Genomic DNA, 53,509 nt, shown 5'->3' with positions numbered 1-53,509 from the left:
AACTTCCCGGTCTTGGGCTTTAGGCAGCCACCATGGGGCGAGCCTCTAAGATCACGGCCCCAGATCGGGCTATTGCGGGCAGGCGAGGTGCTGCCCGATTCGCGGCCAGCGTAAGGGGCCATGATCTCTCGCCCCATGGCAGCTCCCGCCCAAAGCCGCTCCACCGACCTCAGTGGTAGTTGGCGCCCGAACCGGCCGCTGGCCAAGAAGGGAAGCCGAGATTCGGGGTGGCCTGCGGTTTCCGAATGCGGTTAGGTTGCCACATCAAGTGATCATCGACCTGGGGGAGTTGACGTGAAGGCGGCCATACGGAGCCTCGCGCTGTCAGCGCTACTGGTAGCAGGACTGACCGGGTGCGTCGGAGAAACCACCGACGCCTCGTCGAGCGGCGGACAGACCGAGCGACAAAACGGCGACTCACTGGAAGGGCACGAAGACGATACTCAGGTCACCTTGTCTGCGGAACAGTTGCGCGTAGCGCTGCCAAGCGACGGCAGCCTTCCCGCGGGCTGGATCGGTGGGTTCAGAAGCAAGTCCCGTGTAGAGGTCGGGCCGGAGGCGGCGGACGAGTGCGGCGGCGACACCGGCACGAGCTGTGCCGGCCTGACGGCCGTGGGGAAGCGCCGTATCGAAACCCCGGAGGACCTACCTGCGGGCGACCGCGGCGCGTCCGTTCACTTCACGGTCTACGCCTTCGGCTCTGTCGAGGATGCACGCGTCGCCATGAAGGGTCTGGTGAAGACGGTGCACGCCGGGACCGAAGGGCAAATCCCGACGAGTCCACTGAAGATCTCGGCGGGTGCTGACGAGACCGATGCGTTCTCGCAGGGGGACGCTGGCGACTACTCCACCGACGTGATGCTGCGTGTCGGTGCGACAGTCGTCCGCTTGTGGGGCTCGGACCTCAAGGCGACTGAAGACATGCAGGTGCTTGCCAAGTACCAAGTCGATCGACTGGTAAAGACAGCCGAAGGGAAGAACCCCGACGCCTGAAGTCATGACGCTCCAGGGCCGTCCAGGATGGCTTCCAAGCAGCGGTCAAGCGGCCGTGCCCTTCCCGTGCCCGTCCGGTCGGGAAACAGCGGGGAACAGCGGTCGCTGGCGGACAACGCTCATGAGAACGGCCCCTGACCAAGTTGCCTGGTCAGGGGCCGTTCACCTGCGGTGGGTGTGGGATTTGAACCCACGGTGACATCGCTGCCACGACGGTTTTCAAGACCGCTATGCCCCCAGTGCCCACAGCAGACCGCTGCCCAATCGCCAGCCCCGGTGTGGACTGCGTCCCCAGGCCGCCGCGCCAGAATTAGTCTCCGACCGTAGTCGCAGCGTCGGCGACGTGGGGCGCATGGCCTAGATAGCAGGAATGCTGATCGTCCTCTCGCCGGCAGACCCGCCATCTGTCTACCGCTCCGAGATGCGTCACCCGGATGGCCTACTAGGCTGGTGCATAACGCGCAGGCTGCTTTAGGCGATGATCCAGTCGCGATGGTTGTTGCGGGAGGGAAGGTAGCGCCCTGCCGTTCGCACAGACGGTGGGAACTGCGTCGCGGCCTGATTCGGGCGAGCGACCAGGGAGACCCACATGACTGCCACATCAGAAGCTACAGAGATCCGACCGTTCTCCTTCGAGTTTTCGGACGCCGATCTCCACAATCTCAAACAGCGCATCGAGGCGACGCGCTGGCCCGAAAAGGAGACAGTTTCGGACCAGTCGCAGGGCACGCAACTCTCAACAGTTCAGGCCCTTGCCCACTATTGGGCGTCAGAATACGACTGGCGCAAGGTCGAGGCGAAGCTGAAGGCTCTGCCGAACTTCATCACGGAGATCGACGGGCTGGACATTCACTTTATCCACGTCCGCTCCCAGCACGAGAACGCCCTGCCGCTGATCGTCACGCACGGTTGGCCCGGCTCGATTGTCGAGCAGCTGAAGATCATCGAACCGCTCACAAACCCCACCGCCCACGGCGGCAGCGCATCGGAGGCCTTCGATGTGGTGGTCCCGTCGATCCCCGGCTACGGGTTCTCGGGCAAGCCCACCGAGAAGGGCTGGGGTCCTGAGCGCATCGCGCGAGCCTGGACCGAGCTGATGAAGCGCCTGGGATACACGCGGTTCGTCGCGCAGGGCGGTGACTGGGGCGCGCTCATCACCGAGACGATGGCGCTTCAGAAGCCCCCGGAACTGCTCGGCATCCACGTCAACATGCCCGCTGAGGTCCCGCCGGCGGTGGAAGTAGCGATCCTGACGGGCAACCCCGTGCCGGAGGCCGACTACTCCGAGGAGGAACAGCGGGCGATCGAGCAACTGCAGTTCTTCTATCAGCACGTGTACTACGCGCTGGAGATGGCCACACGGCCGCAGAGCCTCACCGGCCTGGCGGACTCGCCCGTGGGCCTTGCGGCATTCATGCTCGACCACGACGCGAAGAGCCTGGGGCTGATCTCGCGGGTCTTCAACGGCGTGGAAGAGGGCCTGACCCGCGATGACGTCCTGGACAACGTCACCCTGTTCTGGCTGACCAACACCGCGGTGTCCGCCGCCCGCCTGTACGGCGAGAACACCTCGCAGTTCTTCTCAGCCAAGGGCATAACCATCCCGGTCGCGGTCAGCGTGTTCCCGGACGAACTGCACCAGGCCCCCCGCAGCTGGACCGAGCAGGCCTACCCCAACCTCATCCACTACAACCAGTTGCCCAAGGGCGGCCACTTCGCCGCCTGGGAGCAGCCTGAACTGCTGGTGGACGAGCTGCGCACAGGTTTCCGCTCCCTCCGCTAGATGTCTGCTGATCGGCCGCACCTGCGCTCGCTCGCCGACGGCGGAGGACTCGTAGCGATCAATGTTCGCGCGACCGCCGAGCGATTGCAGCCATGTCCTACGCCTATCGATCTTGGCCAGGCAGCGTCACCACGTGCAGGGTGTTCGGCGCCGTCTTCATGATCGCTGGTCTAGGGGTGCTCGGCTCTGCGGTCTTCTAAACAAGCACTGACGTACAGCAGCGAAGTACCGCAACCGCAGCAACCGCACTCGTCCGGTAGCGACCCTAAGGGACCTCGAAGCGACCTGTATGACCGTCGCTGACCGATCCGGCTAGAGCTACCAGGTAGACGGTGACTTCGTTCATTTCTACCGGGGCACCGACCGCGTACTCACCCTGCGGAAGGCGAACGTTCAGGAGATCGAACGCCAGTAGGTCACCCCGTGTGCCCGCTGCTTGCTCGATCGAGTGGCGTTCGACGGGGAACAGCGGGGAATGTCGGGGAACGACTGTCGAACGCGCAGGTCAATGACCACCAGGTCAGTGGCCACCCGCATACGGGATCTTCCAAACTGGTGATGTACAGCAGCGAGGTGCAGCAACCACCGCGCCCGCAGCCGACCGCTACCAGCCTCGACAGGCCGACGATGCCCCCGTAGACCACAACGGTTTCGGCCTATATCGCCCAGGTTTCAAAAAGGCCTGACTCCCTCCCGAGGAAGAGCGCTGCCGAAGTAGGAACCAGCAAGCAAATGCCGATGCCGCCAAGCACATATGGTGCCGCTGGCGTCGCCTTCGGGAAGTGGCCATCGGCTCGACGCTTGCGCGCAATAGCGAAGCGCCGGATAAACAGAGCGGCACTCAACATGAGCAGGAACGCGCCGACAATCTGCAGCGCCATCAAGCCGCATTCAATAAGGAAAAGGGCCAGGTACGAGAGCAGCACCCCCACGACTACCCTCACTTACTCAGATTTCGGCATTAATCAAGAATCCGGTCGGCTTTCATTGCCGTCGGCTGCAACCACGCGCAAGGCGGACAATAGGATCATGGCCTGGACTGCGTCAACCCGTGCAGCTGAACGCGTGCCCGATGCGTGCCCGACCGGTTGGTAAGTCACGGCCATCTACGGGCTCCCCCGCCCTGGACCAGCAACCGCGACAAGCACCACCGCAGCAGATCAAGGGCACTTACCCCACTGGTGGCTCTGGTGATGATGAGGCGCACGCCCCCTCCGTACAGCAGTGAAGTACAGCAGCGACAGCGCCCGACAGCGCCCGCCATGAAGTCGACAGCGGCCCGAAAACAGCCGTAATGACTCTGGATGACCGATCCATTCTTAGCTACGGATCAGAAGGTCTCTGACATCCACGGCTGACTTCAACGACGCCGGACCGGGACATACACCAGCGTCCCTGTCCGGCCGTCGTATCAAGCGACGGCCGCAGCCGGAGCAGGCTCGGATCGAACTCCTAAAGCGGGTGTCGCAGGTTCGAATCCTGCCGGGGGCACAGTGTCTGACCAGCGCGTTTACCTCACTGAGGTAGGCGCGCTGATCTTCGTGGCCACGGCATTGGCCACGAATAGGTTCCGTTGTCATGGCGAACACGACATCCAAGCGACGTCTGCGCGGCAGCATCCGGTCCCACGGGGACGGCTTCCAGGTCCGGGTCTATGCCAGCCTCGACCGGCTCACGACGAATGAAATCCGCCTCACCGAGCAAGCCGAAACCTGGCCCGAGGCCGAGAAGATCCGCACCAGACTCCTCAATCAGGTCGACGAGCTGCGCCACCCCAAGACCCGGGTGGCGATGGCGTTCCTGCTCGATCGCCGGCTCGGTGTCGCCGAGCTCGTCGAGACCTCGTACGAGCGGGCCGAGCGCATCATCCGCAACTACGTCAAGCCAACCTTCGGCGGCCTGAAGGCGGGCAAGTTCACGGCCGAGATGCTGGAGCTCTTCTACGCCCGTCTCCGCCCGTGCCAGGAGCAGTGCGAAGGCCGTCGCAACGGTAAGACAGACCCCAAGAAGAAGCAGAAGCACGTCTGCGCGCCGCTCGCGGCGAACTCCGTCCGCAAAATTCGCTTCATCCTGCGGCCCGCGCTCAACCGAGGTCTGCGCTGGGGCTACGTGATGACGAACGTCGCGGCCCTCGCCGAGCCGCCGTTCCCGGCCTCAGCCGAACCCGGACCCTCCCACCCCGGAGGAGGCCGCTCTCGTGCTCAACGCGGCTTGGCAGCAGGATCTGGACTGGGGTGCCTTCTTGTTCATGACGATGGTCACCGGGTCGCGTCGAGGCGAGATGTGCGCCTTGCGCTGGTCGGACATCAGCCTGGACCGCCTCGAACTGTTCGTGAAGCACTCCACCAACGGTCGCCGCATCAAGGACACCAAGACGCACCAGCGCCGCCGACAGGCCATCGACGTGATCACACGCGCCGCCCTGCAGGCCCACCGCGCACGTGCCGAGGAACGCTGCAAGGTCCTCGGCGGAGAGCTCGGCCGCGACGCCTTCGTATTCTCCGGAGCGGCCGACTCATCGCTCCCCCTCAAGCCTCCGAGCGTCAGCCGGCGATATCGCCGCCTCGTGAAGAAGCTGAAGATCCACACACACCGCCTGAAGGACCTGCTCGCGTACAACGACGAGCTAAGAAACCTAGAGAGTGCGCGACCGCTACTCACCGACTTCTTCGGCAGGTTGCTTCGGGCGGTATGACCTTAAAGCCAGCACCCTGCCCTCAATCCAGGCAGAATTCGTTTCCCTCCGGGTCGGTCATCACGATGATCCCCTCGTCCAGGCCATTGGGCTCGAGCCGGTTCAGCCGCTTCGCTCCCAGCTCCTGCAGCCTGGTGGCCTCCTCCTCCAGCGTGGCCATCCGCTCGTCCCCGGTCAGGCCGGGTGCCGCGCGCACATCCAGGTGCAAGCGGTTCTTCGCCGTCTTTCCCTCCGGGACCTTCTGGAAGAACACCCGCGGCCCCTTGCCGTCGGGATCCGTAATGGCCGACCGGTCGTTGTGGTGCTCAGGCGGCACGCCCCACGCCGTCAGCGCAGCCGTCCAGTCGGGGAAGCCCTCGGGCGGCGGCTGGATGCGATAGCCCAGCGCCTGAGCCCAGAACGCCGCCTGCGCGCCCGGATCGGCGCAGTCGTAAGTCACCTGGAATTCCTTGGCCATGCCGCCTCCGACCGCTCGAAACCTGCCCACGTCCTCGCCCCGGTCGCCTCCCGGAACACACCGCCATCCTGGCACCGCCCTCGGACAAGCCGCTCGCCGACCCCGGTGTCAGTCACCCGCCCCCGACCCCACCCCCAGCACCAGCACCAGGACCGGCAACCCCGGCCGCCCCTGCGAAGCCTTCACTCGCCGCCTTCAGCACCCCCTCCGCCACAGTGAGCGCGGCTTGCACCCGCTCGGCCTCCTGCCGTAACCGTGCTACCTATTCCCGGACGGACCCGCTTCTCCCGAGCCTCCAACGGACCGAGCACCGACGGCGCCGGCCAACTCCACAAGCACGACGCGAGCAGGCGAACGACCCCATCTCTCCCGCTGCCGAGCAGAGTTCATGCCCACGCAGCCCGAATCAAACAATCACGTTCGGAAAGCGGATGGCTTCTAAGACACGGCCTATCGCGCCACGCGGTAGCGGAGGTAGACGACTCTCGAGTTGAAGGTGCGGGTCTCGGCGAGTTCGAGATCCACCCGGCGCTCGCGCTGGGGAAAGAACGGAATGCCACCGCCAACCAGCACCGGGTAGACCATGGCCCGGTACTCGTCGATCAGACCCAACGCGGCCGCCTCGGCGGCGAGAGTCGCGCCGCCGATCGCGATGTCGCTCTCCCCCGGCTCGGCTCGCAACCGCTCGATCTCCTCCGCCAGGCCGCCGGAGGCCAGGCGGGCATTGCCCTGCACCGCCGACAGCGTGGTGGAGAACACCACCTTTGGGAGCGGCTTCCAGATCGCGGCCCACTCGAGCATTGAGTCGTCGAGCGATGGATCCTGGTCGGCGGTCTCCCAGTACAGCATCGTCTCGTACAGCCGTCGTCCCAACAGGTGGACGCCGACCTGTCGAATCTCGTCGATCCAGAAGCGAAAGACCCCCTCCTCGTCGGGCGCCGTCCAGTCGAAGTCGCCGTCCGGCCCGACGATGTAGCCGTCAAGTGAGACGCTCATCGAATAGGTCACGCTGCGCATCAGAAGTCCTCCTCGGTAACGGGTTCGACAGTACGACCGCCGGACGCCGCAGGACTCATCGCGGCTCGCGGGATCGCCTGGGCCAAGGCGGTTCCATGGGGATGGTTGCTGTTCATCGCTGTCCAGCTGTATCTGGCGCAAGGTGTCTGGGGAAGGGCTGCCGATGGCAACCGTGTTGCGCAAGGTGCCGTGGCCTTCTTGCTGCTCTTTGTGTCCTGGGTGGCCTGGTACAAGATCCGGTTGGTCGAAGGGTCACGTCATGCAATGGGCGAACCTGGGAGGTCGTGAAGCAGCCCGCCGGCGACATCGCGAGCAGCGCATGCGACAGGGACCTGGGCTGTCCGCGGCCGGAGTGGGCGCACTCCTGCGGCACCGGGGCGTCGGGGCCCGAGCGTGGTTGCATTGCCGCTGTGCGCACGCCGCCGTTGCGCCGATGGGTTGATGGGTTGATGGGTTGATGGGTTGATGCTCTCGGGCATGTCCTCAAGCCGTTCCCACCGCAAACCGAGAATGCCGGAAGGATCCGCACTGATTTACGGTGCGTTACTCGAATCGGTTTGCAAGGAGCACCCATGAGTCCTGAGCACAGGACGAAGTCGACTCTCGGCCCGCTCCCCCCGCGAAAGGGAACGTGGCGCGCTGTCGGCACCACGGCATTGCTGGCCCTCGTGCTGGTGGGGATGGCTAGCCCTGTAGGGGCCGTGGCCCAGGGCTTCGACGCGTCTCCTCGTCACGGCGTGGCAGCCCCGTCGGCCGGAGATGAATGCGCGGCCAGGCCCGGCGAGCCGCACGAGTGGCTGGAGTACCGCAGCCGCGGCGACAAGTGCCGCAAGGGGGCAACGGGTCCGACCGGTCCCGCAGGGCCGACGGGCGCAACGGGTCCCGCAGGGCCGACGGGCGCCACCGGTGCTCCTGGTCTCACCGGGCCGACTGGCGCAACCGGTGCTCCTGGTCTCACAGGGCTTGAGATTGTTTCTGCGCCCTTCACGTGCGAACCGCAAGCGCTCTGTTCAGGGGAGGCAGTCTGTCCCCCCGGGAAGACTCTCACCGGCGGCGGTGTCTTCACTGTGCAGTGGTCCGGCCCTGCCCCCTACGTCGTGTCAAGCGGTTCGTCGACAAGCACCCGATGGTTCGCGCAAATCCAAAACAATTCTCCGGAGGGGACGTTCGAGTCCGAACATATCGCCCAGGCGATCTACGCGGACGTGGACGGCTAAGGCGAGGGCCCCGGCGCTAACCGGGCCGGCTGCCGGCCTCGCGCTGCGTGTCCTTCACCTCAGCTGCGTGCCCGACGCGCGCCCGATCAGTCGGGGACGAGAGGGGAGCCATGGAGAACCGGGTACTACAGCCCTCCCGCGTAGGTAAAGCACCACCCCAGCTCAGCAGGCACCCGCATACGGCGTCTTCCAAACCAGGGCTCTGGCGGCCTGCTGCTCGTCGCTGGGGTCACTGCCGTCGTGGACTGAAATCACCATGCTCCCGATAGGCCAAGTCCATACCCTCTGCGACATGGCCTCTGACGAATCACGCTCGTTGCCCCGTCGCGCCCGGCTCATGGACGGAGGACCATTCAAGTGCCCGTGCTGCCGGCTCATGACTCTGGAGACATCGGCCAGCTTCGAGATCTGTCCAGAGTGTGGGTGGGAGGACGATGGGCAGGACGATTTCAACGCGGACAAAGTCCTGGGCGGTCCCAACGGGTTGGAGAGCCTGACAGCAGCGCGGGAACGCTACGCGGCGTACATTGCCGAGTCAGCCGATCCTGACAGCGTTACTCGGGGCGGCGAGGGGTCTTGGTGGTCCACCGCCAAATTGGTCATCGAAGACTCAGGCGAGAAACGTCCGAGACAGGCTGAGTAAGCGCGCAGCTGCAGGTCAGGGTCGAACATGTCCGCCAGCCGCAACCGCGCCAGATGAGGCGGGGACTCACGGGGAACCTCGGGTGCCGACGAGTAGCGCAGCCCGCGGATATCGAAGTCGGAATCCTGCAGTCAGGCCTCAACTCGCCCCACCTCGCTCCTAAAGCGGGTGTCGCAGGTTCAAATCCTGCCGCGGGTGTCGCAGGTTCAAATCCTGCCGGGGGCGCTGGCGAAATGCCCCCCAGCCGATCAAGGCTGGGGGGCTTTGACAGCCGGATCTGACTGTGAGGATGTCGATGGCGGTCGCTCACCGCCGGGGCGCCTCTTGAGCAGCCAGTCACCCGGCGGTGTTCACAACCAGCTGATCACGGTGCTGATGCCGATGCACATGAGCGCGAGGCAGACGATCAAGCCCACCATGCATCCCAGTCCGAAGAGCACGTTATGGAAGGATCCCGGCTCGGTGGGTTCGTCAGCCCCGGAGCCCACCTGGTCCCAGTCCATCGGTTTCCCCGCGGACTGTGATGCAGCGAGGCGCAACGCAGCCAGTTGCGCACGAGCGAAGGGAGTCTTCGCTGCCGCTTCCGAGCCACGCCAAGCCAGTGCCCGCATACGGTCGACCGGGTGTCGGTAATGGGCTTCGAAGGCCGCCACCTCCTCGGGAGAGCGCCGGCCGTCGAGGTAGCTCCAGCGGCCGGCTTGCACCGACTCCCCGAACAGGCGATAGACGTTCGCGAGCCTGACGCGAAGGGAGAGGTCTGCAGGGAAAGAGGACACCAACCCACGCAAACGCTGCCGTGCCAAAGGAAGGCGGCCCGCCGCAAGGTCGGTGTCCACCTTGGCCAAGGTGTTCTCGATAGTCACGATTGGCCATGATCGCTTCCGACCACGGCGCGCGCCAGCGGTTTGCCGTGCAGGCCTCGCGATGGCAGTACAGCAGCGGAGCACAGCAACCACGCTGACCGTCGTCGACCCCCAACGCGCGGGTGCTGTCCGGCTGGAGGACGTAGACGGCGGCCTGGAAGCGGCCGTCCTTGCGCTTGGTGATGGTGCCCGCGCCGTTGGGGTTGCGCTTGCGCTGTGAGGCCATCAGGCCGCCGCCTCGATCTCGTGGGTGATGAAGTCCCGTACGGCGTCGGCGGGTACGCGTCGTGCCCGCCCGATGGTGCTGGAAGTCAGGCGGCGGGACCGGAAGAGGTCGTAGACGGTGAAAGATATTGCATCGAGGCCAGAGCTCACGTTGGCTGGGCAGCATGGCTGAACTGCGTACCGATCGCCTCACCCTCCGTCGATGGCGTGACTCCGACCTTGAACCATGGGCGGCGATGAATGCCGATGCCGAGGTTCGGGAGCACTTGGGCGACCTGCTTACCCGCGAACAGAGCGATGCCTCCGTGGCGCAGTTCCAGGCCGAGTTCGACCAGCGAGGCTACGGGTGGTGGGCAGTTGAGGTGCAGGCCACGGGTGAGTTCATCGGCTTCGCGGGCTTGGATCAGGTGGATGACGACATGCCGTTCACAGGAGTGGAGATCGGCTGGCGGCTCGCCCGCTCGGCCTGGGGCCAGGGCTACGCCACCGAGGCCGCGCTGACAGTGCTGGCCTACGGCTTCGACACTCTTGAACTTCCCGAGATCCTTGCCGTGACAACGGCCACCAACCTCCGCTCACAGGCGGTGATGCACCGAATCGGCATGACACGGGACCCGGCCGACGACTTCGACGACCCCACCGCGCCCGAAGGGCCACTGCGTCCGAACGTGCTGTACCGCATCGCCCGGGGTGCGAGGATCTGACGTTCTCCGCTGGGGCGCCTGGTCAGGCTGCGGGTGCGAGGGGGCGTCCGCCCCCCCAGCGGATGCCCTTCTCGCTGCGGATGCGGGCGCGTTACTTGCGCTGAGCGGCGAGCACGTCGGGGCGGCGGGCGCTGGTGACAGATCTGCTGACCGCGCAGGCTCGGATTCCCGACGCGAGCACCACCCGCGCCACCTCGATCAATCCGACCTCGCCGCCTGCCGACACCCACCGGGCGGCCGACGCCGGGGCAGTCCGCGGTTCCGGTCGTGGTTCGGACTCGGGCGTCGTCACCACCGAGGCGAGGCCGGGCGGTCCGGCTCTGATGCAGTCGTGGCTCTGAGCGCAACGAGTAGACGGCAACCCCGGAGGCGCAGCGCCAGCCGCGGGCTTTCACGAAGCGGACTGTCCAAGGCTTGATCGAAAACGCGAGGCTAGAAAGGAAGGGCATCGACTTCCGCCGACTCGGTATACCCAAGGACCCACCGCCCGGGGACAACGTCGCAGATCGACTCCAAGTCGGCCCGGGTCCGGCCCCGGGCGTGCAGCCAGCTATGGACACCAATGCCGTCCTGGCGCAGTAGTTTTCCGGGTGCGGAGAACCAGCGCGAGTCCTTCAGGCCCACCCACATCGGGTAGTCGGGTAGAGCGACTCGTTGGAAGCGCCTGGGCACCGTGTCGAGCAAGTCCGAGGGCAGCTCGCATGCGTTGTAGAGCCGCCCGTCGTCGCCGAACAACGTCTCACTCAGCACCAGCTCGACGCAGGCCAGAGATACCCGGTCCAGGAACGGCTCCCACCCATGTCGGGACTGGACGAACACCGGCGGATCGTCCTGATCGAGATCGCTCAGGCGCACGCCCCAGAAGGCACAGCCCTGATTCTCGCTGCGGAAGACCAGGACACCGCCGAACTCGTCATGCACGAACAACTCGGAAGCCGGCAGCAGGGGGTCCTGGTTGCCGGTCAGGTCAGGCCGTGCGCCGAGGAGCTCGTAGACCTCGCGCAACGCGAGCGGCAAGGAGCAGCCGAGAGCCGCCTCGGCCTGCTGCAACTCCTCAGCCGACGGGCCGTCGCTGCCCGTCAGCGCTTGGCCCAAGCGGCGGCGAACTCACGGACGAACGCCCATGCCCGCTCTCGGCCAGGGATTCCCCCCTGCAATGCTCGGGCCACATCGAACTCTTCAGCCATGCCGTGGACCGTACTCGCAACGCAGGTCGTGCCGCCGATGAACGATGACTCCGAAGACTCCGGCATCTTCATCGGCCCTCCTGAGCGCCCTTTCTCGCCACCGGGCGGGGCGCCGACCGTCCGGTTCCCGTGGCGTGGTGCCGCGTCAGCACCGCGGGAACCGGATCGCAGGCGCAGATCAGAGCTGGAACTCCGCGGGAGACAGTCCCAGCGCCGCGCAGGCCTCCCGGATGATCGTCTGCTCGGCCTGGGAGAAGTCGCCGTCGGCACCCGCGATGACGATGCCGGTCTGGATCACCGCCCTCGCCTCGGTCGGCTTCTTGGCGGTCTTGGCGATCTCCTGCATCGCCTCGGTCTTGCCCAGCTGGAAGTTGTGGGTCAGCTGGTCCACATGCTTGTTGAAGCGCTGGCGCAACTGCTCCGGCGGGAAGTTCTGCAGCACGTCATTGCTGAGGATCATCGACTCCACGTGCTGCCGCTCGGCCGGGTCCACGTGCCCGTCCGCGGCCGCGACCAGTGCGCACATCGCCATGCTCGCGTCCCGGTACGCACCGCTCTTCAGCTCGGTCTTGAGGGAGCCGAGCTGCGTCTTCAGTGCGCTGACCAGCTGGGCGCGTGAACCACCGCCGGCCCGCGCGCCGCCGCTCCGTCCGCCGTTCGCGCCGCGCCCGCCCTGGGACTGCTGCAGAGTCTTGGCCTGGTCCTTGATTCGGTCCCACACTGCCATTGACGTCACCTCGGTATTCTCTGAGTCATCGGTCGCGAGCCCCCGCGCGCGCTCACCGGACCAACGGGCGCTCCCGAGTAAAGGTTCCGCAAAGTGCGCCGACCCTGCCCTCGTTCGGCGAAGTTCGCCGCGGCAAGGTGGTGGATCCCCGCCGGGCGCCGATTCCCTGAGTTCGCGCCGGGAGATCACCCTCACGATCACGTCACCGTCGTGAACTGGCGCCGAGACGCGGCGTACCGCGGCGAGGAGCCCGAGCTCTTCTTGAGCGTTGAGTGGAGTACTCAACGTCAGCGAGGCACGCTGTACCCATGCGGTCGCTCTTCCGCTCACCTCCTCGACCAGGAGCGGGCGGTCACAGTCGGGTCCTCTTCACGCTGGCCAAGTGTGTGCCGTTCGCGATCGCGCTGGCCGTGCTGGTCATCGAGCTCTCGCCTGCACACTTCATCTATACGGGCCCCCTTCTCACAGCGATGCCTGCGCTGGCCGCGGTGACGATGGGCCCCAAGGGCACCGCCTCGGCGGCGGCTCTCGCGTTGGCGGTCTGCGTGACCACCGCCACCTACAACCAGGCCTGGGGCACCCTGCAGGTCTATACCAACCTCTTCGCTCTGGCCATGGTGTCCGTGGCCGGATTCATCATGAGCAGGGCCGTGCAGACGCGCAGGCAGAGCGAGCTCGACCAGGTTCGCCGGATCGCCGTTGCAGCACAGGAGGTCGTACTGCGGCCTGTACCCGCGCGGCTGGGCCCGGTGCGGGCGGGCAGCCTGTGCCTCGCAGCCGGGACGGGGGCGCTGATCGGCGGTGATCTGTACGAGGCCGTTCAGACGCGGTACGGCGTCCGGCTGATCGTGGGGGACGTCCGCGGCAAGGGGCTGTCTGCCATGCGCGCGGTCGCGGTGGCGCTGGGCGCGTTTCGCGAGGCCGCGCACTACGAGGATGACCTGGTGGAGGTCATGAACCATTGCGCGGCCGCGCTGCGACGGGCGGTCGCCGTACCGGGTGCGTACGCTCAGGAAGTCCTGACGGAAGGATTCACCACCGCGCTCATCGCCCAGGTACCGGACGATCGGGTGGTGCAACTGGTCAACCGTGGCCATCCGCCACCGCTGGTGCTGCACCAGGGCAGAGCTCAGGACCTGATGCCCGCCTCGCCACTGCCGCCTCTCGGCCTGGAAGACCTCTTCAACGGCCCTGCCGCCAAGCCCGAGAGCTATCCGTTCGTACCCGGCGACCGTCTGCTGCTGTACACCGACGGCGTGATCGAAGCCCGCAATCGCGACAACGAATTCTTTGCCCTGCCCGAGACCATGGAGAGGATACGCACCAGCACCACCCCGTCGGAGTTCCTGGACGAACTGCACCAGGCACTGATCCGCCACACTGGGGGTCACTTGGTCGACGATGTGGCGATGATCCTCGTTGACCGGGTCGACGAGGAAGCCGGCAACCAGCGCAGCCGCCACCTCCTCACCTGACAGGCCGCATTGACTACCTCCCCGCAGGGCTGCGCTCAGTCACAGCGGCAACAGACGGCCTCTGCTCCCGGTCGACGTGCTTCGTCGGCAAGGTCGCAGCAGGAAGCCCGGGCCACGGCCCGGGGCTTCGGTTCGAGCTGGTTCAGCTGACGCGCCCTATCGGCGAACCTTGATCGTGATCTGGATGCCGCCGGCGTTAGACCCAGCACCACTGACAGGGCAGGGCGCCGGGGCCAGGTCCTCGGAGCCCTCCGCTCCCGGCTCGCCTCGGCGCTGGGGCGCACCATCCCCGTAGCCATGGTTCTGGCCGTGAACCACAGGCAAAACCTGCGCTCCCAGGCACTCCAGTTGCATCCTGAAGACGAACGAAGCAGGTAGGAGCGATGGGCCACCGGTCCTGTTGCCCTCCTGAAGCGGGTGTCGCAGGTTCGAATCCTTGTCGTCCGGGGCCGTTTGCGTGAGTGGACGGGCTGCGGCTCCGTTTCGGATGCGGGGGCGGCCCGCCCGGTCCAGCCGCTCTCTTGCCCCCGGGAAATACACACCTGTCCAGGTCAGACCGGTGTGGGTGCGTGAGCGGCCGGTGGAGGAGGACGATGGGGCTGGGACTGTTCGAGGCAGGTGCATGGTCCTGGCCAGCGCCAGGCATCACGCCCCAGCGGCGGCCGGAAGGAGAGCCTGGGATATGGGTGTAACCGAGCCCTTCCGGGGCGATCCCGCTACGGCGGGTGCCATTCCCTCCGCGCCCGGCGGCCTGTTCGATGTGCTGAGTGTCGCCGCCGTCGTCCTGGGCCCCGAGGGGCGGATCCGGTTGTGGAGCCCGGAGGCCGAGCACCTGTTCGGCTACGGCGCCGAGGAGGCCCTGGGCCGGTCCGCGGTCCACCTGCTGATCCGCGAGGAGCACCGGGACCAGGTGCTGACGCTGTTCGCCCAGGTCATGGCGGGCGGCGGCAGCTGGGCGGGAGTCTTCCCCGTCCAGCACAAGGACGGCAGCACGCGCATGGTGGAGTTCCGCAACATGCGGCTGCAGGACGAGGAGCAGCACCTGTACGCCCTTGGCCTGGCCACGGACCAGGCGACACTGCGGCAACTCGAGCGCGACCTGGCATTGTCCGCCCGACTTGTGTCCCAGTCGCCGATCGGACTGGGCGTGCTGGATACCGACCTTCGGTACGTCTCGGTCAACCCGGCGGAGGAGCGGATGAACGGCGTACCTGCCGCCGAGCACATTGGCCGGCACGTCCATGACGTGCTCCCCTTCTTGGACGAGTCCTTCGAGAGGGCAATGAAGAAGGTTTTGGCCACCGGTGTTCCGGTCCTGGACCAGTACACCGTCGGCCGCACCCCGGCCGACCCGGACAATGATCACGCCTGGTCGGTCTCGTTCTACCGGCTCGAAGCCCCCAGCGGGGAATTGCTCGGAGTGGCCACCTCCAGCGTGGATGTCACCGAGCGGCACCGCGCCGTCGAAGAACAACGCCGCACCGCCCTCACCCTCCAGCGCAGCCTGCTGCCCCACCCGCCACCGCGCCGGCCAGGTCTGGATGTCGCCTTTCGCTACCGTCCCGCCCAGGCCACCGTCGAGATCGGCGGCGACTGGTTCGACGTCATACCCCTGAGCGGCGACAAGACCGCCCTCGTCGTCGGTGACGTCATGGGAAGCGGGGTAGGAGCCGCAGCCACCATGGGCCAGCTCCGCACCGCCACCCGGACGCTGGCTGACCTCGATCTCGACCCCGCCCAGGTCATGCACCACCTCGACCACGTCACCGACGGTCTGGAAACCATCGCGACCTGTGTCTATGCCGTCTACGACCCCTACACCGCGCAGTGCCGCATCTCCCTTGCCGGGCACCTGCCGCCCGTCCTCCTCCATCCGGACGGCAAGCGAGAGCTTCTCGACCTGCCCACCGGCGCGCCGCTGGGCGGCTGCGGCGTTCGCTTCCACACGACCTGCTTCGACATCGAGCCGGGCGCCCAGCTCGTCCTCTACACCGACGGCCTGGTCGAGACCCGCGACCAGCCGATCGACGAACGCCTGGACGCTCTCCTGCGCGTCCTCGACGACCCCGACCGCCCGCTGGACGAAACCTGCGACCTGCTTCTCCACACCCTGCGCCACCCGGGAGACCACGACGACGTAGCCCTGCTCATCGCGCGGGCCAGCCCTTGCCCAAGGGGCGAGGAGGCTTCTCGCGCCTGCTCTCGCCCCCAGTGAAGGCGTCGGGACCCTCACCCGCCGTTGGACTGCCCCGGGCCGGGCTCCGGCACCGCCGGCGCGCCTTCTTCGCTCAGGGCTTGCCGAGCGCCAGGTCTCCGATCACTCCGATCCGGATGCCCAACCACGGATAGCTGTGGTTGTAGAACACGTTGTCCTGCGGTTGCAGTCCGACCGCCGAGGGCCACATCTGGAAGGCCGGCGCGTTGGAGATCCCGCCGTGCAATCGCCGCCAGACCCGCCCGAAGTCCCGTCCGGAGGGGGCCGCCGTGATCGTGTCGGTCCACTCGACCGCGTTTCCGCCCTGGTCGAGAGTGCCCCACGGCGAGGTGGTCCTCGCCTGGCCGACCGTGCCGAGGCTGCCCTCATAGAGCTCGGGGTACGTGATGGGGTTCAGCCCGATCGGGTTGACGGTGGAGCAGGCGTCGGGCTGCACCTGGGCCGGGCACCAGCTCGGTGCCGGCAGGTCGGTGGCGTGGTACGAAGCCAGTGGCTGGGTCGCCGCGTTGGTGACATCGCCGGTGGTGGGGTTGAGGACGGTGGTGTTGGGGGCGCTGTCGTCGCCGTCGCCGAAGACTCCGGGGTTGGTCGGGTACTTCCAGTAGGAGTAGGTGCCGCCGCCGCTCGGGTCGTAGTAGGCCGCCTTGATCCACTCGTCCTGGCTCGGCACGACGAAGCCGGAAGCACGGGTTCGGGTCGCATCCGGCCGGGAGAGGTCGTACATCCCGCGCTCGGTCCGGTCCGACAGCTCGACCCGGTAGGTGACGTGGCCGAAGCCGCCGTTGCTGGTGGTCTGCTTGGAGATCAGTCGACCGTTGTAGAGCGAGTTGACGAAGCGCGCCGCGTCCAGGAAGTTCGCGAAACCGTACGGCTTGTCCGCCCACTGCGGATAACCGACCGAGTAGTGGCGGCCGTTGCGGCATCGGCGGCGAAGTTGACCTGGCCGTACTTCGGCCACCCTGAGGAGCTCTCGGTCTCGACGAAGAGACGATGGCGATTACGCCCCTCGGGATCGACCGTGTTCAGGAACGCCACCCACTGCTCGACAGTGACCTCGAGCTGCCCGATCTCGTAGGGATAACTGACGCCGCCGACCATCAGGCAGTCACTCGAGGTCGTGGGGGCGTCGGCGCACGATGGGTAGATGGCGTCCGTGAACGGGACGACGCCGGCCGAAGGATTACCCGGCGCGCCGACCTTGGCGGTCGTCACTGTGATGACCGCGCCATCCCCGGACGTTGTGCTCCCGGGCGGACGCGGCCCGGCGGCAGCGGCACTGGAGTCGGCTGTCGCGAACGGAGCGAGCAGTGCCGATACCCCGCACGCCGCCACGACGGCCCTGGTGAGGCGGGTGCGGTGGGTGCGGCGGGAAACGAAGCGCATGGGCATACCTTTTCGGCCATGGCAGCCCGCCCCTTGGCCGGGAAGAGCGCGGAGCGGCCCGACGATCACAACGACGGTTGGCGTCACATTAGCTCCGCCCGCTACTCCACACGCCCAAGGCATCACAGAGCGCGTTGCCGACCGTATCCACTCCCAGCAGCGATACGACCGGGCTTCCGGTCGCCGCCGGGCGCGAGATCGAACCCCCAGGGCCGATCACGCGCAGCCGTTCGGAGTACTGGTCGACGAGCCGCCCGACCGGGCGCGCCATCGTCGATTCCGCCCGGCGGCGTCCGTTCGACTACCGGATCAGGCCGCCATCAGGCCGGTATCAGGGAGTCCGAACGCCCTTTCCGATTGACGCGGGCATGCTTGCTCGCGTTTCACCGGGAAGACTGGATCAGCCGCCGCAGACGCCGACGCGGCGGGTCAACCGAGCTTTGATCACTGGGGTGTTGTCCCTCCGGCAGCCGCTGAGTCGGAGCTCGGCCCGGCGCTGAGCCGGGCCGACTCACCCCTCACGCGCGGCAATCCGCCCTCATCTGGGCCGCCGCGTGGTGCGCCCCGTCGCGCTCGTCGCTGCCCCAGTCCATGCCTCGATCCACCAGCTGCACCGCCAGCTGCTGGTCGCGGACCGGGATCTTCTCGACGATCAGGCCGCTGCCGCGCAGTGATGTCTGGTCGATCTCGAAGGACTTGATCGCACTGTCCTCGTCGTCGGGATCGGCCAGCACGTTGTACGTCGACGGCTTGCCCGCCACATCTCTGTCGCGGCGGCTTTCGGGGATGACGACGGACACCGAGCAGCTCGTGTAGCCGCTGCCCACGTACCAGGACCAGGTCGCCGTGCCCCCGCTGTCCTTCGTCGAGCTGCCCGACATGGGGATCGCGGAGAAGGATCCGTCGCAGCCGTCAGCCTTGTGGCCGCCCTCGTCCACCGTGTACCAGCCGTCGTCGCCGTCGCTGTAGCGGCCCCGCTCGCGGTACTGCCCGCCGCCGCTGCAGCCCGGGCCCGCCCAGGCGGAGTACGACGGGCCCTGGGCATTCTGCGGAGGCTTCGGCTTGCGCGGGCCGATCCGGGTCGGGGTCGGCAGGGGCTTGCGGGAGGCGGAGGGAGAAGGGGAGGGCGAGTCGCCGGGCAGCGCGGTGGGGACGATGCGCTGCGGGGCTCCGCCGAGCTCCCCGGGGACGAAGGGGGAATCGTCGGCCGCCTCGGTCGGGGCCTGATCGTCCTCGTACAGCGTGGCCGCCGAGACGGCCAGCGCGAGCATTGTCAGCACAACCGCCCCGGTCAGCAGGATCTTTCCGGTACGGGAGAGGAGGGAGATGCGCCCCGACAGCGTCTCCCGTGCAACCCACGCCCCGCCCGCGGACCGACCACCCCGACCGCTCACACAGCCCCCACCGCACTCTGGACAGCCAAGACCTGGCAGCGCGCCCCTGCCGTTGCCACCGCATCGTTCGCATGCCATGTCACACCTGAACCAGTAGACCAACCACGCGGTATGCCAAGGGAGTCCACTATGCATCAGCGCAACAGGCGGAGATAGGTGTTAACGCGGGTAATGGGAGAGCGGTTGTAAGTGGTCAGCGGAGCTCATCGGGGCAAGGTGTCCCCCGCGGCAGTTGGTACGGCGCCGCCAGCCGGTAGACCCCCGGGGCGGGCGCGAGCAGTTCGGTCCACTCGTCGCCCTCCGTGTCCTCCTCCGCCTTCAGCAGACAACCGTTCCGATTGTCGAAGGTCTTCGGCTCCTCCTCGCCGGCCTTCGACTCCTCCGTCTCCTCAGGCTCCCTCACCTTCTGGCCCTGCTCGTCGACGATGCTCAGCCACGGCGAGTACGGGACCCGGATCAGCACCCGGCCCGCCGTCTTCACATGGATCGTGAGCTCTCCCGCGCCGGCGTGGTCAACCGTGGCGGGCAGGGCGGCCAGCGGCATCGGGTCCTTCACCGCGAACATCTGCCAGTTCGCGTCGCTCCAGATTCGCGTGAGATACGGCTGCCCGTCACGTACCAGCTCCGCCTCCTGCTTCGCCCCGCTGGAGTCGGGCTCACCCTTCGGCAGCACCACATAGCGGACCGCCCACCGGTCCAGCCAGGCCCGGTAGCCGGCCGAGGTCAGCGGCTTGTCGGCGTCGTAGAAAAGGGGGTTGCGCTTCATGTCCGCCTGACGGCTCCAGCCGCGGGCCAGATTCACGTACGGAGCGAGAGCCGACGCCTCACGGTGGCTGCTCGCGGGAACCACCTCGACCCGGCCACGCTCGGCGCGGACCTGCTGGAGCCTGTTGACCAGCGGCGCGAGCTCACGGTTCCACGACGCGGCCGGGGCCGTACGCACCATGTCGTCGACGGCCTTGAAGCCTATCCAGAAGTTCATCCCGAGGAAGGCGATGACGAGCGCGTACCACTTGCGGGAGCGCGGGACGGTGTACGGAAGCGCCGCCAGCAGCACGACGCCCGCGAAGAGCATCGGGAGCCGGGACACGTTCGAACCGATCTGGGAATCGATCACCCACGTCAGCAGCGTGCCGAGGGTGTAGACCGCAGCGGCGGCGCGGACCGTGCGCCAGTCCTTCGGTACGAGAACGAGGACGAAGACCCCGTAGAGGAACGGCAACGAGGTCGACCAGAACGACATCGGCTGCGTACCGGAGAAGGGGAACAGCCAGGCGGAGAGCGCCACGACCACGACCGGGGCGAGCCCGAGGGTGTACGCGCCGGGCCGGCGGCCGTTCAGGAACAGCGCGGCGGCGACGACGCCGAGGAACAGCCCGGCGACCGGGCTCGAGGCGGTGGCGAGGCCGGCGAGCGGGGCTGCCACCGCTGCCTTGGCCCAGCGATTCGTTCTCCAGCGGTGCGGCCAGCAGAAGACCGCGGCCACCGCGCCCAGCGCGAACATCATTCCGAGACCGAAGGTCACCCGGCCGGAGAGCGCGTTGCAGAGGAAGGCGAAGACCCCGGCCAGCGAGCAGGCGACGGGATTGCGGACAGCGCGGACGCGGACCAGGATCAGCGAGGTCAGCGCGGCGGAGACCGTACCGGCGACCATCATCGTGGAGCGGACGCCGAGCAGGGACATCAGATACGGCGAGACGACGCTGTACGAGACCGGATGCATCCCGCCGTACCAGGCGAGGTTGTACGCGGAGTCGGGGTGGCGGCCGACGAACTCGGCCCAGGCGTCCTGGGCAGCGATGTCGCCGCCGCTGTTCGCGAGGAAGAAGAACCAGATCAGGTGGGTCAGCGCGGCGAGTGCCGTCGCGAGGGGTACGGGGTGGCGGCTGAGCCGGTCGCGAAGATCGTCGAGGAGGCCGGGGTCCGCGTCGCCGGGCAGCGGGACGGGTATTCGCGGCCCGGCGTCGGGGCTGCTGCTGCCGTTCGCCTGTGTCGGCTCAGCGGTGGTCACTGCGGCTCTCCCCGTCCTCCCCGGCTGCGCCGTTGTCCCCCGGCCTGCCAACCTCCGGCGTGCTTGGTGCTGACTTCGTGCCGGTGTTCCTCCCTCAAGGACGCTCTCCCGGCGCCCCGAAGTTGCCAAGAAGTCGCCCCGAAGTTGCCACGGGACGCTAGCACGCGGGCGTCCCGGTCCCCCAGGACGCCCGCGTCGCCTGCCGGCTGCTAGCCGATGCGGGTGAGCTTGGCGCCCAATCCAGGTTCCGCCAGGTCCTGCTGGAGCGCGACCGGTGCGCTGACCCTGCCGGTGCCGGAGCCGACGGACAGCTGGCCGACGACGGTGCCCGCCTTGGCCGTGTGAGGGATCGTCCTGCCTCCGTCGGCGAGTTCGATCTCGATCTTCAGACCGGCCCAGCCGACCGCCTTGAACTCCTTGGTGGCGACGACGGGGGTCCGGCCGCCGAGGCCGTCGTCGACGTACCCGACGACATCGCCCTTCTTGATGACCGTCGCGGAGGTTACGCCGGCCTGGGCGGCCTCGATCACCCTGATGCTGTGGGTGATCGCCAGCTCCAGCTTGTCGTTGAGGATGGCGGCTTTCTGAACGCCCATCGTGATGCCGACGATACGGCGCACCTGGCCGTCGACCACGACGTTCGCCGACCAGAGCAGGTTGCCGCCGGCCGGGGTGGACGAACCGGTCTTGATACCGCCCACGCCCTCCTTCAGCAGGGCCCTGTCGTTGTTGTTCCTGATCTGCCCGTCGATGCCGGGGACCGTGGTGAAGGTCGTGTTGACGATCTTCCGGAACACGTCGTACTGCATGACCGCCTTGGCCAGCTTGAGCTGGTCCTGCGGGGAGGAGACGGTCGTGGCCTTGAGGCCGCTGGGGTCCGTGTAGGTGCTGTTGGTCATGCCGAGTTCCTTGGCGGCGTCGTTCATCTTCTTGACGAACTCGGCCTCGGACTTGGCGTCCCAGCGGGCGAGGAGGCGCGCGGCATTGTTGCCGGACGGGATCATCAGCAGCTGCAGCATCTGCAGCTCAGTGAACTGCTGCCCCGTCGAGATCTGCGCGGTCGACTCGTCGCCGAGCTTCGACTCGTCCTCGGCCTGCTGGTCGACGGTGATCTTCGGGCCGACTTCCGCGCCCTTGATCGGGTGGTTCTTGAGGATCACGTACGCCGTCATCGTCTTGGCGATGCTCGCGATCGGGGCGGGCTTCTGCGCGCCGTACGTCCCCATGCTGCCGACGCCCTCGACCTCGACGGCCCCCTGGCCCTCGTCGGCCCAGGGCAGGGCGAGTTGTCCGCCCTTGAAGGTGAAGGTGGGCTCGGCGGAGAGGGCGAGTTCGGCTTCGGGGAGCGGGCGGAAAGCTTGTGCGACAGCAAAAATAATCAGCAGCAGAACGACGAGCGGCGTCCAGATCTTGATCCGCCGCATGACGGTGCGGACAGGGGTCTGTGGCGGCGGCGGGGTGTTCGTCAGCTCGGCGAGAAGGTCGAGCGGCGGCAGCGGCGGCATGGGCTGCTGCCTGGTCCGCTCGGCTTCGGTGAGCGAGGCGGGAGGCGTGGGCGCCGCTTCAGGCTTGGCCGGAGCAGCTGTACTTGCCGCTTCGGTCCGCAGCGGCACAAAGGTGCTGCTCCACTCGGCGGACGCCCCGGGCCGGGGCTTCGGGGGCACTTTGAGCGCGGTGGTCGGCTGGTCGACCGCGGGCCGCCGCAGCGCCTTGAACGCGGCGGTGGGCTGATCGACGGCAGGCTTGGACGGCTTTGCTTCCGCAGATCCGGACGTGGTGGGCGCGGCCTTGGCCTTGGCGTCGGGGGACGCGTCCGGCTTGGCTGCCTCGCTCTTCGCGGGGGCGGATTCCGCCGAACCGGCGGTGCGGTCCCGCGGCTTGTCGGCGCTCGGCGCGGGGGTCCCGTCGGCGGGGGCGTCCGCGGCGTCGGCGGTGTCCTTGGCGGACGGCGCGTCGTCCTTGTCCTTGGCGGACGGCGCGTCGTCCTTCACTCCGGCGGATTCCGCCGAACCGGCGGTCGCCTTCGCCTCGTCGTCGGGAGCGGTCGCGGCCGGTCCGCCGTCGCTCGACGCTGCGGCCGTCCCGTCGCCGGGGGCGTCCTCGATGTCAGCGCCGGTCTCGCCGGTCGACGCGTCGGCCGGGCCGGCCTCGCTGTCGTCGCTGGAGGCGTCCACAACGTCCGCGTCCGCGTCGTCGGCAGGCGCGTCCTCACGACTGTCGGCATCCGGCTCCACGGAGTCAGCCGCATCCTCAGCCGCACCATCGCCACCCGAGGCGTCCACGGAGCCCGGAGCGTCCGCTTCCGGATCCTCGGCCTGCGACTCCGCCTGCTCGCCCGCGACCGCGTCACGGACGCTTCCAGGCGCGTCCTCACGCCCTTCCGCGCCCCGCTCCACGGAGTCAGACACATCCTCAGCCGCAACGCCGTCGTCGGAGGCATCCACAACGTCCGCGTCCGCATCGTCGGCAGACGCATCCTCACGACCGCCGGCATCCGGCTCCACGGAGTCAGACACATCCTCAGCCGCAACGTCATCGCCCGAGGCGTCCACAACGTCCGCGTCCGCATCGTCGGCAGGCGCATCCTCACGACCGCCGGCATCCGGCTCCACGGAGTCAGCCGCATCCTCAGCCGCACCATCGCCACCCGAGGCGTCCACCGCGTCCGGAGCGTCCGCTTCCGGATCCTCGGCCTGCGACTCCGTCTGCTCACCCGCCTCCGCGTCCCCGTCCGCGCCGGCCACCCACGCCGCCACCGCCGAGCGCAGCCTCACGTCGTTCTCCACCGAGCCCGATTCCGTACCCGGCTCCATACGCGGCTCCGTACGCGGCTTCGAACCGGCACCCATGTCCGGCTCCAAGCCGGCCCCCGTGCCGGACCGTGAGTCCGCCCCCGCGTCCTGGTCCGCGCCCGGTCCGCCGCTCCGCTCGGACGCCGGGAGCTTGAACACCGCCGTCGGCTGGTCCACCCCGGGGGCCGTCGCCCCCGGAGATGCGCGGAACACGGCGAGACGCGGGTCGCGTTCACCCGGAGCCGTCTCCCCCGACGACTTCCGCTGCTCCGACTTGTCGGGGGACTCGCCCGCCACCGTGCCTCCTCCATGAGTCATGCGCCATGCGTCATGCGTCTTGCGTTGTGCGTTGTGCCCTAATGCCCAAATGCCCAAATACACATCGCACAGGCGCCGTCAGACCGGCAGCCCGTGTTGTCCGAACCATCTACCAGTGTCCTGTGTGAGAAGACAGCCCCCGCGCATAGACGAGAACGACATACCTGCCGGTTCCCGCAGAAAGCACCCACGCGCTCTCGACAGACCAATGTGAGAGGGGTCACCCTGTCATTCATCCACGCGGGGAGGCATGGATGGGCAGGAGCCGCAGAACACTTCCGGAGGAGCTTCTGTTGCTCGCTCTGGACCCGACCACGGGTACCACAGCGCAGCCGCAGTCGCTCGACCTCGGCCTGGCCGGAGCTCAGCTAGTAGAGCTGGCTCTGGCAGGACGGATAGCCCCAGACGGGGATCGTATCGCCGTGGTGATGCCACGGCCGACCGGAGATCCGACTTTGGACTCCGCACTGGAACTGCTGCGCAGACGCGGCAGCCCGGTTCGGGCAGTTCACTGGATTGGCGGGCCCCGACTGGGGTTGCGCCAGATTTACCTCTCGCATCTGGAGCGGTGCGGCATGGTGCATGCCGTGGCGGGCCAGATGTGCGGAGTGCTGCCGACGACTCGCTACCAGGCGACGGAGACGGCGATCAGCCGGGACATCAGGGCCCGGCTGGACAGTGCGATCCGCACCGGCGTACCGCCGGACCCGCGGACCGCGGCGCTCGCCGCGCTGGCCCACGCGGTCGGACTCGGCAAGCACCTGTACCCCGGGAACGAAGGGCGTTCCTCGAGGTCCCGTCTGCGGGACCTCATCAGGCACGACCCCATGGGCGGACTCGTGGCGCACGCCGTGATGGACGTCCAGAACGGTGTGGCCGCTCAGCCACGCCGTAATCCCACCGCACAGCCCGGCAGCCGACAGCCGACGGCGGCCGTGTCGATGCAACCACGCCGCGGAAGCATGGCCCGCGTCGCCGCGCACTGACGCAGCAGCACCGAACAGTACGAACCGCACCACGCTTTCCAGGAACAACCGCACAAGGTCCGCCGCACCGACGTCCCCATGACCCGGTTCGGGAGCCGCACAGGACGCGCGGGGCAGCCACAGCGCCGCCCCGCGCGTTCGCGCGTGCAGCCGTGTGGCCATTTGGCAGCGCAGCCACGACCATTGGTGGCAATCTGCTGAGCAATAGATACGCTCAGCTACGCAGCCGGAGGTGCAGTTTCCGTGGCGTCCAACGTCAACCCCACCGTCAGGCGACGCCGATTGGGCCAGGAGCTGCGCCGGCTCCGCGAACTCAAGGGCATGACGGCCGAAGAGGTGGCGGAGCGCCTTCTCGTCTCCCAGTCGAAGATCAGCCGCCTCGAGAACGGCCGCCGCTCGATCAGTCAGCGCGACGTCCGCGACCTGTGCGGGGTGTACGAGGTCGAGGACCACCGCATAGTCGACTCGTTGATGCAGATGGCCAAGGACTCCCGCCAGCAGGGCTGGTGGCACGCCTTCGGCGACATCCCGTACAGCGTGTACATCGGCCTGGAAACCGACGCGGCCAGCCTGCGGGTGTACGAACCCCAGGTCGTCCCCGGTCTGTTGCAGACCCGGCAGTACGCCGAGGCGCTGATCGCCGGCGCGCTGCCCGAGAGCGGCACCACCGACGTCGAGAAACGGGTCAGCGTCCGGGTGCGCCGCCAGGAGCGGGTCAACGACACCGAGCACCCGCTGCGGCTGTGGGTGGTGATCGACGAGGCCGCGCTGCGCCGTATCGTCGGCGACAAGCAGCTGATGCGCGAGCAGTTGGAGCATCTGGTGGAGCTGTCCCAGCTGCCGCATGTCACCGTGCAGGTGCTGCCCTTCGAGATGGGCGCCCACCCGGGCATCAACGGCCAGTACGCGATCCTGGAGTTCCCGGACGCGGCCGACTCGAGCGTCGTCTACATCGAGGGCGTGACGAGCGACCTGTACCTGGAGAAGGCCAACGATGTGCAGAAGTACAGCGTCATGTACGAGCATCTGCGCGCCCAGGCCCTGAACGTGGATCACACGAGGCAGTTCATCGCGGACATCGCAAAGGAGTACGCCCACTGATACGGGCACCGGCACGACGGCTGACGAGTCTGCCGATTCCCCCTCGGAAAGGCCACTGCGGCGAGGCGGACCGTAAGGTACACCCTCGCCCCGGTGGGGCGGAAGAGCCCATGGAATATGCCATCCGGTCGAGTGAACGCCTGCCTCGCGCACCCATCGCGGCGAGTAGCGTCGATCACGCCAACAAGAACGTTGGCGCAAATGACACCACTTGCCGAAGCGGAGCGAACATGGCAATCATTCAGGGCGCCACGGATACCTGGACGAAGTCCTCGTACTCCACAGGAAACGGCGCATGCGTAGAGGTCAAGTCCCCCGTCGTGCGGGCCATTGCCGTCCGGGACTCCAAAGTCGCCGCGGGCCCGTCGATCACCTTCATCCCCGAGTCGTGGACCTCCTTCGTGAACGAAGTGGGGCACGGCGCTTTCGATCTCGGCTGAGCACGACTCTGGGGGAGCAGGCCGAACACCGCGCACCGACGCAGCACAGAGCACCAAGAGCACCATCTGACAGAGCCCTCTCGACTGGTCCGCCGTCCCGGCCGAGGGGGCTCGGCCACGCCCCCACGACCATCCCCACCCGCTTCCGTCCCGCGCTTCGGCTCAGCGAAGTTGATCTACGTAGCGGTCGGTACCGGGGACCGTCGGGATGAAGGGAGCCACCAGCTCCACCCGCCCGAGCCCCGATTCGGCGACGGCCGCGTCGAGCCCGGCGAACGCGGACTGCCAACGCTTCCTCGGGTCCTCCTCGAGGAACCACAGCAGCGTCAGCCGGGTGTCGACGCCCTCCACCTGCTTCACATAGGTCATCCGGTCGCCCGGCAGCGGAGTCGGCCGGAAGACCGTCACCATCGCCGCGCGGGAACCGGCCAGCCGCTGTGGCAGATGCTTCGTACGCAGCCACTCCAGCAGCTCGGCCCGTTGCTCCGGCCCGTCGGCGTCGATCACCTCCACCACCAGGCCCGCGTACGGATGATCCAGCGCGTGGTAGTCACGCGGGCCGGCCGCGCCGTCCCGGTAGACGGTCGCCTCGTGGTCCTGGAAGGCCGTGAAGACATGCGTACGGTCCTGGTGGACGCGCCCGTCCCGGTTGAGCCGCTTGTTGATGCCGACGGTCCACTTCATGTGGTCGCTGTAGCGGCCCTCAGTGATCCAGTACGTGGAGATGTAGCAGCCCGTGGTAACGGGCTGGGCCACCGCCGACTTCTCGGGGTAGCGCAGCAGTTGGAGCTCCCTCGTGGCGACCCAGCGCCGCCCCGCGTACATCCAGGGCATCGCCATCGCGCCCGCGTAGTAGTGGTCGTCCTCGTACCAGCGGTTGTACGCGCGCTCATGGCCGGGGTGCGGTTCGACCATGGTGATCAGGGCGTGGCCGGGGCGCACCCCGTACGGTCCGACGCCCGCCAGCTCCGCGTACACCTCGCTGCGTGTGTCCTGACCGCGCGTGTCCTGACCGCGTGCGTCCTGACCGCGCGTCCCCTCGTCACCCGCGGCCCCGTTGCGTATGTCCTCGCTCACGATGTCCGCTCCCCTTCCTTCCGTCGGCGCGGGAACCTACTCTGACGCTCCGTCAGAAGAACTGCCATAGCCGGGAGGCCGCGAATGCTGCTCAACGGGAAGACAGTGATCGTCTCCGGCGTCGGGCCCGGACTCGGGCATCAGGTCGCCGCCACCGTCGTGCGGGACGGGGGCAACGCGGTCCTCGGGGCCCGTACCGAGGGGAATCTCGCCAAGTCGGCCGCGGACATCGACCCCGACGGCTCGCGGACCGCGTACCGGGCCACGGACATCACCGACGAGGCGCAGTGCGACGCCCTGGCCGCGCTCGCGCTGGAGCGGTTCGGGCGGATCGACGCGGTCGTCCATGTCGCCGCCTGGGACAGCTATTTCGGCGGCCTGGCCGACGCGGACTTCGAAACCTGGCAGGGCGTCATCGATGTGAATCTGCTGGGGACGCTGCGGATGACCCGGGCCTGCCTGCCGGCGCTGAAGGAGCGCGGAGGCTCGGTCGTCATCATCGGTACGCAGTCGGCGGTGGCCGCGCCCTCACAGGTGTGGCAGGCGGCGTACGCGGCATCCAAGGGCGCGCTGACCTCGGCGATGTACTCGCTGGCACGCGAGCTGGGCCCGGACCGGATCCGGGTGAACACCGTGCTGCCGGGCTGGATGTGGGGGCCGCCCGTCCAGGCGTACGTCCAGTTCACCGCGCACACCGAGGGCGTACCGCAGGACGAGGTGCTCGCGCGGCTCACTGAGCGGATGGCGCTGCCCGAGCTGGCCACGGACGGAGATGTGGCGGAGGCCGCCGCCTTCCTCGCCTCCGACCGGGCCCGGGCGATCACGGGTCAGTCACTACTGGTCAACGCCGGCGAACTGATGCGGTAGGCACCTCCTTTACGTCCGCACGGGACCCGCGTCCCGTGCGGTCTTGTCGTATCCGCGGAGCCTGACGAAGTGCCCTCCCCCTGTCTTTGGCGGGGGCCCCAACATCGTGTGGCCGCCGTCACGTTGACGACAACGTCCGGGAAGGTCAAGAACAAGCAAAATCGTTCTGCTTTCTGACCTGCGTTCACATCCCTGACCGTGCATCCCCTTGACCCACCGCCCCGGCAGGCGGTTCAATCCCCGAAGTCCCCGCTCCCGCACGGGGGCGCCGCTGATCGGACGTACTGACGAAGAGCTTTGACGTTCACAAGGCGGACCCCAGGAGGGGGCACATGAACAGTCTCGACTGGACCGTGCTCATCGGATACTTCGGTGTGATGGTCGCGATCGGACTCTGGTCGCACAAACGCGTCGACAACGTCAGCGACTTCTTCACCGCCGGCGGCAAGATGCCGTGGTGGCTGTCGGGCATCTCCCATCACATGTCCGGCTACAGCGCGGTGATGTTCACCGGCTACGCGGCCATCGCGTACACCTACGGCGTCACCTCGTACGTCACCTGGTCATTCCCCATCGCGATCGGCATCGCCATCGGCTCCCGGGTGTTCGCGCCCCGGCTCAACCGCGTGCGCTCGAAGCTGCATGTGGCCTCGCCGCTCGAATACCTCAAGAACCGCTACAACCTGCCCACCCAACAGGCGCTGGCCTGGTCCGGCGTACTGCTGAAGATCGTCGACGTCGGCGCCAAGTGGGCCGCCATCGCCACACTGCTCTCCGTCTTCACCGGTGTCTCCCTCAACACGGGCATCCTGATCACCGGCGCGGTCACCGCCGTGTACTGCACCGTCGGCGGCCTGTGGGCCGATGCCCTCACCGAACTCGGCCAGTTCATCATCCAGTTCATCGCCGGTATCGCGATGCTCGTCGCGGTCATGGCCGAACTGGGCGGTTTCAGCTCCCTGTGGAACGTCTGGGACGAGCCGGAACTCAAGGGCCACGCGGAGCCGCTGGCCGGCCCGTACATGATGGTCTTCCTGATCGCCTACCTCTTCATCAAGACCTTCGAGTACAACGGCGGCATGTGGAACCAGGCCCAGCGCTACATGGCCACCGACTCCGCGAAGTCGGCTGAGCGCTCCGGCCGGCTGTCCGCCGCGCTGTGGCTCGTCTGGCCGCTGGTGCTGTTCTTCCCGATGTGGGTGGCGCCGCTGATCATCGACACGAAGGTGCCCGCCGACTCGTACGCGCTGATGGCCGAACAGCTGCTGCCGCACGGTCTGCTGGGCCTGGTCATCGTGGGCTTCTTCTCCCACACCATGGCCATGTGCTCCTCCGACGCCAACGCGATCGCGGCGGTCGTCACCCGCGACATCATGCCCGCCGTGTCCCGCAAGGTCCGCGAATGGGACACCCGCGCGGGGCTGCTGGCAGCCCGCTGGGCCACGCTGCTCTTCCTCGGTCTCTCGATGGCCATCGCGACCCAGGTCAACTCGGACTTCTTCGGTGACATCATCACGGTCGTCATCAAGTGGGTCGCGGGGCTCATGGGTCCGATCGCGATCCCGCTGATGCTGGGCATGCTGCCCTGGTTCCGCAAGAGCGGGCCGACGGCGGCGCTGGTCAGCTGGGGGCTCGGCCTGCTCACCTTCTGGCTGGTCAACTACCCGATCAGCTGGAGCGTCGAAGGCGGCGTGCCGTTGCAGTACCAGGTGTCGATCCCGCTGGCGGTCTCGCTCGTCCTGTACATCCTGATCGGCCTCATCAAGCCGGAGGACACCCCCGAGCGCGACGACCTGATCGCACGGATCAACTCGGACGGAGACGGCCCGGACTCGGCGCTCGCCGCCGCGTCCGTGCCGGCGCCGGCGGAGCCGGCCGAGGCGAAGGCGCTCGGCCGCGAGGGTGTGGACGGCTGACGCACGCGCGCCCTCGTACGTGCACCCTCGTACGTGCGTCAGCCGCGCGGGTAGCGCGACAGCCAGCCGGGCGTGGTGACCGTGGGCCCGTGCAGGGCCGGGCCCTGGGTCATCTCCATCGCGAAGTCGTCGGCGATCTCAAGGACCGCGGGGCGCCCCTCCAGCTCGCAGAGCCAGGCGGGCGGCAGCGCCGTCTCGCCGTGCAGCGCGCCCAGCAGCGAGCCGGTGACGGCGCCGGTCGTCTGGGAGGGGCCGTCGTGGTTGACGGCCAGACGCAGACCGTGCCGGATGTCCTCGCCGACGAGAGCGCAGTAGACGGCGATGGCAAGGGCGTCCTCGGCGCCATGGCCCTCGCCGAGCGAGGCGATCCTGGCGGGGCTCGGAATGCCCTGGCGTACGGCGCCGAGCGCGTGCTTGAGGGCGTCCGTGACGGGCTGGTGGCCCGGGCGCGCGGCCAGCTGGGCGAGCGCGCGCTGCACGGAGCCGTCGAGGGTCTCGCCGCGGGCCAGACCGTGCACGACGACGGCGAACGCGCCGGCCGAGAGATACGCGGTGGGGTGACCGTGCGTCTGCGCCGCGCACTCCACCGCCAGCTGGCAGACGAGCTCCGGCTCCCAGCCGACGAGCAGCCCGAACGGCGCGGAGCGCACCAGCGCGCCCGCGTCGCGCGCGGCGGGGTTCTTGGGTGCTTCGAGGGTGCCCATGGTCTCGTCGCCGAGCCCGATGAGGCAGGCCTTGGCCGGGTCGCGTCGGGTGTAGAGCCATTCCTCGCGGGCGAGCCAGCCATTGTCCTTGCGGCGCTCGTCGGGGCCCCAGTCGTGCTGGGTGGCGGCCCATCTCAGATAGGCGCGGTGCACATCGGTCGGCGGGTGCCAGGCGCCGGTGTCCCGGCGGACCTGGGCGCGGATCAGCCCGTCGACGGTGAACAGGGTCAGCTGGGTGGCGGCGGTGACGGCCCCCCGGCGGCCGTGGGAGGGCACGAGGTCGACGAGCCCGTCCGGGCCGTGGGCCGCGCGGATCTCCTCCATGGTGAGCGCGGCGACCCCGGCGCCGAGCGCGTCGCCGATGGCGCCGCCGAGCAGGGCGCCGCGCACCCGGGCGCGGAAGTCCTGCTGCTCGGCACGGCCCCAGACGGCTGTGGCTGCTGCGCTCACCGCGCGTCCTCCCTGGACGTCGAACGTATGGCCTGGCGCAGCACTGTAATCGAACGGGAACGCGGGGTTCAGGGGCGCGAGGGTGACCGGGGCGGCAGGGTGGCCGGTTTGTCCTCAAACGCCGGAGGGGCCGGAGTTCGCGTCCCGGCCCATGGTCGGGCGGCGCGGCCCCCGCACGAAGGGTGACCCGGGACCGTACGGCGCCGGTTCGTCCTCAATCGCCGGACAGGCCGGAAAAGGCGTCCCGGGCCCTGGTCAGGCGGTGCAGCCTCGGCTCCAGTTCGGTCGGGTCCGCGCCCGGGCAGGCGAGCAGCTCGGTCAGGTCGTCCGCCGCGTCTGCCACCGTCGTCCAGGTGGGCGTCTCGGCGAGGAGGCCGGCGAGCAGAGTGTCGGCGCGGGGCCAGTCCCCCTGCGCACAGGCGACGACCAGCAGCTCAGCATCGGCGGCACGCCACAGCTCGGCAACCTCCGCCAGCCCCTCCGTACGACTCACCGTGAGCGCCGGCTGGAACGAGGCGGGGTCGGCAGTCCGCAGCCTCTGGGCCGCCTCCCTCGCCGGGGCGAAGCGGCCGGCCCTGCGGTGAGCGCGGGTGAGCAGGGCGAGGTGGTTCGCGTCCTGCTCGTCCCCGGCGGCCTCCCCCAGGGCTGTCAGCGCCTCCTCCGGGCGGTCGAGGTACAGGTAGACCCTTGCCCGCTCGCGGTGCACCGCCGGGTCGTCGTCGCCGAGCTCCAGCCGGCGCTCGAGGTCCGCGAGCGCCGGCAGCAGACGGCCGGTCACCAAGCGCACCGACGCCCGGCGTGCGTGCACCCACCGCGGGTCGAGCGCGATCGCCCGGTCCAGCTCGGCCAGCGCCTCCTCGTACCGCTCCAGGTCCTGGAGGGCCGCACCCCCGCGCCGCCCCAACCCGGTTCAGCTCGGCGACCAGGACCGGAGTGAGGGCCCGGACGGGGTTGAGCACCAGCTGTACGTCCTCGCTTGCCGAAACGGGTGGTCAGGACGGCCCTTACGTGATCGGCGCCGTGGGCGACCTGCGCCGGGTCGACGGCTCCGGCGAGCGCGCCGATGCCCGGCACCATGCCAAGTCCGATCAGAGAGGCCTGGGCCGCGGCCATGCTGCCCACGGAGGGCTGCTGCGGCTGTCCGTCCGCCGCCGCGTTGGTCAGTGCCTCCGCCTCGTACCGGCGCTGGTGGTAGGTCGCCAGCTGCCGGTCGAGAGCCTTGAGCACCTGCCCCTGCTCGGCGAACTGGGCGCTGATCGCCTCCATCGCCTCCGGCACGCTGTTCACGGACTCGTCGAGGACTGCGGTGAGCGCCTGGCGCCGGCGCGCACTCTGCACCAGCTCGCGCACGAGGGAGGTCTTGCCGACACCCGCGTTGCCGTGGATATGGAAGATGAAGCGGTGCCGCGGATCCTCCGGGGGGACGTCGAAGTTCTCGCGGAAGGTGGCGAGTTCGTCGTGCCGCCCCACGAATCCCGCGCGTCTGCGGATGTTGATCAGTTCCTGCATCGACAGTCTCGCGGCACCGGCACTCATGCGGTCAGTCTGGCAGCAGCGGCAGCAGCTCGGGCAGATGCCCGTCGGACGCGGCGGCGGCGCGCACGCGCTCCTGGGGCACCTCCCCGTACAGCGTCGTACGCGGCTTCGCGGGGCGGCCCGCCGCCTCCGCGATGGCGATCAGGTCCTGGACGGAACGGTACGAGCCATAACTGGAGCCCGCCATCCGGGAGATGGTCTCCTCCATCAGCGTGCCGCCGAGATCATTGGCGCCGGAGCGGAGCATCTCGGCCGCGCCCTCCGCGCCCAGCTTCACCCAGCTGGTCTGGATGTTGGTGATGTGGGGGTGCAGGAGCAGACGGGCCATCGCGGTGACGGCGCGATTGTCCCGGGTGGTCGGCCCCGGCCGGGCGATCCCCGCCAGATAGACGGGGGCATTCGTATGAATGAAAGGCAGCGTCACGAACTCCGTGAAGCCTTGCCGCCCAGATTCCAGTGCCGCCTGCTGGATCCGCGCCAGTGTGCGGAAGTGGCCGAGCCAGTGCCGGGGCTGGTCCACGTGCCCGTACATCATCGTCGACGACGACCGGATGCCCAGCTCGTGCGCGGTCTTCACGACCTCGATCCACGTGGCGGTCGGCAACTTGCCCTTGGTGAGGATCCAGCGGACCTCGTCGTCGAGGATCTCCGCGGCCGTCCCCGGAATCGAGCCCAGGCCGGCCTCCTTGGCCGACGTCAGCCACTCGCGGATCGAAAGCCCGGTCCGGGTGGCCCCGTTGACGACCTCCATCGGCGAGAAGGCGTGCACATGCATGCCCGGCACGCGCTCCTTCACGGCGCGCGCGATGTCGAAGTACGCGGTGCCGGGCAGGTCGGGATGGATGCCGCCCTGCATGCACACCTCGACCGCGCCCACCTCCCACGCCTGCTCGGCGCGGTCGGCGACCTGGTCCAGCGACAGGGTGTAGGCGTCCGCGTCCGTACGCCGCTGGGCGAAGGCGCAGAAACGGCAGCCGGTGTAGCAGACGTTGGTGAAGTTGATGTTGCGCGTGACGATGTACGTGACGTCGTCGCCGACCACGTCACACCGCAGCTCGTCCGCGATCCGGGTGAGCGCGTCCAGCGCCGGGCCGTCCGCGTGCAGCAGCGCGAGCGCCTCGTCGTCGGTGAGCTTCGTCGGGTCGTCGGCGGCCTGGCTCAGGGCCTGGCGTACATCGGCGTCGATACGGGACGGCACCATGCCGGGCACGGCGGCCTCACGCAGCGCCTCCCAGTCCCCGTACACCTCGTCGAAGTCCTCGCGCCGGTCGCCGGTACGGCCCTCGGTGTCGATGGTGCGGTGCAGATCGGTACGGCCGGAGGCGGTGAACCCCTCATCGGGCTCCTGCCAGGGGTGGCCCTCCACCACCGCGTCCTCGCGGGCCAGCCCGGTCTCCGGGTCGACCAGCGCACGGACGTGCGGCAGCAGGCGGGGGTCCAGCCAGGGCTCGCCGCGCTGGACGAACTCCGGGTAGATGGCCAGGCGTTGCTTCAGCCGGAACCCCTCGGCGGCGGAACGCTCGGCGAGTTCCTCGATCTGCGGCCAGGGGCGCTCGGGGTTCACATGGTCGGGCGTCAGGGGCGAAACACCGCCCCAGTCGTCGATACCGGCGCCGATGAGCCGCGCGTACTCGCCCGCCACCAGGTTGGGCGGCGCCTGGAGGCAGGCCGAAGGACCCATGATGTGCCGGGCGACGGCGACGGTGGCGACCAGGTCGTCCAGCTCCGCGTCCGGCATGCCGCGCATCGCCGTGTCCGGCTTGGCGCGGAAGTTCTGGATGATGAGCTCCTGGATGCCGTGGTAGGCGCGGGAGACGCGGCGCAGCGCGAACAGCGAGTCCGCGCGCTCCTCGTAGTTCTCCCCGATGCCGATCAGCAGCCCGCTGGTGAAGGGGACGGAACTGCGCCCGGCGTCCTCCAGCACCCGCAGCCGGACGGCCGGCTCCTTGTCGGGAGACCCGTAGTGCGGCCCACCGGGCTCGCTCCACAGCCGGGTCGCCGTGGTCTCCAGCATCATGCCCATGGACGGCGCGACCGGCTTGAGCCGCTGGAAGTCGGTCCAGGTCATGACGCCCGGGTTGAGGTGCGGGAGCAGCCCGGTCTCCTCCAGGATGCGGATGGCCATGGCCCGTACGTACGCGATGGTGTCGTCGTATCCCTCGGCCTCCAGCCACTCACGCGCCTCGGGCCAGCGGTCCTCGGGCTTGTCCCCGAGCGTGATCAGCGCTTCCTTGCAGCCCAGTTCGGCCCCGCGCCGGGCGATGTCGAGAACCTCGTCGGGCGACATGAACATCCCATGCCCGGCGCGGCGCAGCTTGCCGGGGACTGTGGCGAAGGTGCAGTAGTGGCACTTGTCGCGGCAGAGCTTGGTCAGCGGGATGAACACGCTTTTGGAGTACGTGATGACCCCGGGCCGCCCCGCGGCCTCCAGCCCGGCATCCCGCACCCGCGCGGCGGACGCACACAGGTCCTTGAGGTCGTCCCCACGCGCCTGCAGCAGCACGGCCGCCTCGCCGGTGTCGAGGGCGACGCCGTCCCGGGCCCGTTTGAGGGCGCGGCGCATGGCGTTCTCGGTGGGCCGTCCAGGTCGTCCGGGCTGGTGATCCGTCATGGACCGAGCATACGAGCGGGTGGGGCCGGGCAGCCCAGGGGCAGCAAAGAGCAGGACACGCTCAGCGCGTGTCTCGCAGCCCGTGGCTGCGTCGAGGACCGAGCCCGGGAGGTGTCCGGATACCGAACTCGCGGCGGAGAGCGGACAGTGCGGCCAGATAGCCGGCCATACCGTGGACGCTGGGGCCGGGAGGGGGCGAGGCGGAGCACAGACAGACACCCGTCAGCGGGGTGCGATAGGGGTCGATGCGCGGAGTGGGGCGCAGCAGGGACTGCCTGAGAGTCATCGCGCCCGCTCCGATGTCCCCGCCCACGTAATTCGGGTTGTACGTCTCGTAACCGGCGCCGCTGATGCCGCGCCGCGCGATCACCGTGTCGGTGAATCCCGGCGCGTATCGCTCGATGCGCGCGGTGATCATTTCGGCCGGGTCGGTGGCGTCCCCGTTGGGGACGTGGGCTCCGCGTGCCCGAGTTTGAGCTGCCGGGTGTCTCCAGCCTCGTCTACAACTGGGGCTCACCGGTTTCGCGTTGACGATGGTCGCCTGCGACCTCATCTTCCTGTCCTCTGTCTTGTCCGGTGCGGGCCGTATGGTTGAAACCGTGCGGAGCCGGTGGAGGCGCGGGCGGGGCGGAAGCCCTGACGCGACGGTCACGCCGCAGAGCTCACCCCACGCTGAGGAACGCAATGTTGCCGTTCCCCAACCGGCAGGATGATCATGTCCGACATCCCCACCTGCATCATCGGCAGCTCACACATCACAGCCCCATTGGCTACCGGTGGACACGACCCCGACAAGTACGCCGAGGTGGGCTCCTTCACCAAAGTCATCACCGGAACCATCCTCGAACAGCTCGCCAGGCAGGGCGTACTGACTGTTGACGATCCTGTCGAACGGTGGCTCGACGTCCCCGCAGGGTCCGGCATCACCCTGCGGCATCTCGCCGAGCACACCTCCGGCCTTCCCCGGGTGCCACCCGGCACCACCAACATCAACCCCTACAAGAAGTTCACCGACGACAGACTGCGTGTGTTCCTCACCGCGGGTCTCGACCGGCTCACCGCCGCCCCCGCCGGAGAGCGAGAGGAATACTCCAACTTCGGCTACTCCGTACTCGGGGCAACCCTCACGGCAGCCAGCGGCCAGGAGTACAGCGATCTTGTCGCCACGCACGTTCTCTCTCCACTCGGCCTGCCACCCGAAGCGATGACCGCGCACCCGCCGGAACACAGCCGAACACTCGCGAGCGGGTGGTTCGGTCGCAGCGTCAAGCCGTGGGACATGACAGGCGCGATTCTGCCCGCAGGCGGTCTCTGGGCCACTCCCCGCACCGTCGCACGCGTACTGACCGGCCTCGTCCTCGACCGCACGCTGGGGGAACCCTCACTCAGCTGGCAGCGCACCGAACCGCTGCCCCTGATGTGGCACAACGGGGGCACCCGTAAATCAACGATCTTCGCCGGCGCCGTCCCCGACGGCCGCTGGATCGTCGTCCACCGCCTGCACGGCTCGCTCGAAGAGACGGACCGCGTAGGGGTGGAACACCTGCGCGCCGCCACCGCAGGCTGACGTACCGGCCAGCGCCTCGGCTCCGCCGGCATCGCCCCCTGCTCGCCTACCGGTGTTCGGGATTGGGGTAGTCGAAGCGGCAGCCCGCGTCCCACTCGGAGCGTTGATTACCGTGGGCGGGGATGCCGCCCGCCTGTTTGAGCATGGCGGCGAGGTGCAGCAGGTTCCAAGTCATGAAGGTGGTATTGCGGTTGGTGTAGTCGTTCTCCGGCCCGCCCGATCCGGGGTCGAGGTACGAGGGCCCGGGCCCAGCCTCCCCGATCCACCCCGCGTCGGCCTGGGGCGGGATCGTGTATCCGAGGTGCTGGAGGCTGTAGAGGACGTTCATGGCGCAGTGCTTCACGCCGTCCTCGTTGCCGCTGATCAAGCAGCCGCCGACGCGCCCGTAATACGCGTACTGGCCGCGATCGTTGAGCAGCGACGAGCACGCGTAGAGCCGCTCGATGACCCGCTTCATGACGGAGCTGTTGTCCCCCAGCCAGATCGGCCCGGCCAGCACCAGGACGTCGGCCGCCATCACCCGCTCGAACAGCGCCGACCACTCGTCGCTCGCCCACCCGTGCTCGGTCATGTCCGGCCATACGCCGGTCGCGATGTCGTGATCGACAGCCCGCACGACGTCGACTTGGACCCCCTGCGCCTCCATCACCGCCCGGCTCTTGTCGATGAGTCCTTGGGTGTTGCTCACCTCGGGCGACCGCTTGAGGGTGCAGTTGACGACGAGGGCGCGCAGGCTGTCGTAGCGGGGTGACTCGGCAGACTGCGGCTGGGCGGTCACGGAACCCTCCTGGATTCTGCCACCGTGCCGTTCACGGCGGTGCAACGCCGTCCATCGTGCTGGCCAGGCAACTGCAATGGCGGCTGCGGCACGGGTAGCCGCCGGCGACCACCCCACCAGCGCAACGGCCCGGCAAAACCACGCCCTGTGGCCACGCCCAACGCCGACGACCGCTTCCGCTTTCAGGCACACGGGCGATGCTTTGTACCGGCCGGCATGCCTTCACCCGCGTGCGGGCCGGTGCCTGGTCCGAGCCGCGGCCCGTGCCTACGTGGCGAACGCCGGCCTCACCGGCCGGATGGACTGGAGCATGGTCGGCGTCGACTCGACCTCCTGCCGGGCTCATCAGCACGCCGCCGGGGCCCGCAAGCAAGCACCGCGTTCCTCGGGCGTCATCGTTCCTGCTGCCCATCGGTGCCGGCTTCGCCGGTCACGCGCCCCTGAGCGATCCGGGCGCGGAATTCGGCCTCCTCCTTGCCCACCGTCACGGCTCCGGCGAGCACGGCATCGATGTCGGGTTCGGGGATCACCACCGCGCCGGAGTCGTCGGCGAAGACGTACTGCCCCGGATGCACGCCCACGCCGGCGACCACGACCGGCACGTTCGCCTGGTACGGCGTGATCACGTCGCCACCCCATCGCACACCCTCCCCGGAGCAGTAGGCGGCGAACGGGTAGGCGCGCAGCTCGGCGAAGTCCCGCAGCCGTGCGTCGGTGAGCACACCGGCCAGGTGGTAGTGCGCCAACAGGGCAAGCTTGGTGCCGCCGCCGACGGAGACGTCGCGATGGCCGTTACTCGCCAGCACCAGCACCTTGCCCCCGGCATCGTTGGCGCCGATGCCCACCGCCTGCTTGAACAGTGCGCCGAAGCTGTGGGTCTCGGGGTCAATCGTCGCAGAGCAGGAGGGGAAGTAGGAGATCGTGACTGCCTGCCCGAACAGGACACGGCCTGGCGTCGGTGTGACGAGGTCGTGGATGTGCGCGTGGTGTCGATGCATCCGGCCGAGGGCGTCGACGATGTCCGCGCACGCCAGCGACCGGGCCGCCTGAGCACGCCGCTCTGCCACCGCCTCGCGGTCGTCACTCGGCGGGGCGGGGGTCACGGCAACTCCATGAGACGGATCGACATCAGCGTGAGCTGAAGCCGGTGTGGCCGGTCGACGAGCAGCACCTCGCACGCCGAGCACGCTGGGCAGCGCACCACCATGCCCGGGCAGCGCAGGTAGACCCGGGTCTCGGCGACGCGGTGCCGATCGCCGCACTCGGCGCACTGCAGGACGATCATGGTTGCCTCCCGGCCCAGGACCAGCGACATCGCGCCGGCGATGGCGTTGCCGTCCACATGGACGTCCTCCGGGTGCACCGAGAGGAGGTCTTCCTCTGCGTTCACTTCGGGCCTCCTACTCCGAACCTCTCTGTCCTCAACAAGTCAGCGTCCAGGCCGGCGTCGGTCAGTTCGCGGGCAGCGTCCTCCACGAATGCGGTTGGGCCGCACACGTAAACCAGCAGCCGTGGCTCACGAACGCCACCAGAACTGAGCAGTGCGCTCAGCTGGTCGGCTCTCAGTCGGCCGTACTCGAATCCCGCAGCCCGCTCCCGGGTCAGGTGAACGGTGGTCTCCGGCCCGTCGGGACTGCGCAGTTCGTCGGCGAAGATGACCCGGTCGGCGGTGCGCGCGGAATACACCAGTCGCACCGGGGTGCCGTGAGGGCGGGCGGCCCGCCAGATGGCGCGCATCGGCGCGATGCCGGAGCCGCCTGCGACCAGGAGCAGCGGTGCGTCGTCGCCGGGCTGCCACACGAAGTAGCCCCCCACCGGTCCCCTGACCTCCAGGGCATCACCGTCGGTGGCGATGTCGACCAGGTAAGGAGACACCTCGCCGTCGTCCAGGCGTTCCACGGTGATCTGCGGCGCCTCCCCAGGCGCGGAGGACAGCGAGAAGCTGCGGGTGGCCTGATACCCGTCGTCGGCGGTGAGCCGGACGTCGATGTGCTGGCCGGCCACATGCCCCGCCCAGTCGGCGACGGCGAGCCGGATGCTGTTCGCCGAGGCGGTCTCACGCGCCGTACCGACGATGGTGGCGGGTCGCCAGCCGTGAACGGGTCGCACGCGCGTCGGCGTGGCTGAACGGTCAGTCACCGTAGTAGCGCTGCTCGAGGAACGGGTCACCGCGGTGGTGGTAGCCCGCGTTCTCCCAGAATCCCAGCTCGTCCTCGGGCATCACCCGGATCCCGCGCAGCCACTTGGCGGACTTCCACAGATACAGGTGCGGCACCAGCAGCCGAACCGGCCCGCCGTGCTCGGCGGGAATGGGACCGCCCTCGTAGCCCACCGCGACGATCGCGTCGTGGTCCACCAGGTCCTCCACCAAGACATTCGTGGTGTAGCCACCGTAGGAGGTCGCCAGCGCGTAGGGCTCATCGGCCATCCCCGCGTCCTCCAACACGGCCGCCACCGGAACGCCCTGCCAGGTCGTCCCCAGCTTGGACCAGTGCGTGACGCAGTGGATGTCTGTGGTCAGGTCCACCACGCCCAGATCGTGGAGCGATGCCCACGCGTAGGTCCTCTCCGTGGTCCCGTCGGTGACCACCAGCTCCCACGCCCGGGTCGGTAGCTGCTGGGTACCCCCCGCCGTCAGCACCGGGAAGTCGCTGGTGACGTACTGCCCCGGCGGCACGGCGCCTTCCGTGCGTTGAGGACGTCCCGTGAATCCACGCGTGACCATGGGGCGTTCACCACCCTTCATGTCGGCAGGATTGCCAAACGTGACTATTCCGCTTTCGTCATGGTCAGCGGTCTGAAAGCCGCCTTGGCGTTCTCGTCGCTGACGGCGGCGAAGATGGGCCGCGGTCAGGGACTGGCGGCCGCCGAGGGCGACCTTCTCGCTCTTTTGCTCCCTTCCCGGACGCTCGAACGCGTTCCGGAGTACTGGTGAAGTCGATTCTCGGAACCTTCGGATTGAGCCTTCCTTGAAGCGGGACACGGGGAAATCCGTATTCCGACACGATTGCGCTCCCCCTCAGTCTTCTGTGACCCGGATGATCGTCTTTCCGTGGGTGCGCCGATCGGGGGCGAACGCTGAGGGCGCTTCGGGGAGCGTCCGCACCGCCCCGACGATCGGATTGAGCCGTCCGTCCCTGAGTCGCTGGGCGAGGTCCGCGAGTCGGGCGCGATCGGACTCGACGATGAAAAATATGGCCCGCCCGTCCTTGGGCCGGACCTCGGGCGGCATGGCGATGGTCACGAGGGTGCCGCCGGCGCGCACCAGCGCGGCCGAGCGGTCGAGGATCTCACCGCCGATCACGTCAAACACCAGGTCGACCTCGCCGGCCGCTTCCAGTTGATCGGTCTGCAGGTCCAAGAAGGTATCCGCGCCGAGACTGAGTGCCGTCTCCCCGTCGGCGGCCCGGCCGGTGCCGATCACTCGGGCTCCCGCCTCGCGCGCGAGCTGGACCGCGATCGACCCAACACCGCCCGCGGCACCGTGGATCAGGACGGTCTGGCCCGTCGCGAGTCGGCCGTGGTCGAACAGAGCTTGCCATGCGGTCAGCCCGGAGATCGGCAGTGCGGCGGCCACGGTGTGGTCGACGTCCGCCGGAAGCGGAGAGAGGCTGCGGGCCTCCACCGCGGTGAACTCGGCCAGTGAGCCGTTGCGGGTCCAGTCGGTCAGCCCGAACACCCGCTGGCCGACGGTCAGGCCGGTGGTTCCGTACCCCAACTCGACCACGACACCCGACAGCTCATGCCCGAGCACGCTCGGCGTCCGGTCGCGACCGGACCGGTCGGACCACGTTCCCGGCCAGTCCAGCTCTCCGGGGGTGAACCCCGCAGCGTGCACCCGCACGATGACATCGTTCTCGCTGGCGTGTGGGTACGGCATGTCGGTCAGGGCGAGTCCAGCGACTCCGGCGGAACGGTCGCTAACGGCGATGGCTTGCATGGCAGTTCCTCATAGAGAATGGGAATTCTCGACATCGAGCGCAAGGTGCTCCTTGGACGCGTGTCTCGGTCACGCAGAGGGCCGGCGACTCACCACGACCAATCTCAGCGGCTGGTGCACCGCGGAGCCACGACGGACGTGGATGTACCAGGCGGCTAATTGGGCACTGCGCCGACCCCGACCGTATGCACAGACGGTCCATCCGTGTGGGCACCGCCCCCGCGGCATTGAACCGGTCAGCCGACACGGCCGACACCACTGGGTGGTCGAGCGCACAATGCCTGGATGGGCGGCTGCCGCCTACATCGGCGCTAGTGCAAGGCTGAGCACTTGCTGGCCTTCGTCGGTATCGCCAGAGCTGTACCCCCGGCCATTAGGTTGGCGACGTTCACCCAGCGAGCTGTGCAATCTGCTGGCCATTCGGGCCCTGGTTCGACACCTCCACACTTAGGGACCACTCCTCGTCGACAGTGGACACGCAACCCGCTTTCATTGTCGGCGTGCGCGCTCCAGTGCTCAAGTTGGAGCTGGCCCTTTGCCGGGACACAGAGCAATCGTGCGACGGTGAAACAGCTCGCTTGGGCGCCCGTCCGTACCGGCATAACCTCGTAAGTGTCATTTCGAGTGCTGGTCGGCCGACCGCCTCCACCCCCTCGTCTGTCCGCCGACGCGGATGGCCCGCAGCGTCGCCCCGGGGAGCATCCCGCCCCTCCTGCCTGAGTGCTGGGCGGCTCCGCCCGATTGCAGCGGCGCGACGCCGCGATCCGCCTGGTCCAGGTGGCTCGCAGCGGATCCCGCGCCTCCGCCGCTCGCTACCTCGGGATCACCCCCGGCGCCCTGCAGTCAGCCACCGTCCGCAACCGCACCCGGCAGAAGCAGCCCGGCGACGCTGGGGCCTACCGAACCCGCCAACGAGTGCGGCGATCGGCACCGCGTCGCCGAGAACCGGGTTACCTGCGCTGCCCGGGCATCCGTATCACGGAGCTGCCGTGACCCCCGCCCAGTGACGACCGCGAGGCCGTGGCCGAGGGCGTTGTTCTGAGGCCGCTGTCCTGCGACGCTCGGGCACGCAGCCGGGCCGCGCGGGCAGGACATCCGTCGACAGAGCCGGGGCGGCTGAGACGCGCCGGGTAGACCTTCGACAGGCCATAACGCCATCGGATGGGCCAATGTTGGTCAGAGCGTGCGCCCCGCCGACCGGCCACCGGAGTCACGATGTCGTACGACAACCTGGTCATCGTTCTCGTGGTAGCCGCTGGCGTCCCGTTCCTCCTCGCCGCGGTGCCGCGCGTCCCTCTCCCGGGCCCGGTCCTCGAGATCGTGGCCGGCGTCGTTCTTGGCCCTGCGGTGCTGAATGTGGTGCAGGCGGACGCCACCGTTCAGGCGTTGTCGATCATTGGACTGAGCTTCCTGCTGTTCCTTGCCGGGCTCGAGATCGACTTTCAGCAACTACGCGGGCCGCGGGCGAAGCTCGTCGGTATTGGTCTGGCCGGCACACTCGCGCTGGCCGCGACTGTCGGCTGGGTGCTGTACGTCGCCGGGTTGGTCGAGAGCCCAGTACTGATCGGCACCGCGCTGGTGGCCACGTCTCTGGGGCTTCTGGTCCCGATCCTGAAGGACGCCGACGCGGTCGACCGACCAGTTGGCCAACTGACCATCGGTGGAGGCTCGGCCGGTGAGCTCACCGCTGTGGTGTTGCTGTCGCTGTTCTTCTCCGAGCATGCATCGGGCCCGGCTTCCAGGCTGCTTCTCCTGCTCAGCCTTGCTTGCCTGGTGGCGCTCATCGTGGTGGCCTCAATACGTGCAGGACGCTCCATGTGGCTGTCCCGGGCGGTAGTGAACCTGGCGGACACGAGCGCTCAAGTCCGGGTCCGCTTGACAATGGTTCTGATTGTTGGTCTGTCCGCGGTCGCCCTGCATCTCGGATTCGAGGCCATTTTGGGTGCCTTCGTTGCAGGGGCCGTGCTACGGCTGGTCGACCCCGACGCCGAACGGACGCACCCGCAGTTCCACGTCAAATTGGAAGGCCTCGGCTATGGATTTCTTGTCCCGGTCTTCTTCGTGACGAGCGGTATCCAGTTCGATCTTGGAGCCCTGTTCGCGGACGCCGGAACAGCGCTGCGGATACCGATGTTCCTTGCCGCACTCCTCCTTGTTCGTGGAGTGCCCGCATTGGCCTACCGCAGCGCCGGCCTCTCGCGCGCCGAGGTCATGGCCAGCGGACTCTTGCAAGCCACCTCCCTCCCGGTCATCGTGGCCGTGACAACGATCGGCGTGAAGTTGGACGCGATCGGACCGGTTAACGCCGCCGCGCTGGTGGCGGCAGGCCTGCTGTCAGTGGTCGTGTTTCCTCTGACGGCCTTGCCATTGCTGAACCGTTCGCGGGGATCCGCAAGGTCGGGGCCCGAGAAGTAGACGGATTGATCCCGAGAACGGCTGCGCCGGCTGTCACTTGGCGGGGACGTCGCCCTGGCCCCCGCGGGGCTCAGCGTGCGCCGGCGGAGTTGCCGTGACCAGCAGGTCGACGGCGTCGGCGGGCAGGATCGGACCGTCGGGCAGGTCGACACCGAGCGCGGGCACGATCTCGTCGACCAAGACGCGGGCGGGAGCCCGGTGATCGCACAGGCTCGCCAGCCAGTGGACGGCATGGCCGTATGCCTGTCGGAGCGCCGTCTCGCGCGCATCCATACCTGGGACTACGAGAGGCCCCAGGCCTTTATCACCGGAACGTGTGGGTACGTGAACCCCTGCAGGGCGGAGTCGCCACGACCGCGGTCCCACGCAACACCCGCAGGTCGCAGAGGCTGGCCTGCTCGGGACCGATCGCGTTGACCGGGCGCGTCCTTGGCTGGTCGGGGTGCTCGAAAGGGCCGCGACTACCCGGTGGCCCGCGGTCACCACCGCCCGGGGCGTGCGCCTGCCGTCCCAAATTTCAGGCAGGCGTCCACGGAATGGGGCACCTCCCATACACCCGTCACCTGCTTGAATGGTGACGAAGGGGTGTGCAGGGGTTGTTCACCAGTCGGTCGCAGCGGAGTCCGTCCTTGCAGCCGGATCGAGGTTCTACACCTCTCCGGCACCGCCGAATCGACATCCCACGGAACGGAGCGGCAAGTTGCGAAGCATGTTGAAGATCAATACGGCGCGTTACCTGAGTGCAGCCGTCGGCATGGCAGCTGCCCTCGCCGGTGCCGTCGCGCTTGCCCCGCTGGCATCGGCGGACACGTCGGCTTCCAGCAGCGCGCCCGACACCCGGCAGCGCACGGGAGTCATCCAGTTGGTGGGCAAGCAGACCCAGATTGAAGACCTCGACCTGGGCAAGCAGGGAATCAGCCTGGGTGATCAGCGCATCATCGCCGAAGACCTTTACCGCGACGGCAAGAAGGTTGGCGATCACAGCGTGATCTGCACCTATATTCACGTCAACCCGGGCAAGCTCCAGTGTGTGGGCACCTTCGCTCTGCCTGGGGGTCAGTTCAGCTCGCAGGCGCTGCTCCACCTGCCCGCCCCGTCCTTCGTCGATGTCGCCATCACAGGCGGAACGGGCGACTACCGCAACGCCCAGGGCTACGTCCGCACCGTTCCCGCCGGTGAAACGGAGAGGCACTTCACCGTCCACATGAAGCGTTGACGGTCGACTGGCGAAATGCTGTCGCTCCGTCGCTCGCTGCCCTCAGGGTTGTCGTCGGAATCTGATCCAGGGGCAGATGTGAGGCGTCGTCCGGTGCGTTTGACCGGCCGATGAGTACGGAGGAGAGTCAACGGCTGCCGCCGGATCGGCCGGACCTCGAAGGACCCGATCCGGCTGTGGCGGGCCGGCTTGGTCTGCCTGCACAGGGCAACCCGAACCCAGCCCGAAGGCGGACAGGAAAGGCTCCGTGAGCGAGGCTGGGGGATACGACTGCGTCGTGGGTCCAGGCCCGGCCAGCAGTTTGCTCGCTCGCGTTTGTCCGGAGACAGCCATATACGGCCGCGTCCGGCGCGTTGCGCAGGCTGTGGTCACAAATCTGCGCGCTTTGGCAGCCGCCAGTTCGGGCGCAGGAAGTGACAGGTGTAGCCGTCCGGGTAGCGTCGCAGGTAATCCTGGTGTTCCGTCTCGGCTTCCCAGAACACGTCGGCCGGCACGACTTCGGTCACTACCCTCCCCGGCCATATGCCCGATGCCTCCACATCGGCGATGGTGTCCTCAGCGACGCGACGCTGCTCATCGTCGAGATAGAAGATGGCGGAGCGGTAGCTGAGGCCGACGTCGTTCCCTTGCTGGTTCTTCGTGGTCGGGTCATGGATCTGGAAGAAGTATTCCAGGATGGTGCGGTAGTCCGTTATGGCGGGATCGAAGGTGATCTCGATCGACTCGGCGTGGCTTCCATGGTTGCGATATGTCGGCCGGGGCACGTCGCCGCCGCTGTATCCCACCCGAGTGGCCAGGACACCCGGGAGCGTCCGAAGCAGCTCCTGCATGCCCCAGAAACAGCCGCCTGCCAGCCACGCCTTCTGCTGAGATTCACTCATGACTTGCCATCCTTCTTTCGCGTCTCGAACGAACTCGTACAGGACCGTTGTCCTCTCCGGGGTCACCGGACCGGCCACGGCCACATGTCACATCTGTATGCAGGAGAGGCCCAAGTCCTGCAGTGGGCGGAGGTCGTCACGGGCCTGAAGGTCAAGCCAGGCACCTGGCCGACTTGGAGTGCTGCGCTACTGATGGAACGTCGTCGGCGAACACCGTGACACAAAGGCTAGTTCGCAGGCCGCCCGCACGGCGAAGTCACCACCGTCTCCGCTCATGACCACCCTGACTACGCTGGGCGACCGGGCGCTTTACCGAACCTGTCCGAGACCGACCGGGCGTCGGACGGACGGTGTGGATCGGTCTGTTCCAGTGTGCCCATTGCAGGTGAGGCCTGGATGTCCTGATCGTCGGACTCGCCCGACGTGGCCGTTTCCCGCACGAGGAGTTCTCACGCGCGGCGTGACGCGTACGTGTCGGCAAGCAGAACATTGCATGCGGAATCGTCACCTGTCAGAGTGGTGACATGGAACATGGCTTTCCCGCCGGAAGCCCGGCGCTCGACTTCGCGGGCACGCTGCGTGTACGGCGCGGCCCCTCCCCCCGGGAGATGCTCCATTCGCCGGAGAGCCTCACCTCGTGGTTCCGCGAGTGTGGAATTACGGAGAGTGATATCGCCTGTGAGTCGTTCGATGTCCGCGAGGCGGTGGCTCTGAGAGAGGCGATCTATCAGCTGGTCTTCGCGAAGATTGCCGGCGAGAGCTACGACCGGGAAGCGCTGAGCCTGGTGAATGACGCGGCACGCCGGCCGGCTCCCGTTCCGCAGCTCACTGCGGATGGACGCCGCATTGAAGCCACTGTTCAGCAGGCGTTTTCCTATGTCGCCCGGGACGCCATCGCAGTCCTCAGCGGGCCAAAGGTGCCGCTACTCAAGGAATGCGCGAATCCCGACTGCACCCAGATCTACATCGATCATTCCCGGGGGGCGCGCCGGGAGTGGTGCAAGATGGATCCGTGCGGCAACAGGATCAAGGCTGCGGCCTACCGGGCACGCAAGCGCGCGAGTGAACAGACAGCGATCTCCGCGAGCTCACGGTCGTAAGGCCGTACGACCACACCCTGTGGCCCCTATCCGCTGAGCGACGGTGAGGCGCGGTAAGCGCTCGGCTTGGCGACCACGCTACGTCGAAGCACCGGAGGGGCGTGAAGCTCAGCCGGTCACTGATCCCCAGGCTCTGCGCGAACTTTCCGTGGCCTTCTGTCGGCCTGGGGCCCAACCACCCATTCAGCAAATCACCCTCTTGACAGGTGACGCGGAACTAGCAAGCATCATCCTCCGTTGAGCCGGTGACGTCTGCGTGTCCCGTCCCGCCGAAGGAGGACAGGCCCTGCCGCGCGTCCGGACAGAGCGTCCGGGCAGTTCCGCTGCGGTGCCACTCTCGGGTCCGTGAAGTCACCAGGAAGCATCTCGCTCCCGATCCTGTTCAAGGGACGGGGCGGCTGCCATCAAGTGCAGTGCATCACCGCACTGAGGAGGCGTTGAAATGGAACAGGAACGCAAGGCCACGGACGCAGCCCAAATAGTGCGTCAACTGCGGTTCTCGCAGCTGCCGGAGCGCATCCGGCTGGAAGACACGATTGAAGAGCAGCCGGCCGTGGCGCAGGATCCGGCGAGAGACGCATACAACCCGGATGAGTGGCTCGTGCGTAATTGCCTGTGAGCCGACGCCAGCGCCTAATCGGCGGGCCCTCCGCGTCCTGGTCATCGTGAGCCGCGACCGCCCGGCGAAACCCCAGGCTCGGGAAGCGATGCGGTGCGTGGACCGAGCCCGAGGCTGGGATCTATCTCGGCGCAGCATCCAGTGCTGACCCCAAGTCGTCGAACGATCGACATTTCTCCTAGGGAGACCGCTGTGCAGACCCCGAAAGTCTTGATCAAGCTGTCGTCCATAACGGCTGCAGGGGTGATCGCCTTGGGCTGCTTCTTCCAGGTCTTCTAGTGCTGTGACCGCATAGGTTCGCCGGGTGGTGATCGCGTCGATGGCGGGGACCGGGATCACCGTGCACGCTCCCGCAGTTGCCGCGTATCCACGGCGGCGGGGAACGCGCAGACGTGTCGGCCCGGATCCGGGACTTCTCGTGCATTCACAGGTCCAGGCCTTCTCCGACGGGGGCGCAGGCCGACCACGTCAGTGGTGTGCGTCCGGGTGGGCCGGAGCGGCTCAACCCAGGTAGAAGTCCCTGCGAGCGGCCACGAATGCCTCGACCGATTGGGCAGGTACGCCCGTCACGCGTTCGACGTCGTCGGACGCGCGGTCGTAGCAGTTCTCGCGGTGGAGTCGGGCCATGGTGACGATGTGCTGTTCGGTGTGCGGCGGCAGCCCTACCTTGGCGAGCACCTCGGCCCGCCACTGGTCGAGCGGCACGTCCACGTAGGACACCGGACGCCCCAACGCCCGTGAGAACTCCTCGGCCATCTCGGTCATGTCGACCGTGCGCGGCCCGGTCAGCTCGTAGACGTTCCCGACGTGCGGACCGGGGTCGCGGAGGACGGTGGCGACCACTCGGGCGATGTCCTCCACGGCGATCGGCGAGGTGCGCCCGGTACCGAACGGCAGCGCGATCGTGCCGTTCTTCCGAATCGACTGCGCAGGCAGCACGGTGAAGAGCGGATTGTCCAGGAAAGACGTCGGCCGGATGTGTACCACCGGCAGGCCCGACCAGTTGAGTACCTGCTCCGCCAGCCAGTGCAGTCGCTGCTGGTGCGACTCTCCGGTACTGGTGGCGGTCATCTGGGACACGGTCATCTGGGACATGCCCACGAGACCGTCAAGCTCCCCGTGCTCGCGCGCCACGCTGGCCACCACGGCTGCTGCCAGAAGATGGTCCGGCGACACGGGCATCGCGAAGTACATACGCCGGACGCCCTCCAGCGCGGCCGCGACGCTCTCGGGTCGCGTCAGATCGCCGATGACCACCTCCGCGCCGAGCGCACGCAGCTCGGCCGCACGATCATCGTCACGGCGGACCATCGCGCGTACTGGTACGTCCTGCGCGCGCAGTTGGCCGAGGGCCGTGCGGCCCACGCCACCGGCGTTCGCGATGAGAACTAGGTTGCTGGCAACCATCGGCTGATCTCCTTGCGACGAGCTGATCGGGGGTGTGATGACACATGGGTGTGGTGTGAAAGGTTTCCGGGACGCGCGGCCGAGTGGCGGCCGGCCGCTCCGGGCCGGTGGCGAGAGTCAACCCGTATGCGCAGGGTGTGACCAGTCTGCGTAGCGACGACGTGAATCCGGAAGGTGAAGCTGCGTCGCGCTGGTTCACGACCTGTCTTTATCGGGATCCGTGCGCCGGCCGGCTGCGACGAGTCGGTGGCCGGCCTCATCCAGGGCCTCATCCAGGGCCGTGGAATCCTCCAGGTCCTCAAGGGGCGTCCAGCTCCCCGGACTTCTGGTGAAGCCAAGGTTCTGCGGTGGGCCCAGCGCGGCTGGGGGTTCCGGGCTGCTTCGAGTTCCACGCGGAGTGGAAGGCCGGCATGGCACAAGGGAATACATCTCCGGTGTCACCGGTTTGACAGGTGAGGCTCTGAAGCGTCGTTGACCCCCGGCGAAGGGCACGATCATGGCTAAGACCGACAGGGTTCTTGTGACTGCGACTGGGGAGGGGCGCACGGGGGGCCGGACGAGGGACGAAGGCGCAGCAGCGGTGTGGACCGGCGGATGGCGAGCGAGCTGGGTCAAGGTGCCCACCAAATGGGCCCCCACCCAAAGGACCTCCGGGGCGACGTCCCCGCCCATGGCCAGCGCATCGGACGCTGCCGAGCTAGCGCGGAAGACTCGATTTGCCGCCCTGCCCAAGCGAGTCCGCCTGCAGGACACGATTGAGGGCGAAGCGGCCACCGCGCTCGACCCCGTGAGGAACGCTTTCAACGAAGACCTGTGGCTCGTTCGTATGGGGGGCCTGTGATCCAGAGTGCCAAACTGCCGCACCCAAGGTGTCAACGGCCGGGGGCCCGCTGCTTGACCTCCTGGAGCACCCAGCCGTTGCCGTCCGGGTCGCTGAAAGTGGCGTAGGAGCCGTAGTCCGCACGGTCAGGGTGCGGGCCGGCCTCCCGCCCCTGGCCCCCGATCCGGTGGACAATATCTCCGCCCTCGTGGCCGTGGTAAAAAATCCCTCCGGCATCGTGGAACACCTCGCTCACCTCGATGCCGCGGCCGACGAGCTCCGCGCGGGCCTTCTCGATGTCGAGGACGACGAGGTACAAGCCCTGGAATGAGCCAGGTGCCGCGGAGGTGAGCCCCTTACCAATCATGAACGAACACTCGGAGCCCGGCGGCGTGAACTGCACACACCGGAAGTCGTCGCCGACGACTGCGTCGATATCCATCCGGAACCCCGCCGCGTCATAAAAAGCCTTGGCTCGATCAACATCGGAAACAGGCAGCACCACGACTTCGAACTTCATGTCCATGATGATGTCTTCCTTCCATGCAACTGGAGGCTCGCTGCTGCCGTGGCGCGTGGGGAGTGCAAACGGGAATTCAGCCAGAGGATTCGGCGAGTCGGAGGCCTTCCGCGCACACGCTTTCCATAAACCGACTACGCGGGAGGTTCGACTCGCGTCACCCAATCCAGCAGTGTGTCGGCGCCCGGGCCGCAGTTGGGCGGCCTGGGCCTCGGCACAGGCCCAAGCTGCCTGCTTGGTGTGGCATTCAGGCCGACGGCCGCATTCAGGTGAAGTGGATTGATCTTGCACATGGTCCATGTCCCAGTTACGGAGGACAGCATGTGATCTTCAAACTTCACTGTACCGGTTTGTGTTACCCATCGCGCGGTGTGCCTACCGTCCCACCTTGCGCGTTCCACTGCGCACTGCCGCACCTGGGACTGATCTACGAACCGGCCGACCTTCTCGACCAGTTGCCGCAGCCCGCGCACCTGGCTGCTTCGCAGCCGCGACTGCGCAACCGAAGTTGTCGACGCCGGGCCGGCCGCGCACTACTGCTTCGCCCAGAAGGACTTCGACGGGATCATGGTCCCCACCAGGCGACCCATCTACCCCTGGGGGAAGATGGAGTGGTGCTGCGCGACATCGAACTCGTCCCTTCGATATCGACAACGTATCGGCAACGTCCAGCTTGAGAATGCATGAGCCGTTCTTTTGGGGATAGCCGCAATTACCCGTTTACGGATAGTGCACAGAAGTGGCGGGAGAAGTCACTTCCAATCGTCTCCGTCGTGCAGCCGATGAGAACCAACCAGAACGACGGGAGCAGCCATGAGCGACCCTTCCCGCGTCTACGATGTCGTAGTCATCGGTGCTGGTCCTGCGGGAGAAAACCTGGCTGAGAGAACGAGCGCCGCCGGGCTCACCTCAGTGATCGTGGAAAACGAGTTGCTCGGCGGAGAATGCTCGTTTTGGGCGTGCGAACCCAGCAAGGCGCTACTGCGGCCGGTGGTGGCGCGTGCTGACGCACGTCGGGTCCCCGGTCTGAGGCGATCGGTTGAAGGATCTCTGGACATCCCTGCGGTCTTCGCTCACCGCGACAAAATGGCCGCCTACTGGCAAGACGCCGACCAAGTCGACTGGCTGAATTCTGTTTCGGTGGATCTGGTCCGAGGCCATGGTCGCTTGGACGGCCCGCGCCAGGTAGTGGCCAACACTCAGGACGGTGAGACCGTCCGTCTGACTGCTCGACACGTCGTCGGTGTGTCTACCGGCACCGTCACTGCGATCCCGGATCTGCCAGGACTCGACAAAGTCCGTCCGTGGACAAACCGTGAAGCGACCGCCGCCCGGCGGGTGCCAGGTCGGCTCGCCGTGGTGGGAGGCGGTGTGGTCGCCGTCGAAATGGCTACGGCATGGCAAGCACTCGGTTCCCAAGTGACCATGCTGGTCCGGGGGAGCAGGGGGTTGCTCAATCGGATGGAGCCGTTCGCCGGGGAATTGGTGGCAGATGCCCTTCGCGACGCCGGAGTGGACGTGCGCTTCGCAACTTCAGTGACCGAGGTTGCGCGGGAGGACGGCGTCGACAGTCCGGTGCATATCACCATGGCGAATGGTGACTCCATGGTCGCCGATGAGATTTTGTTCGCAACTGGTCGATCCCCGCACACCGCGGACATCGGCCTGGAAACCGTCGGCCTCATCCCGGGAGACTGGCTGACTGTAGACGACACGTACCGCGTGACAGCTGTCGCTGACGGCTGGCTCTACGCTGTCGGCGATGTCAACCATCGGGCTTTGATGACGCATCAGGGAAAGTACCAAGGGCGGATTGCAGGCGCCGTGATCGGGGCCCGTGCCAACGGCGAGCCGCTGGATGACAGCAGGTGGGGCCCGCACGCCGCGACCGCCGACAGCGACGCTGTACCTCAGGTGGTCTTCACTGACCCGGACGTCGCGAGTGTGGGGCTGACCACCCAGGAAGCGGAGCGCACCGGACGTCGAGTCGACGTGGTGGACTACGACATCGGTCGCCTCGCGGGAGCAGCCCAATATGCCGACGGCTACCGCGGCAAGGCACGCGTGCTGATCGACCTTGACCGCGGCACTGTCGTCGGCGTGACCTTCGTCGGTCCTGGAGTCCAAGAACTGTTGTATTCGGCGACTGTCCTGATCACCAGTGAGGCACCCCTGGAGCGGTTGTGGCACGCCGTACCCGCGTTCCCGACGATCAGTGAAGTCTGGCTCCGCATCCTTGAGACATACCGGGACCGGGCCGGGCAGGTGGAATGACATCGCAGTCGGACTGCGCGTGACTTGAACCGCTCCAGGACTGGTGGAGGCTCGATCCCCTGAGAGGGATCGCGCCATGGCACGTCCCTCTCCTCACCCTTCCGAGCTTCGCGACCGCGCGGTGCGCATGGCCGCGTCGATCCGGCCCAACTACCCAACTCAGTGAGCCTTTTCAGCGTTGCCGC

General features: G+C 67.8%; 48 protein-coding genes, 2 tRNA genes and 2 pseudogenes. 22 read left to right on the top strand and 30 right to left on the bottom strand.

Going from position 1 to position 53,509, the window contains the following annotated elements; all coding sequences use genetic code 11:
* The first annotated feature begins 294 nt into the window (after positions 1-294).
* Positions 295-993, top strand: coding sequence for a hypothetical protein (locus J7E87_RS30455; RefSeq protein WP_215097826.1), 699 nt, complete (start codon positions 295-297; stop codon positions 991-993).
* 167 nt (positions 994-1,160) lie between these two features.
* On the opposite strand, the gene J7E87_RS30450 is transcribed toward J7E87_RS30455, so the two are convergent.
* A tRNA-Ser gene (locus J7E87_RS30450) sits at positions 1,161-1,250 on the bottom strand.
* Positions 1,251-1,582: 332 nt separating this feature from the next.
* On the opposite strand from J7E87_RS30450, the gene J7E87_RS30445 reads away from it, so the two are divergent.
* Positions 1,583-2,776, top strand: coding sequence for an epoxide hydrolase family protein (locus tag J7E87_RS30445; RefSeq protein ID WP_215097825.1), 1,194 nt, complete (start codon positions 1,583-1,585; stop codon positions 2,774-2,776).
* A 656-nt stretch (positions 2,777-3,432) separates the two neighbouring features.
* Here J7E87_RS30445 and J7E87_RS30440 read toward each other — a convergent pair.
* Both J7E87_RS30440 and J7E87_RS30435 read right to left on the bottom strand, forming a co-directional pair.
* A complete protein-coding gene (locus J7E87_RS30440) occupies positions 3,433-3,708 on the bottom strand; it encodes a hypothetical protein (RefSeq protein ID WP_215097824.1) in 276 nt (91 codons plus the stop codon).
* Positions 3,709-4,291: 583 nt separating this feature from the next.
* Positions 4,292-4,798: a hypothetical protein gene (locus J7E87_RS30435; protein WP_215097823.1), complete on the bottom strand. Its 507-nt coding sequence runs from the start codon at positions 4,796-4,798 to the stop codon at positions 4,292-4,294.
* A 175-nt stretch (positions 4,799-4,973) separates the two neighbouring features.
* Between J7E87_RS30435 and J7E87_RS30430 the strand changes: the two genes are divergently transcribed.
* Entirely contained in the window at positions 4,974-5,471 is a 498-nt protein-coding gene (locus J7E87_RS30430; protein ID WP_215097822.1) for a tyrosine-type recombinase/integrase, read from the top strand.
* A gap of 22 nt (positions 5,472-5,493) precedes the next feature.
* Here the strand turns inward: J7E87_RS30430 and J7E87_RS30425 are convergent, their stop codons facing one another.
* A complete protein-coding gene (locus J7E87_RS30425; RefSeq protein WP_215097821.1) occupies positions 5,494-5,928 on the bottom strand; it encodes a VOC family protein in 435 nt (144 codons plus the stop codon).
* Between the two features lie 450 nt (positions 5,929-6,378).
* Positions 6,379-6,945 (bottom strand): dihydrofolate reductase family protein, encoded by a 567-nt coding sequence (locus J7E87_RS30420; RefSeq protein ID WP_215097820.1) that lies wholly within the window; start codon positions 6,943-6,945, stop codon positions 6,379-6,381.
* Between the two features lie 1,473 nt (positions 6,946-8,418).
* Here J7E87_RS30420 and J7E87_RS30415 point away from each other — a divergent pair.
* Positions 8,419-8,805 (top strand): CPCC family cysteine-rich protein, encoded by a 387-nt coding sequence (locus J7E87_RS30415; RefSeq protein WP_308313132.1) that lies wholly within the window; start codon positions 8,419-8,421, stop codon positions 8,803-8,805.
* 100 nt (positions 8,806-8,905) lie between these two features.
* A tRNA-OTHER gene (locus J7E87_RS30410) sits at positions 8,906-9,003 on the top strand.
* 152 nt (positions 9,004-9,155) lie between these two features.
* On the opposite strand, the gene J7E87_RS30405 is transcribed toward J7E87_RS30410, so the two are convergent.
* Positions 9,156-9,668 (bottom strand): DUF6584 family protein, encoded by a 513-nt coding sequence (locus J7E87_RS30405; RefSeq protein ID WP_215097819.1) that lies wholly within the window; start codon positions 9,666-9,668, stop codon positions 9,156-9,158.
* 389 nt (positions 9,669-10,057) lie between these two features.
* Between J7E87_RS30405 and J7E87_RS30400 the strand changes: the two genes are divergently transcribed.
* On the top strand, positions 10,058-10,597 hold the full coding sequence (locus J7E87_RS30400; RefSeq protein ID WP_215097818.1) for a GNAT family N-acetyltransferase: 540 nt from the start codon (positions 10,058-10,060) through the stop codon (positions 10,595-10,597).
* A gap of 22 nt (positions 10,598-10,619) precedes the next feature.
* Here the strand turns inward: J7E87_RS30400 and J7E87_RS35640 are convergent.
* Positions 10,620-10,730: pseudogene (locus J7E87_RS35640) on the bottom strand (IS630 family transposase); the annotation flags it as partial.
* A 1-nt stretch (position 10,731) separates the two neighbouring features.
* Between J7E87_RS35640 and J7E87_RS30395 the strand changes: the two are divergent.
* Positions 10,732-10,938, top strand: coding sequence for a hypothetical protein (locus tag J7E87_RS30395; protein ID WP_215097817.1), 207 nt, complete (start codon positions 10,732-10,734; stop codon positions 10,936-10,938).
* Between the two features lie 91 nt (positions 10,939-11,029).
* On the opposite strand, the gene J7E87_RS30390 is transcribed toward J7E87_RS30395, so the two are convergent.
* The 3 genes from J7E87_RS30390 to J7E87_RS30385 all read right to left on the bottom strand — a co-directional run bounded on the left by J7E87_RS30390 (position 11,030) and on the right by J7E87_RS30385 (position 12,511).
* On the bottom strand, positions 11,030-11,647 hold the full coding sequence (locus tag J7E87_RS30390) for an SMI1/KNR4 family protein (protein WP_251018227.1): 618 nt from the start codon (positions 11,645-11,647) through the stop codon (positions 11,030-11,032).
* Between the two features lie 29 nt (positions 11,648-11,676).
* Entirely contained in the window at positions 11,677-11,856 is a 180-nt protein-coding gene (locus J7E87_RS35635; protein WP_251018226.1) for a hypothetical protein, read from the bottom strand.
* Between the two features lie 106 nt (positions 11,857-11,962).
* Positions 11,963-12,511 carry a tellurite resistance TerB family protein gene (locus J7E87_RS30385; protein ID WP_215097816.1) on the bottom strand — a complete coding sequence of 183 codons (549 nt, stop codon included), beginning with the start codon at positions 12,509-12,511 and terminating at the stop codon, positions 11,963-11,965.
* 386 nt (positions 12,512-12,897) lie between these two features.
* Here J7E87_RS30385 and J7E87_RS30380 point away from each other — a divergent pair, with 386 nt between their 5' ends.
* Together J7E87_RS30380 and J7E87_RS30375 are read left to right on the top strand one after the other, a co-directional pair.
* Positions 12,898-13,986, top strand: coding sequence for a PP2C family protein-serine/threonine phosphatase (locus J7E87_RS30380; protein ID WP_308313131.1), 1,089 nt, complete (start codon positions 12,898-12,900; stop codon positions 13,984-13,986).
* Positions 13,987-14,668: 682 nt separating this feature from the next.
* On the top strand, positions 14,669-16,201 hold the full coding sequence (locus J7E87_RS30375) for a SpoIIE family protein phosphatase (protein ID WP_215097814.1): 1,533 nt from the start codon (positions 14,669-14,671) through the stop codon (positions 16,199-16,201).
* A 73-nt stretch (positions 16,202-16,274) separates the two neighbouring features.
* On the opposite strand, the gene J7E87_RS30370 is transcribed toward J7E87_RS30375, so the two are convergent.
* The 4 genes from J7E87_RS30370 to J7E87_RS30355 all read right to left on the bottom strand — a co-directional run bounded on the left by J7E87_RS30370 (position 16,275) and on the right by J7E87_RS30355 (position 24,099).
* The gene (locus J7E87_RS30370; RefSeq protein WP_251018225.1) at positions 16,275-17,159 is read right to left on the bottom strand and encodes a hypothetical protein; all 885 of its coding nucleotides are present in this window, start codon (positions 17,157-17,159) and stop codon (positions 16,275-16,277) included.
* Between the two features lie 943 nt (positions 17,160-18,102).
* Positions 18,103-18,978, bottom strand: a complete 876-nt coding sequence (locus tag J7E87_RS30365) for an adhesin (RefSeq protein ID WP_215097813.1) — start codon at positions 18,976-18,978, stop codon at positions 18,103-18,105.
* Positions 18,979-19,171: 193 nt separating this feature from the next.
* Positions 19,172-20,989 (bottom strand): MFS transporter, encoded by a 1,818-nt coding sequence (locus tag J7E87_RS30360; RefSeq protein WP_215097812.1) that lies wholly within the window; start codon positions 20,987-20,989, stop codon positions 19,172-19,174.
* 209 nt (positions 20,990-21,198) lie between these two features.
* A complete protein-coding gene (locus J7E87_RS30355) occupies positions 21,199-24,099 on the bottom strand; it encodes a serine hydrolase (RefSeq protein ID WP_215097811.1) in 2,901 nt (966 codons plus the stop codon).
* 254 nt (positions 24,100-24,353) lie between these two features.
* Here J7E87_RS30355 and J7E87_RS30350 point away from each other — a divergent pair, with 254 nt between their 5' ends.
* The 3 genes from J7E87_RS30350 to J7E87_RS30340 all read left to right on the top strand — a co-directional run bounded on the left by J7E87_RS30350 (position 24,354) and on the right by J7E87_RS30340 (position 26,626).
* Entirely contained in the window at positions 24,354-25,085 is a 732-nt protein-coding gene (locus tag J7E87_RS30350; protein ID WP_215097810.1) for a GPP34 family phosphoprotein, read from the top strand.
* A 243-nt stretch (positions 25,086-25,328) separates the two neighbouring features.
* Positions 25,329-26,186, top strand: a complete 858-nt coding sequence (locus J7E87_RS30345; RefSeq protein WP_215097809.1) for a helix-turn-helix transcriptional regulator — start codon at positions 25,329-25,331, stop codon at positions 26,184-26,186.
* A 230-nt stretch (positions 26,187-26,416) separates the two neighbouring features.
* Entirely contained in the window at positions 26,417-26,626 is a 210-nt protein-coding gene (locus tag J7E87_RS30340) for a DUF397 domain-containing protein (RefSeq protein ID WP_215097808.1), read from the top strand.
* Between the two features lie 162 nt (positions 26,627-26,788).
* Here J7E87_RS30340 and J7E87_RS30335 read toward each other — a convergent pair whose 3' ends face one another.
* Positions 26,789-27,604, bottom strand: coding sequence for a hypothetical protein (locus J7E87_RS30335; protein ID WP_215097829.1), 816 nt, complete (start codon positions 27,602-27,604; stop codon positions 26,789-26,791).
* Between the two features lie 183 nt (positions 27,605-27,787).
* On the opposite strand from J7E87_RS30335, the gene J7E87_RS30330 reads away from it, so the two are divergent.
* On the top strand, positions 27,788-28,570 hold the full coding sequence (locus tag J7E87_RS30330) for an SDR family oxidoreductase (RefSeq protein ID WP_215097807.1): 783 nt from the start codon (positions 27,788-27,790) through the stop codon (positions 28,568-28,570).
* Between the two features lie 332 nt (positions 28,571-28,902).
* The gene (locus J7E87_RS30325; protein ID WP_215097806.1) at positions 28,903-30,486 is read left to right on the top strand and encodes a sodium:solute symporter family protein; all 1,584 of its coding nucleotides are present in this window, start codon (positions 28,903-28,905) and stop codon (positions 30,484-30,486) included.
* A 38-nt stretch (positions 30,487-30,524) separates the two neighbouring features.
* Here the strand turns inward: J7E87_RS30325 and J7E87_RS30320 are convergent, their stop codons facing one another.
* The 5 genes from J7E87_RS30320 to J7E87_RS30300 all read right to left on the bottom strand — a co-directional run bounded on the left by J7E87_RS30320 (position 30,525) and on the right by J7E87_RS30300 (position 36,205).
* A complete protein-coding gene (locus J7E87_RS30320) occupies positions 30,525-31,640 on the bottom strand; it encodes an ADP-ribosylglycohydrolase family protein (RefSeq protein ID WP_215097805.1) in 1,116 nt (371 codons plus the stop codon).
* A gap of 214 nt (positions 31,641-31,854) precedes the next feature.
* Positions 31,855-32,418, bottom strand: coding sequence for a hypothetical protein (locus J7E87_RS30315; RefSeq protein ID WP_215097831.1), 564 nt, complete (start codon positions 32,416-32,418; stop codon positions 31,855-31,857).
* Complete coding sequence (locus tag J7E87_RS30310; RefSeq protein WP_251018223.1) at positions 32,415-33,176, bottom strand: ATP-binding protein; 762 nt, start codon at positions 33,174-33,176, stop codon at positions 32,415-32,417. Before J7E87_RS30310 ends, J7E87_RS30315 begins: the two co-directional genes overlap by 4 nt.
* A 4-nt stretch (positions 33,177-33,180) precedes the next feature.
* On the bottom strand, positions 33,181-35,787 hold the full coding sequence (locus J7E87_RS30305; protein WP_215097804.1) for a bifunctional FO biosynthesis protein CofGH: 2,607 nt from the start codon (positions 35,785-35,787) through the stop codon (positions 33,181-33,183).
* 61 nt (positions 35,788-35,848) lie between these two features.
* Complete coding sequence (locus J7E87_RS30300; protein ID WP_308313130.1) at positions 35,849-36,205, bottom strand: hypothetical protein; 357 nt, start codon at positions 36,203-36,205, stop codon at positions 35,849-35,851.
* Between the two features lie 297 nt (positions 36,206-36,502).
* Here J7E87_RS30300 and J7E87_RS30295 point away from each other — a divergent pair, with 297 nt between their 5' ends.
* Positions 36,503-37,354, top strand: coding sequence for a serine hydrolase (locus J7E87_RS30295; RefSeq protein ID WP_215097803.1), 852 nt, complete (start codon positions 36,503-36,505; stop codon positions 37,352-37,354).
* Positions 37,355-37,400: 46 nt separating this feature from the next.
* Here the strand turns inward: J7E87_RS30295 and J7E87_RS30290 are convergent, their stop codons facing one another.
* Entirely contained in the window at positions 37,401-38,132 is a 732-nt protein-coding gene (locus J7E87_RS30290; RefSeq protein WP_215097802.1) for a flavodoxin family protein, read from the bottom strand.
* A 274-nt stretch (positions 38,133-38,406) separates the two neighbouring features.
* On the opposite strand from J7E87_RS30290, the pseudogene J7E87_RS35630 reads away from it, so the two are divergent.
* Positions 38,407-38,514 (top strand): annotated as a pseudogene (locus J7E87_RS35630) (IS5/IS1182 family transposase); the annotation flags it as partial.
* 10 nt (positions 38,515-38,524) lie between these two features.
* On the opposite strand, the gene J7E87_RS30285 reads toward J7E87_RS35630, so the two are convergent.
* From J7E87_RS30285 to J7E87_RS30270, 4 genes are read right to left on the bottom strand one after another with little or no spacing between them, the layout of a single operon-like run.
* Positions 38,525-39,235 carry an RraA family protein gene (locus tag J7E87_RS30285; RefSeq protein ID WP_308313129.1) on the bottom strand — a complete coding sequence of 237 codons (711 nt, stop codon included), beginning with the start codon at positions 39,233-39,235 and terminating at the stop codon, positions 38,525-38,527.
* On the bottom strand, positions 39,232-39,522 hold the full coding sequence (locus tag J7E87_RS30280; protein WP_215097801.1) for a DUF6510 family protein: 291 nt from the start codon (positions 39,520-39,522) through the stop codon (positions 39,232-39,234). The genes J7E87_RS30285 and J7E87_RS30280 overlap by 4 nt, the downstream gene beginning before the upstream one ends.
* Complete coding sequence (locus tag J7E87_RS36300) at positions 39,519-40,241, bottom strand: FAD-binding oxidoreductase (protein WP_215097800.1); 723 nt, start codon at positions 40,239-40,241, stop codon at positions 39,519-39,521. The genes J7E87_RS30280 and J7E87_RS36300 overlap by 4 nt, the downstream gene beginning before the upstream one ends.
* 22 nt (positions 40,242-40,263) lie before the next feature.
* Positions 40,264-40,878 (bottom strand): molybdopterin-dependent oxidoreductase, encoded by a 615-nt coding sequence (locus J7E87_RS30270; protein WP_251018222.1) that lies wholly within the window; start codon positions 40,876-40,878, stop codon positions 40,264-40,266.
* Positions 40,879-40,917: 39 nt separating this feature from the next.
* Here J7E87_RS30270 and J7E87_RS30265 point away from each other — a divergent pair, with 39 nt between their 5' ends.
* The gene (locus J7E87_RS30265; protein WP_215097799.1) at positions 40,918-41,067 is read left to right on the top strand and encodes a hypothetical protein; all 150 of its coding nucleotides are present in this window, start codon (positions 40,918-40,920) and stop codon (positions 41,065-41,067) included.
* 84 nt (positions 41,068-41,151) lie between these two features.
* Here J7E87_RS30265 and J7E87_RS30260 read toward each other — a convergent pair whose 3' ends face one another.
* Complete coding sequence (locus J7E87_RS30260; protein ID WP_215097798.1) at positions 41,152-42,072, bottom strand: NADP-dependent oxidoreductase; 921 nt, start codon at positions 42,070-42,072, stop codon at positions 41,152-41,154.
* Positions 42,073-43,287: 1,215 nt separating this feature from the next.
* On the opposite strand from J7E87_RS30260, the gene J7E87_RS30255 reads away from it, so the two are divergent.
* A complete protein-coding gene (locus J7E87_RS30255; protein ID WP_215097797.1) occupies positions 43,288-44,487 on the top strand; it encodes a cation:proton antiporter in 1,200 nt (399 codons plus the stop codon).
* 33 nt (positions 44,488-44,520) lie between these two features.
* On the opposite strand, the gene J7E87_RS30250 is transcribed toward J7E87_RS30255, so the two are convergent.
* Positions 44,521-44,760, bottom strand: coding sequence for a hypothetical protein (locus J7E87_RS30250; protein ID WP_251018221.1), 240 nt, complete (start codon positions 44,758-44,760; stop codon positions 44,521-44,523).
* A 436-nt stretch (positions 44,761-45,196) separates the two neighbouring features.
* On the opposite strand from J7E87_RS30250, the gene J7E87_RS30245 reads away from it, so the two are divergent.
* Positions 45,197-45,703 (top strand): dirigent protein, encoded by a 507-nt coding sequence (locus J7E87_RS30245; protein ID WP_215097796.1) that lies wholly within the window; start codon positions 45,197-45,199, stop codon positions 45,701-45,703.
* Between the two features lie 368 nt (positions 45,704-46,071).
* Here the strand turns inward: J7E87_RS30245 and msrA are convergent, their stop codons facing one another.
* Positions 46,072-46,584, bottom strand: a complete 513-nt coding sequence (gene msrA, locus J7E87_RS30240; RefSeq protein WP_215097795.1) for a peptide-methionine (S)-S-oxide reductase MsrA — start codon at positions 46,582-46,584, stop codon at positions 46,072-46,074.
* A gap of 524 nt (positions 46,585-47,108) precedes the next feature.
* On the opposite strand from msrA, the gene J7E87_RS30235 reads away from it, so the two are divergent.
* On the top strand, positions 47,109-47,684 hold the full coding sequence (locus tag J7E87_RS30235; RefSeq protein ID WP_215097794.1) for an ABATE domain-containing protein: 576 nt from the start codon (positions 47,109-47,111) through the stop codon (positions 47,682-47,684).
* Positions 47,685-48,126: 442 nt separating this feature from the next.
* A complete protein-coding gene (locus J7E87_RS30230; RefSeq protein WP_215097793.1) occupies positions 48,127-48,303 on the top strand; it encodes a hypothetical protein in 177 nt (58 codons plus the stop codon).
* A 501-nt stretch (positions 48,304-48,804) separates the two neighbouring features.
* Here J7E87_RS30230 and J7E87_RS30225 read toward each other — a convergent pair.
* A complete protein-coding gene (locus tag J7E87_RS30225) occupies positions 48,805-49,710 on the bottom strand; it encodes an NmrA family NAD(P)-binding protein (protein WP_215097792.1) in 906 nt (301 codons plus the stop codon).
* Between the two features lie 872 nt (positions 49,711-50,582).
* Entirely contained in the window at positions 50,583-51,056 is a 474-nt protein-coding gene (locus J7E87_RS30220) for a glyoxalase (RefSeq protein ID WP_215097791.1), read from the bottom strand.
* 807 nt (positions 51,057-51,863) lie between these two features.
* On the opposite strand from J7E87_RS30220, the gene J7E87_RS30215 reads away from it, so the two are divergent.
* A complete protein-coding gene (locus J7E87_RS30215) occupies positions 51,864-53,324 on the top strand; it encodes an NAD(P)/FAD-dependent oxidoreductase (RefSeq protein WP_215097790.1) in 1,461 nt (486 codons plus the stop codon).
* Positions 53,325-53,509: the final 185 nt, after the last annotated feature.

It is taken from the genome of Streptomyces sp. ISL-1 (assembly GCF_018614585.1).
GTDB lineage: Bacteria > Actinomycetota > Actinomycetes > Streptomycetales > Streptomycetaceae > Streptomyces > Streptomyces maoxianensis.
Note: the sequence above shows the minus strand (reverse complement) of the source record. Positions and strands in the feature narration are given on the sequence as shown.

Coding starts and splice junctions, on each gene's coding strand:
- J7E87_RS30445 (WP_215097825.1), top strand. CDS start 1,583: ATGACTGCCACATCAGAAGCTACAGAGATCCGACCGTTCTCCTTCGAG.
- J7E87_RS30425 (WP_215097821.1), bottom strand. CDS start 5,928: ATGGCCAAGGAATTCCAGGTGACTTACGACTGCGCCGATCCGGGCGCG.
- J7E87_RS30420 (WP_215097820.1), bottom strand. CDS start 6,945: ATGCGCAGCGTGACCTATTCGATGAGCGTCTCACTTGACGGCTACATC.
- J7E87_RS30415 (WP_308313132.1), top strand. CDS start 8,419: ATGCTCCCGATAGGCCAAGTCCATACCCTCTGCGACATGGCCTCTGAC.
- J7E87_RS30400 (WP_215097818.1), top strand. CDS start 10,058: ATGGCTGAACTGCGTACCGATCGCCTCACCCTCCGTCGATGGCGTGAC.
- J7E87_RS35635 (WP_251018226.1), bottom strand. CDS start 11,856: ATGAAGATGCCGGAGTCTTCGGAGTCATCGTTCATCGGCGGCACGACC.
- J7E87_RS30385 (WP_215097816.1), bottom strand. CDS start 12,511: ATGGCAGTGTGGGACCGAATCAAGGACCAGGCCAAGACTCTGCAGCAG.
- J7E87_RS30375 (WP_215097814.1), top strand. CDS start 14,669: ATGGGTGTAACCGAGCCCTTCCGGGGCGATCCCGCTACGGCGGGTGCC.
- J7E87_RS30355 (WP_215097811.1), bottom strand. CDS start 24,099: ATGACTCATGGAGGAGGCACGGTGGCGGGCGAGTCCCCCGACAAGTCG.
- J7E87_RS30350 (WP_215097810.1), top strand. CDS start 24,354: ATGGGCAGGAGCCGCAGAACACTTCCGGAGGAGCTTCTGTTGCTCGCT.
- J7E87_RS30340 (WP_215097808.1), top strand. CDS start 26,417: ATGGCAATCATTCAGGGCGCCACGGATACCTGGACGAAGTCCTCGTAC.
- J7E87_RS30330 (WP_215097807.1), top strand. CDS start 27,788: ATGCTGCTCAACGGGAAGACAGTGATCGTCTCCGGCGTCGGGCCCGGA.
- J7E87_RS30325 (WP_215097806.1), top strand. CDS start 28,903: ATGAACAGTCTCGACTGGACCGTGCTCATCGGATACTTCGGTGTGATG.
- J7E87_RS30310 (WP_251018223.1), bottom strand. CDS start 33,176: ATGAGTGCCGGTGCCGCGAGACTGTCGATGCAGGAACTGATCAACATC.
- J7E87_RS30305 (WP_215097804.1), bottom strand. CDS start 35,787: ATGACGGATCACCAGCCCGGACGACCTGGACGGCCCACCGAGAACGCC.
- J7E87_RS30300 (WP_308313130.1), bottom strand. CDS start 36,205: ATGATCACCGCGCGCATCGAGCGATACGCGCCGGGATTCACCGACACG.
- J7E87_RS30295 (WP_215097803.1), top strand. CDS start 36,503: ATGTCCGACATCCCCACCTGCATCATCGGCAGCTCACACATCACAGCC.
- J7E87_RS30270 (WP_251018222.1), bottom strand. CDS start 40,878: ATGAAGGGTGGTGAACGCCCCATGGTCACGCGTGGATTCACGGGACGT.
- J7E87_RS30265 (WP_215097799.1), top strand. CDS start 40,918: ATGGTCAGCGGTCTGAAAGCCGCCTTGGCGTTCTCGTCGCTGACGGCG.
- J7E87_RS30260 (WP_215097798.1), bottom strand. CDS start 42,072: ATGCAAGCCATCGCCGTTAGCGACCGTTCCGCCGGAGTCGCTGGACTC.
- J7E87_RS30255 (WP_215097797.1), top strand. CDS start 43,288: ATGTCGTACGACAACCTGGTCATCGTTCTCGTGGTAGCCGCTGGCGTC.
- J7E87_RS30250 (WP_251018221.1), bottom strand. CDS start 44,760: ATGGATGCGCGCGAGACGGCGCTCCGACAGGCATACGGCCATGCCGTC.
- J7E87_RS30245 (WP_215097796.1), top strand. CDS start 45,197: ATGTTGAAGATCAATACGGCGCGTTACCTGAGTGCAGCCGTCGGCATG.
- msrA (WP_215097795.1), bottom strand. CDS start 46,584: ATGAGTGAATCTCAGCAGAAGGCGTGGCTGGCAGGCGGCTGTTTCTGG.
- J7E87_RS30235 (WP_215097794.1), top strand. CDS start 47,109: ATGGAACATGGCTTTCCCGCCGGAAGCCCGGCGCTCGACTTCGCGGGC.
- J7E87_RS30230 (WP_215097793.1), top strand. CDS start 48,127: ATGGAACAGGAACGCAAGGCCACGGACGCAGCCCAAATAGTGCGTCAA.
- J7E87_RS30225 (WP_215097792.1), bottom strand. CDS start 49,710: ATGGTTGCCAGCAACCTAGTTCTCATCGCGAACGCCGGTGGCGTGGGC.
- J7E87_RS30220 (WP_215097791.1), bottom strand. CDS start 51,056: ATGGACATGAAGTTCGAAGTCGTGGTGCTGCCTGTTTCCGATGTTGAT.
- J7E87_RS30215 (WP_215097790.1), top strand. CDS start 51,864: ATGAGCGACCCTTCCCGCGTCTACGATGTCGTAGTCATCGGTGCTGGT.